The 57,671-nt window shown below is 67.9% G+C and carries 49 protein-coding genes and 1 tRNA gene (2 of these 50 running past the window's edge); 33 read left to right on the top strand and 17 right to left on the bottom strand.

All coding sequences use genetic code 11. The features are described from left to right. Positions 1-101: the start of an ABC transporter permease gene (locus DMC61_RS33830; protein WP_125694452.1), read on the bottom strand. Its footprint begins 673 nt before the window's first position; only the first 101 of its 774 coding nucleotides appear in the window; its start codon is at positions 99-101; the stop codon falls past the left edge of the window. Between the two features lie 76 nt (positions 102-177). On the opposite strand from DMC61_RS33830, the gene DMC61_RS33825 reads away from it, so the two are divergent. Then, positions 178-651 carry a MarR family winged helix-turn-helix transcriptional regulator gene (locus DMC61_RS33825; RefSeq protein ID WP_125694450.1) on the top strand — a complete coding sequence of 158 codons (474 nt, stop codon included), beginning with the start codon at positions 178-180 and terminating at the stop codon, positions 649-651. A gap of 1 nt (position 652) precedes the next feature. Here the strand turns inward: DMC61_RS33825 and DMC61_RS33820 are convergent, their stop codons facing one another. Both DMC61_RS33820 and DMC61_RS33815 read right to left on the bottom strand, forming a co-directional pair. After that, positions 653-1,816, bottom strand: a complete 1,164-nt coding sequence (locus tag DMC61_RS33820; RefSeq protein WP_125694448.1) for an FAD-dependent monooxygenase — start codon at positions 1,814-1,816, stop codon at positions 653-655. 58 nt (positions 1,817-1,874) lie between these two features. After that, complete coding sequence (locus DMC61_RS33815) at positions 1,875-3,020, bottom strand: CaiB/BaiF CoA-transferase family protein (protein ID WP_125694446.1); 1,146 nt, start codon at positions 3,018-3,020, stop codon at positions 1,875-1,877. Positions 3,021-3,158: 138 nt separating this feature from the next. Here DMC61_RS33815 and DMC61_RS33810 point away from each other — a divergent pair, with 138 nt between their 5' ends. The 7 genes from DMC61_RS33810 (at position 3,159) to DMC61_RS33780 (ending at position 8,271) form a co-directional block, all read left to right on the top strand. Then, positions 3,159-3,977, top strand: coding sequence for an NAD(P)H-binding protein (locus tag DMC61_RS33810; RefSeq protein ID WP_125694444.1), 819 nt, complete (start codon positions 3,159-3,161; stop codon positions 3,975-3,977). Between the two features lie 73 nt (positions 3,978-4,050). Then, on the top strand, positions 4,051-4,311 hold the full coding sequence (locus tag DMC61_RS33805) for a hypothetical protein (protein WP_016332549.1): 261 nt from the start codon (positions 4,051-4,053) through the stop codon (positions 4,309-4,311). 9 nt (positions 4,312-4,320) lie between these two features. Continuing rightward, complete coding sequence (locus DMC61_RS33800) at positions 4,321-5,712, top strand: cell wall metabolism sensor histidine kinase WalK (protein WP_125694442.1); 1,392 nt, start codon at positions 4,321-4,323, stop codon at positions 5,710-5,712. Next, entirely contained in the window at positions 5,709-6,371 is a 663-nt protein-coding gene (locus DMC61_RS33795) for a response regulator transcription factor (protein ID WP_063271635.1), read from the top strand. The genes DMC61_RS33800 and DMC61_RS33795 overlap by 4 nt, the downstream gene beginning before the upstream one ends. Before the next feature lie 60 nt (positions 6,372-6,431). After that, complete coding sequence (locus DMC61_RS33790; RefSeq protein WP_016332552.1) at positions 6,432-7,016, top strand: DUF4956 domain-containing protein; 585 nt, start codon at positions 6,432-6,434, stop codon at positions 7,014-7,016. Between the two features lie 29 nt (positions 7,017-7,045). Continuing rightward, complete coding sequence (locus DMC61_RS33785; protein ID WP_233595049.1) at positions 7,046-7,777, top strand: polyphosphate polymerase domain-containing protein; 732 nt, start codon at positions 7,046-7,048, stop codon at positions 7,775-7,777. A 56-nt stretch (positions 7,778-7,833) separates the two neighbouring features. Then, positions 7,834-8,271: a hypothetical protein gene (locus tag DMC61_RS33780; RefSeq protein WP_125694438.1), complete on the top strand. Its 438-nt coding sequence runs from the start codon at positions 7,834-7,836 to the stop codon at positions 8,269-8,271. 25 nt (positions 8,272-8,296) lie between these two features. Here DMC61_RS33780 and DMC61_RS41515 read toward each other — a convergent pair whose 3' ends face one another. Next, a complete protein-coding gene (locus DMC61_RS41515; protein WP_199750160.1) occupies positions 8,297-8,443 on the bottom strand; it encodes a hypothetical protein in 147 nt (48 codons plus the stop codon). A gap of 222 nt (positions 8,444-8,665) precedes the next feature. Here DMC61_RS41515 and DMC61_RS33775 point away from each other — a divergent pair. Further along, positions 8,666-8,739 (top strand) — tRNA-Ile (locus DMC61_RS33775). A 1,442-nt stretch (positions 8,740-10,181) separates the two neighbouring features. On the opposite strand, the gene DMC61_RS33765 is transcribed toward DMC61_RS33775, so the two are convergent. Next, on the bottom strand, positions 10,182-11,582 hold the full coding sequence (locus DMC61_RS33765; RefSeq protein ID WP_158634153.1) for a helix-turn-helix transcriptional regulator: 1,401 nt from the start codon (positions 11,580-11,582) through the stop codon (positions 10,182-10,184). Positions 11,583-11,874: 292 nt separating this feature from the next. On the opposite strand from DMC61_RS33765, the gene DMC61_RS33760 reads away from it, so the two are divergent. The 4 genes from DMC61_RS33760 (at position 11,875) to DMC61_RS33745 (ending at position 14,995) form a co-directional block, all read left to right on the top strand. Further along, positions 11,875-12,912, top strand: coding sequence for a hypothetical protein (locus DMC61_RS33760; protein WP_125694432.1), 1,038 nt, complete (start codon positions 11,875-11,877; stop codon positions 12,910-12,912). A 194-nt stretch (positions 12,913-13,106) separates the two neighbouring features. Beyond that, positions 13,107-13,601 carry a hypothetical protein gene (locus DMC61_RS33755; RefSeq protein ID WP_125694430.1) on the top strand — a complete coding sequence of 165 codons (495 nt, stop codon included), beginning with the start codon at positions 13,107-13,109 and terminating at the stop codon, positions 13,599-13,601. 160 nt (positions 13,602-13,761) lie between these two features. After that, a complete protein-coding gene (locus tag DMC61_RS33750) occupies positions 13,762-14,223 on the top strand; it encodes a peptidase inhibitor family I36 protein (RefSeq protein WP_158634152.1) in 462 nt (153 codons plus the stop codon). A gap of 316 nt (positions 14,224-14,539) precedes the next feature. Continuing rightward, positions 14,540-14,995, top strand: coding sequence for a ricin-type beta-trefoil lectin domain protein (locus tag DMC61_RS33745; protein ID WP_125694426.1), 456 nt, complete (start codon positions 14,540-14,542; stop codon positions 14,993-14,995). 145 nt (positions 14,996-15,140) lie between these two features. Here the strand turns inward: DMC61_RS33745 and DMC61_RS33740 are convergent, their stop codons facing one another. Then, on the bottom strand, positions 15,141-17,858 hold the full coding sequence (locus tag DMC61_RS33740; RefSeq protein ID WP_125694424.1) for a BTAD domain-containing putative transcriptional regulator: 2,718 nt from the start codon (positions 17,856-17,858) through the stop codon (positions 15,141-15,143). 146 nt (positions 17,859-18,004) lie between these two features. Here DMC61_RS33740 and DMC61_RS33735 point away from each other — a divergent pair, with 146 nt between their 5' ends. From DMC61_RS33735 to DMC61_RS33710, 6 genes are all read left to right on the top strand, one after another. Beyond that, on the top strand, positions 18,005-18,370 hold the full coding sequence (locus DMC61_RS33735) for a hypothetical protein (RefSeq protein WP_125694422.1): 366 nt from the start codon (positions 18,005-18,007) through the stop codon (positions 18,368-18,370). 20 nt (positions 18,371-18,390) lie between these two features. After that, positions 18,391-18,717, top strand: coding sequence for a hypothetical protein (locus DMC61_RS33730; protein ID WP_125694421.1), 327 nt, complete (start codon positions 18,391-18,393; stop codon positions 18,715-18,717). Between the two features lie 275 nt (positions 18,718-18,992). Further along, a complete protein-coding gene (locus DMC61_RS33725; protein WP_016331932.1) occupies positions 18,993-19,361 on the top strand; it encodes a YciI family protein in 369 nt (122 codons plus the stop codon). Positions 19,362-19,470: 109 nt separating this feature from the next. Further along, positions 19,471-22,251, top strand: coding sequence for a BTAD domain-containing putative transcriptional regulator (locus DMC61_RS33720; RefSeq protein ID WP_125694418.1), 2,781 nt, complete (start codon positions 19,471-19,473; stop codon positions 22,249-22,251). Between the two features lie 142 nt (positions 22,252-22,393). Next, positions 22,394-25,480, top strand: coding sequence for a LamG domain-containing protein (locus tag DMC61_RS33715; protein WP_125694416.1), 3,087 nt, complete (start codon positions 22,394-22,396; stop codon positions 25,478-25,480). Between the two features lie 13 nt (positions 25,481-25,493). Then, on the top strand, positions 25,494-31,559 hold the full coding sequence (locus tag DMC61_RS33710) for an RHS repeat-associated core domain-containing protein (RefSeq protein WP_125694414.1): 6,066 nt from the start codon (positions 25,494-25,496) through the stop codon (positions 31,557-31,559). A 539-nt stretch (positions 31,560-32,098) separates the two neighbouring features. Here the strand turns inward: DMC61_RS33710 and DMC61_RS41840 are convergent. Beyond that, on the bottom strand, positions 32,099-32,341 hold the full coding sequence (locus DMC61_RS41840) for a hypothetical protein (protein WP_233595048.1): 243 nt from the start codon (positions 32,339-32,341) through the stop codon (positions 32,099-32,101). 137 nt (positions 32,342-32,478) lie between these two features. After that, positions 32,479-32,850, bottom strand: a complete 372-nt coding sequence (locus tag DMC61_RS33700) for an alpha/beta hydrolase (RefSeq protein ID WP_370456438.1) — start codon at positions 32,848-32,850, stop codon at positions 32,479-32,481. Between DMC61_RS33700 and DMC61_RS41260 the strand changes: the two genes are divergently transcribed. Further along, positions 32,833-33,264, top strand: a complete 432-nt coding sequence (locus tag DMC61_RS41260) for a DNA glycosylase AlkZ-like family protein (RefSeq protein ID WP_158634151.1) — start codon at positions 32,833-32,835, stop codon at positions 33,262-33,264. The genes DMC61_RS33700 and DMC61_RS41260 overlap by 18 nt on opposite strands. Positions 33,265-33,568: 304 nt before the next feature. Here the strand turns inward: DMC61_RS41260 and DMC61_RS33690 are convergent, their stop codons facing one another. Continuing rightward, positions 33,569-34,567: a helix-turn-helix domain-containing protein gene (locus tag DMC61_RS33690; protein WP_233595047.1), complete on the bottom strand. Its 999-nt coding sequence runs from the start codon at positions 34,565-34,567 to the stop codon at positions 33,569-33,571. 489 nt (positions 34,568-35,056) lie between these two features. Between DMC61_RS33690 and DMC61_RS33685 the strand changes: the two genes are divergently transcribed. The 3 genes from DMC61_RS33685 to DMC61_RS33675 all read left to right on the top strand — a co-directional run bounded on the left by DMC61_RS33685 (position 35,057) and on the right by DMC61_RS33675 (position 37,019). Then, on the top strand, positions 35,057-35,464 hold the full coding sequence (locus tag DMC61_RS33685; RefSeq protein WP_125694410.1) for a hypothetical protein: 408 nt from the start codon (positions 35,057-35,059) through the stop codon (positions 35,462-35,464). Positions 35,465-35,638: 174 nt separating this feature from the next. Further along, entirely contained in the window at positions 35,639-36,589 is a 951-nt protein-coding gene (locus DMC61_RS33680) for a hypothetical protein (protein WP_125694408.1), read from the top strand. Between the two features lie 229 nt (positions 36,590-36,818). Continuing rightward, the gene (locus DMC61_RS33675; RefSeq protein WP_125694406.1) at positions 36,819-37,019 is read left to right on the top strand and encodes a hypothetical protein; all 201 of its coding nucleotides are present in this window, start codon (positions 36,819-36,821) and stop codon (positions 37,017-37,019) included. A gap of 834 nt (positions 37,020-37,853) precedes the next feature. Here the strand turns inward: DMC61_RS33675 and DMC61_RS33670 are convergent. Then, positions 37,854-38,684, bottom strand: a complete 831-nt coding sequence (locus DMC61_RS33670) for an SDR family NAD(P)-dependent oxidoreductase (protein ID WP_125694404.1) — start codon at positions 38,682-38,684, stop codon at positions 37,854-37,856. 38 nt (positions 38,685-38,722) lie between these two features. Next, entirely contained in the window at positions 38,723-39,085 is a 363-nt protein-coding gene (locus DMC61_RS33665; RefSeq protein ID WP_125694402.1) for a nuclear transport factor 2 family protein, read from the bottom strand. Positions 39,086-39,163: 78 nt separating this feature from the next. Between DMC61_RS33665 and DMC61_RS33660 the strand changes: the two genes are divergently transcribed. From DMC61_RS33660 to DMC61_RS33640, 5 genes are all read left to right on the top strand, one after another. Further along, complete coding sequence (locus DMC61_RS33660; protein WP_125694401.1) at positions 39,164-39,958, top strand: MerR family transcriptional regulator; 795 nt, start codon at positions 39,164-39,166, stop codon at positions 39,956-39,958. A 337-nt stretch (positions 39,959-40,295) separates the two neighbouring features. Next, the gene (locus DMC61_RS33655) at positions 40,296-41,543 is read left to right on the top strand and encodes an NAD(P)/FAD-dependent oxidoreductase (protein WP_125694399.1); all 1,248 of its coding nucleotides are present in this window, start codon (positions 40,296-40,298) and stop codon (positions 41,541-41,543) included. 161 nt (positions 41,544-41,704) lie between these two features. After that, positions 41,705-45,748 (top strand): SpoIIE family protein phosphatase, encoded by a 4,044-nt coding sequence (locus DMC61_RS33650; RefSeq protein WP_233595046.1) that lies wholly within the window; start codon positions 41,705-41,707, stop codon positions 45,746-45,748. After that, entirely contained in the window at positions 45,748-46,038 is a 291-nt protein-coding gene (locus DMC61_RS33645) for an STAS domain-containing protein (protein WP_125694395.1), read from the top strand. Before DMC61_RS33650 ends, DMC61_RS33645 begins: the two co-directional genes overlap by 1 nt. 104 nt (positions 46,039-46,142) lie before the next feature. Beyond that, entirely contained in the window at positions 46,143-46,850 is a 708-nt protein-coding gene (locus DMC61_RS33640) for a DUF3558 family protein (RefSeq protein ID WP_125694393.1), read from the top strand. Positions 46,851-46,892: 42 nt separating this feature from the next. Here the strand turns inward: DMC61_RS33640 and DMC61_RS33635 are convergent, their stop codons facing one another. Both DMC61_RS33635 and DMC61_RS33630 read right to left on the bottom strand, forming a co-directional pair. Continuing rightward, a complete protein-coding gene (locus tag DMC61_RS33635; RefSeq protein WP_125694391.1) occupies positions 46,893-47,780 on the bottom strand; it encodes a TIGR03621 family F420-dependent LLM class oxidoreductase in 888 nt (295 codons plus the stop codon). 94 nt (positions 47,781-47,874) lie between these two features. Continuing rightward, positions 47,875-51,261, bottom strand: coding sequence for a BTAD domain-containing putative transcriptional regulator (locus tag DMC61_RS33630; protein ID WP_233595045.1), 3,387 nt, complete (start codon positions 51,259-51,261; stop codon positions 47,875-47,877). A 122-nt stretch (positions 51,262-51,383) separates the two neighbouring features. On the opposite strand from DMC61_RS33630, the gene DMC61_RS33625 reads away from it, so the two are divergent. Then, positions 51,384-52,268, top strand: coding sequence for an NAD(P)-dependent oxidoreductase (locus tag DMC61_RS33625; RefSeq protein ID WP_199750159.1), 885 nt, complete (start codon positions 51,384-51,386; stop codon positions 52,266-52,268). An 8-nt stretch (positions 52,269-52,276) separates the two neighbouring features. Continuing rightward, the gene (locus DMC61_RS33620) at positions 52,277-53,041 is read left to right on the top strand and encodes an SDR family oxidoreductase (RefSeq protein WP_199750158.1); all 765 of its coding nucleotides are present in this window, start codon (positions 52,277-52,279) and stop codon (positions 53,039-53,041) included. Positions 53,042-53,060: 19 nt separating this feature from the next. Here the strand turns inward: DMC61_RS33620 and DMC61_RS33615 are convergent, their stop codons facing one another. Next, positions 53,061-53,399, bottom strand: coding sequence for a MerR family transcriptional regulator (locus DMC61_RS33615; RefSeq protein WP_125694387.1), 339 nt, complete (start codon positions 53,397-53,399; stop codon positions 53,061-53,063). A gap of 632 nt (positions 53,400-54,031) precedes the next feature. Between DMC61_RS33615 and DMC61_RS33610 the strand changes: the two genes are divergently transcribed. Continuing rightward, positions 54,032-54,283: a hypothetical protein gene (locus DMC61_RS33610; RefSeq protein ID WP_125694385.1), complete on the top strand. Its 252-nt coding sequence runs from the start codon at positions 54,032-54,034 to the stop codon at positions 54,281-54,283. Between the two features lie 39 nt (positions 54,284-54,322). Here DMC61_RS33610 and DMC61_RS33605 read toward each other — a convergent pair whose 3' ends face one another. Next, on the bottom strand, positions 54,323-54,601 hold the full coding sequence (locus DMC61_RS33605) for a DUF3892 domain-containing protein (RefSeq protein WP_016332568.1): 279 nt from the start codon (positions 54,599-54,601) through the stop codon (positions 54,323-54,325). A gap of 220 nt (positions 54,602-54,821) precedes the next feature. On the opposite strand from DMC61_RS33605, the gene DMC61_RS33600 reads away from it, so the two are divergent. After that, a complete protein-coding gene (locus tag DMC61_RS33600; RefSeq protein WP_125694383.1) occupies positions 54,822-55,376 on the top strand; it encodes a hypothetical protein in 555 nt (184 codons plus the stop codon). Between the two features lie 15 nt (positions 55,377-55,391). Here DMC61_RS33600 and shbA read toward each other — a convergent pair whose 3' ends face one another. Next, entirely contained in the window at positions 55,392-56,567 is a 1,176-nt protein-coding gene (gene shbA / locus DMC61_RS42035) for an RNA polymerase sigma factor ShbA (protein ID WP_305022430.1), read from the bottom strand. A 178-nt stretch (positions 56,568-56,745) separates the two neighbouring features. Here shbA and DMC61_RS33590 point away from each other — a divergent pair, with 178 nt between their 5' ends. Beyond that, positions 56,746-56,997, top strand: a complete 252-nt coding sequence (locus tag DMC61_RS33590; protein WP_125694381.1) for a WhiB family transcriptional regulator — start codon at positions 56,746-56,748, stop codon at positions 56,995-56,997. Positions 56,998-57,093: 96 nt separating this feature from the next. On the opposite strand, the gene DMC61_RS33585 is transcribed toward DMC61_RS33590, so the two are convergent. Further along, positions 57,094-57,671 carry the end of an MDR family MFS transporter gene (locus DMC61_RS33585; protein ID WP_370456437.1) on the bottom strand. It continues 988 nt past the right edge of the window, so the window shows 578 of its 1,566 coding nt (coding positions 989-1,566); the start codon falls outside the window, past its right edge; the stop codon is at positions 57,094-57,096.

The following is a 57,671-nucleotide window of genomic DNA, read 5'->3' as shown; positions in this document are numbered from 1 at the left end:
TGCATGAGCACCTGCGCCAGCACGCCGCCGAGCTGTTTCCGGGTGATGAGCAGATCGTGTTCCAGCAGCCCCCAGAACACGCGCCACGGACTCGGGGTCATATGCGAAGCTTACGCTTACTTATATTCGTTATTTACATGATTTTGGTGTGGAATCGATAAGTGTTAGCGTCGCATCATGAGTGAAGCCACGCAGGTCGCCGAGTCGGTGCGCTGGGCCGTTTCGCGGCTGTCGTCCCGCCTGCGGGCGGAGCAGCCCGGCGATGATCGGAGCCTGAGCAGGCTGGCCGCGTCGGTGCTGGCCAACCTGCGGCACAGCGGGCCGTCGACCGTCAGCGCGCTCGCCGCGATCGAGGGATTGCAGCCGCAGTCCCTGACCAGGGTGCTGAACGCGCTCGAAACGGAAGGCCGCGTGGCCCGGCGTCCCGACGAGCACGATCGGCGCGCCCAGCGGATCGCGATCACCGACGACGGCCGCGAAGCCCTGCGCGCACACGTCCGCGACGGCAACCGCTGGCTGGCCGGGGCCCTCGACGAAACGCTGACCCCCGCGGAACGGGAGATCGTGCGGGTGGCGGCGGGACTGCTGCTCCAGGTCGCCGAGCACGGAGCCGGGGAAGGGCGCGGACACGGGGCCGCCCCACCGCTCTGAATCAGCCCTGCCGGGCGAGCGCGGGGTACTCGTCGAGGGTGATGTCGGTGGCGAACTTGTCGGTCACCCACAGCATCCCGCGCAGCAGGAGCCGCCGCTTGAACATCTGGTCGCGCAGCTTGATCCGCAGGGTGGTCGGCGGTGCGAGGAACGGCCCGGCGTTGGCGTTGCGGGCGATCTTGGCGTAGCCGAGGAACTTCTCGTCGTACCGGCGGAAGGCGAGTTCGTGGTCGCCGTCCGCCGCGGCGAGTTCGCCCGCGATGATGTAGGCGGCCACGACGGCGAGCCCGGTGCCGAAGCCGCCCAGCGTGTTGCCGTACGCCGCGTCGCCGAGGAGCGCGACGCGACCGGTGGAGTAGCCGTCCATCGTGACCCGGGCGATCGAGTCCAGGTAGACGTCGTCCGAACGCTTCACCATCTCCATCAGCTCGGGCAGCCGCCAGCCGCCGCCGTCGAACGCGGCGGCCAGGATCTCCTTCTGCCTGCCGGTGTCGTAGCGGTCGTAGTCGAGCTCGGGGGAGGCGAACACGAAGAACGCGTTCGCCTTGGGCCCGCCGGTGGCCGCCATCCGGCCGGGCTCGTTGTACATCACGGCGGGGCCGCCGTCGGTCTCGTCGGTTTCGACCAGGGCGTAGTAGTGGCCGAGGTGCCGCACGTAGTCGGCTTCCGGGCCGAACGCGAGCCGTCGCACGGTGGAGTGGATGCCGTCCGCGCCGAAGACGAGGTCGAACCGCCGAGGGGCTTCACGCTCGAAGGTGACATCGACGCCGTCGGGAGTCTCGGTCAGCGAAGTGATCGTGTCGCCGAAGACGTACTCGCAGTCCGACGACGTCCGGTCGTACAGGATCCGGGCCAGATCGCCGCGCCGGATCTCGACGTCGCCGCCGGTGAACTCCCCGGGCAGGACGGCGAGCGGCCGTCCCTCGGCGTCGACGATGGTCTGGTCGAGCCCGCCGGTCTGCTGCCGGTAAATCTCGTCGAGGATGCCCATCCGCTCGAGCACGGCGCGGTGGGTGGCGCCCTTGAAATCGACCGCCTGGCCGCCGCCGCGGAGTTCCCGCGACCGTTCGACCACGGTGACCGCGTAACCCTGGCGGGAGAGCCAGAAGGCGAGCGCGGGACCGGCGATGCTCGCGCCGGAGATGAGGACTGTCCTGTTCGTCATGGCAGGAGCTTCACGGCCGGCGTTGACGAAGCGCTGACAGTCCGCTGACCGCCGTCCGTCAGCTCCAGCCGGGCAGGGGAAGGGCCAGTTGCCCAGGCGCGTCCGGCGGCGCCGTTTCGTAGCGCGGTGGTGTCGCCGACAGCCCGATCGGGTTACGGGTCAGCCGCACGGACGTGCCGTCGGGCCGCGGGAGATCCACCGTCGGGCTCAGGCCGAGCCGTTCGGCCAGCGCGAACGCGCCCGCGACGTCGTTGACCTCCCCGGCGGGCACGCCTGCCGCGCTCAGCTCCGCCGCCCACTCGGCCGCGGGCCGTTTGCCGAAGTGGTCTTCGAGCAGTGCGCCCAGCTCGGTCCGGTTCGCGACCCGAGCCGGATTGGTCGCGAACCGGCTGTCCTCCGCGAGGTCCGGCAGGCCGATGACCTCGCACAAGGCCGCGAACTGCCGGTCGTTGCCGACGGCGAGCGCGAGTTCGTGATCGGCGCAGGGGACGAGTTCGTACGGGGCGATGCTGGGATGCCGGTTGCCCATCCGCGCCGGGACCGTCCCGCCGGAGGTGTAGGCGCTGCCCTGGTTGACCAGGGCGGCGAGCAGGCTGGACAGCAGGTCGATCTCGACGCGCTGTCCCTGCCCGGTGCGGTCGCGGTGGCGCAGGGCGGCGAGGATGCCGACGCTCGCGAACAGCCCGGCCAGCACGTCGACGAGCGCGACACCGACCTTCTGCGGCTCGCCGTCCGGGTCACCGGTGATGCTCATCAGCCCGCCGACGGCCTGGATGAGCAGGTCGTAGCCGGGCAGCGCGGCGCCGCCGCCGGAACCGAAACCCGTGACGGAGCAGAGAACGAGGCCGGGGTTCGCCGCCAGCAGCACCTCCGGACCGAGGCCGAGCCGCTCCATCACGCCGGGCCGGAAGTTCTCGACCACGACGTCGGCCTCCAGCGCGAGCGCGCGGGCCTTGGCGAGATCGTCCGGATCACCGAGGTCCAGCGCCACACTCGTCTTGTTCCGGTTCACCGACTGGAAGTACGTCGCCTGACCGGCCGCGTCGTAGGGCGGGCCCCAGCTGCGGGTGTCGTCGCCGGTGCCCGGCCGCTCGACCTTGATTACCGTCGCGCCGAGGTCGGCCAGCAGCATGGTGGCGAACGGGCCGGCGAGCACCCGCGAGAAGTCGAGGACGCGAAGCGGGCCGAGTGCGGTTTCGGACATGTGCCCGACCCTAAGCGGCCGCCGCTGTCCTCGAAGTTGTGATCGCGCTCACGAACCCAATACTTTCCTCTAGGTACCTACTATCTCGGGGAAGGTAGCTTCGGTCGCGTCAATGCGAACGCGAATCGAGGAGAGACCATGATCGTGGTGACCGGAGCGACCGGGAACGTGGGACGGCTGCTGGTGGAAACCCTTGCCGCCGCAGGAGAAGAGGTGACGGCGGTGTCGCGCCGGATCTCGGCGGCGGACGTACCCGACGGCGTGCGCACCGTGCAGGCCGACCTCGCCAGGTCCGACGGATTGAAGCAGGTCTTCGACGGCGCGGATCGGATTTTCCTGTTGACGTCAGGGGAATTCATGGCGGCTGGCGGCGACGTCGCGGAGATCGTCGCGGCCGCCGGGGGAGCCAGGATCGTGCTCCTGTCCTCTCAAGGCGTCGGGACCGGGCGGCACGCGCCCGCGTTCGAAGAGGCGGTCAAGGCGTCGAGTCCGGAGTGGACGGTGCTGCGGCCGGGCGGGTTCGCGTCGAACGCTTTCCAGTGGGCACCGGCGATCCGGGCCGACCGGGTGGTCGCCGCGCCGTTCGGCGACGTCGCCCTACCCGTCATCGACCCGGCGGACATCGCCGACGTCGCGGCGGCCGTGCTGCGCGAACCCGGCCACCACGGCCGGACCTACGTGCTCACCGGACCCGAGCCGATCTCGCCCCGGCGGCAGGCGGCGGACCTCGGCGAGGCACTGGGCGAGCCGCTGCGATTCACCGAACTGAGCGAAGCCGAGGCCCGCGCCGCGATGTCGGAGTTCATGCCGCCGGTGGTCGTGGAGGCCACGCTCTCGATCCTCGGCACGCCCACGGAAGACGAACTGCGGGTCAGCCCCGACGTCGAAAAGGTGCTCGGGCGGCCGGGACGTACCTTCGCCGAATGGGCGGCGCGGAACGCGGCGGCGTTCAAGTGAGCGGGAGGGCTCGATGAGAAAGTTCTCATCGAGCCCTCATCGGCGGCTCACCGGTTCCGGGCAGCCTGGGGGTATGCGAGTCCGAATCATCGTCCTGGCCGGGGTCGCCGCCGTCGTGGTGGCGGCCACCGGCACGTTCGCCGTCATCGCGGCCACCGCGGACTCACCGCCCGACCTCGGCCCGGCGGTGGTCGCCCCGGCCGGGCAGGCCGTCACCGGCCCGGGTGAAGCGGGGGCCCCGCCCGCCGTCGTCCCGCCCCGGCTGGCCGGGCACGACGACGACGTCGATGATGACCCTGATGACGCCGATGACCACTTCGACCTCGACGACTGAGCGGGGCCGATGAGCGCCCGAGCCCGGATCCTCGCGTGGGTCCTGCTGGTCGTGCTGCTCGCGCTCGCCGGATCGCTGCTGGCCACCCGGACCGTCCTGCACAACCAGCTGGACCAGCGCCTCGACAACGAGATCGCGCACGAGACCGGCAAACTCCGTGCCTTCCTGGCGTCGCCGGACGCCCGCCCGGCCGGGCAGCCCGCCACCGTCGAAGCGGTCCTCGGCCGTCACCTGGAACGGAATCTGCCGGAGAAGTACGAGACGTTCTTCTCGATCAGCGACGGCGCCGCGTCGAGGCGGAGCGCGATCGAGCCGCCGGTCCGCCTCGACACGGACCCGAAACTCGTCGCCGAACTCTCCCGGGCCACGAGCCCGGCGTACGGCACGGTCACCACCGCGATCGGGTCCGCGCGCTACGGCGTCGTCCCGGTGACCATCGAGGGCTCGCCGGGCCGCGGCGCACTGGTGATCGTCGAGTTCGTCGACCACGCCGCGGGCGAGATCAACGACGTCGTCGGCGTGATGGCCGCGATGTCGGGGGCGGCGCTGGTGCTGGCCGGGCTGATCGGCTGGCTGGTCGCCGGCCGCATCCTCGCGCCGGTGCGGGAGGTGCGCCTGGCCGCCGAGCAGATCGGCGAAACCGACCTTTCCCGCCGGATCGAGGTGCGGGGTTCGGACGACGTCGCCGCGCTCGGGCGCACCTTCAACACGATGCTGGACCGGCTCGAAAGCGCCTTCGCCGGGCAGCGCGACTTCATCGACGACGCCGGGCACGAACTGCGCACCCCGATCACGATCGTCCGCGGCCATATCGAGCTGATGGGTGAAGATCCCGAGGAGAACGCGGCCACCCGGCGGCTGGTCCTCGACGAACTCGGGCGGATGCAACGGATCGTGGACGATCTGCTGGTGCTCGCCAAATCCGGCAACCCCGGCTTCCTCGCCCCCGGTGAAACCGATCTCGCCGACCTCACCGTCGAGACCCTGGCCAAATCCCGTCCGCTGGCCGACCGGGTCTGGCGGCTCGACGCGGTGGCCGAGGTGAAGGTCCGCGCGGACGGGCAACGGCTCGCGCAGGCCTTGCTGCAGCTGGTCTCCAACGCCGTCCGGCACACTTCGCCCGGCCAGGAGATCGCCCTCGGCTCCGAGGTGACGGCGACGACGGCGCGGCTCTGGGTCCGCGACACCGGCGAGGGGGTCCCGCCGGATTCGAGGAGCCGGATCTTCGAACGGTTCAAACGCGGCAGCAACTCCAGCGGCGACGACGGCGCCGGGCTCGGCCTCGCGATCGCGGCCGCGCTCGCCGAGGCGCACGGCGGCCGGGTGCTGCTCGACACCGCGCCAGGCGAAGGCGCGACGTTCACCATGGAGATCCCCGTCGCGGAAGGTGCGGACCGGTGACCAGTGTGCTCGTGGTGGAGGACTCCGCCAGGATCGGTGCCTTCGTCGAGAAAGGCCTGCGGGCGCAGGGTTTCGCGACCCGCTGGGTCAAAACCGGCTCCGAAGGGCTGACCGAGGCGCTGACCGGCGCGCACGACCTCGTCGTCCTCGATCTCGGTCTGCCGGACCTCGACGGCTCGGATCTGCTGCGGGCCCTGCGCGCGGCGGGCCGGACGGTACCGGTGATCATCCTGACCGCGCGGGACAGCGTCGTCGACCGGGTCGCCGGGTTGTCCGGCGGCGCCGACGACTACCTGGCGAAACCCTTCGCGTTCGAGGAACTGCTGGCGCGGATCCGGTTGCGGCTGCGGGGGAATCCCGAGGCCGAGCCGGCGGTGCTGCGTGCCGGGGATCTCTCGCTCGACCTTCGCACACGGCGGGTTTCGGTGGCGGGGGAGGAGAAGGACCTCACCGCCCGCGAGTTCGCGCTGCTGGAGACGTTGCTGCGCAACCGCGGTCAGGTGCTGTCCCGCGAGCAACTGCTCGGCGGGGTCTGGGGTTTCGATTTCGACCCCGGTTCGAACGTGGTGGACGTCTACATCCGCTATCTGCGCGGGAAGATCGGCGCGGAGCGGATCGAAACCGTGCGGGGGATGGGCTACCGGCTCGGTGAGTCCTGATGAGACGGTTCTCATCGGGATCTCACGGCGGTCTCTTTCGTAGGCGGCACAGTGGTTTCCATGACCACGACACTGCTTCATCTCACCGTCGACCTCGTCGCCGCCGTGATCCTCGCCTACGGCATCTACGCTCGTCGCCATCACCGCGGTGACCTCGCCTGCGCCTATCTCGCGCTGAACGTCGGCGTCTGCGTCTCGGTCGCCGTGCTGCTGTCCGTGTCGACCGCGAGCGCGCTCGGGCTCGGCCTGTTCGGCGTGCTGTCGATCATCCGGCTGCGCTCCGATTCGATCAGCCAGCAGGAGGTCGCGTACTACTTCGTCGCGCTGGTGCTCGGCCTGGTGAACGGGCTGCCGTCCGCGGACTGGCGGATCGTCGCCGTCTTCAATGTGCTGTTGCTGGCCGTCATGTACGTCGCCGATCACCCGTCGCGCACCCGCGGTCCGCAGCGGCGGACGGTCGTGCTCGACACCGTGTACCCCGACGAGCAGACGATGCTGATGGAACTGCGCGCGCGGCTCGGCGGAACGGTCGTGCGGCACAGTGTGTCCGAAGTGGACTATGTCCGCGAGGTCACCGTCGTCGACGTCCGGTTCCGGCCGGACACCGCCGCGGTCGTCCACGGCGCCCCGGCGGGGCACCGGTGAGCGGGCGCGGCACGGCCACCGTCGCCGCGGTGGCGAAGAGACTTCCTTCGCTGTCGCTGGCCGAAGTCGTCGCCACGAGCGGGCTGATGAGCCGGACTGACCGCAAGTACGTCCTGCCGCTCAACGACTTCCTGGCCGTGGCCGAGGTGCTGTCGCTCCGCTGCCTGGAGATCGAAGGGCAACGGGTGTTCGGCTACTCGTCGACCTATTTCGACACGCCGGATCTGGCGATCTTCCGCGCGCACCGGCAGGACCGTCGCCGCCGGTTCAAAATCCGCACGCGGACCTACACCGACTCGGCCGACACCTACTGCGAGCTGAAAGTCAGTGGACGGCGGGACGAAACGGTCAAGGTCCGCCGCCCGCATCCGGCCGAGGCGGCGCACGGCCTGACCGCGCCCGCGCTGACGTTCCTGGACGACGCCCTCACCGCCGCCTACGGCCGCCCCGCGCCCCGGCCGCTGCTCCCCGCGCTGGTCACCGACTACCGGCGGACCACCCTCGTCACCGCCGACACGCGGATCACCTGCGACACGTCACTGGTCTGGCGCTCCGGGCCGCGGAGCCTGGCGGCGGGGGACGACCTGGTGCTGCTGGAGGTGAAGTCGGCTTCCGAGCGTAACAGCGTCACCGAGGCGCTGGCGAAACTGCGGATCCGGGAGCAGTCGGTGAGCAAGTACTGCGCGGGCCTGGTGGCGCTGGGCCTGGTGACCGGCGGGAACCGATGGCGTCCGGCGCTGCGACGGCTCGGGGTGGCGTAACGCTCGCAGCGCGGCCGCCGACCCTTGCTTTCGGGTTCCGAGCGAGGAGGACGCACATGAGGACCAGGGAAAAGGCCGCGCTCGCCGTGGCGGGGCTGGCCGTCGCCGCGGCCGGGGGCACGGTGTTCGCCGGGACGTCCGGCGCTGTCGGCCCGTCGCCGGCGCCGAGCGTGCAGGCCGCGGAGACGTCGTGCGTGACCGACGGCGCCGGGATGTGCACCGTGCAGCACACGCTGGGCGCGGTCCCGGCGGTAGTGGTCGTCTCGGCGAACACGCCGGGACAGTTCAACGCGTACATGCTGAACACGGTGCAGGGCTCGTACACGGCGACCACGTTCAAGGTGCGGGCGATGTTCGACCAGACCACGCCGAAGGTGGGCGGGGCGATCTGGTTCAGCTACGCGGCCTATGGTGCACCGATCGTTCAGCCGACCAGTTCGAGGTTGTTTCCGCCGCCGGCCGCACTCGCGACACCCGGGTCGCCGCGCCGCTGACCGTCCAAAAAGGACCGTTAATCGACTACCGTGGCCGGTCGTCCAGCTCCTCGGACAGGATCGCTTCGATCCGAAGGCCGGCTCGCCGCAGTATCCGGATGCTCGCCCTCAGTGACAACACGATGCCGATGACCGCCACGACACCGAGCCCGATGGCGACCGGATTCGCCACGAGCGCCTCCCTGCCCGACGGGCCCGGACGGCATGCCGCCCGGCGCTGGTCCCTGAAACCTAGACGAGCCGGCTTTGCCCCGCGCCGGAAACCAACTGATCGGCCTAGGCGATCGCGGCAGGTGAACGCTGTGATAGCTTGGAGCGAACTGGGACTTCTGTGCGTTCGCAAACCCGCTGTTCGGGCTGGGACGGTTCCCGCGGAGGTGTCAGGACACCGTTGGGGCCGGTAGCTCAGTTGGTTAGAGCAGGGGACTCATAATCCCTTGGCCGTCGGTTCGAGCCCGACCCGGCCCACAACATCAACATCGCCGCTGACCTGCAGAAATGCTGGTCCTTCGGCGGCAATTTCGCCTCTGCGTTAGGCGCGGCTGGGCTCCGTTATGTCTCCGTTTGCTCCGGTGTGCTCGTTGGTGGAGGAGTGCTCTGCGGAGCCGGGTAGTGGCGTAGCGGCCTTCTGCTTGTTCGTCACGACCGCTGAGGTGGGGATTTCAGCAGGTTTGGAGTTCTTTTGCTTCCACAGCTGGACAAGCTGGGTGTGGTCGCAGGTCGGCTGGGCGTGATCTGTGTTCTCGAGCAGAAGGCCAGTGATGTCCACGGTTTTACCCTTGCCCTGTGCATCTTGGAACCTTGAGCTAGAGCGTGGCGTACCCGATGGGAGACATGAGTTCGGCGTCGCGTTGGTGTGCTTGGCGAGTCCGATCTGTTCGGGGCGTCGGGTACTCGTGGTCCGCTTTGGCTTCGAGGAATTTGACGAAGCAATTGGTCTCCGAGACGCGGTCGTCGGCCACCAGGACTTCCCGGCTGTCGCCGTGAGGACAGGCGAACACAATCACGCAATGCCGGCCCGTCGACTCAGACATCAGCCCCGAGCCTCGAACTCCTGACCCGCCAAGCGCCCAGGCGCAACCCTGCCCCGGCGGGGCTACATGCAGACGGTCCCGCGTCTGACCAGCGCTCTTCGGCCGGGATGTTGGTGATTGAGCGCAGCTTCTCGGTTGATGACGTCGGCCGCCACCTCCTCGCTGGTTCAGAGCCAGCACCATGGCGTATCGGACGGTGCCGAGTGAGGTCGGACAAGACTCTTCGGGACGGCCGCGCCGTGCCCGCGGGAAGGCAGGGGGCCAGCGTGATTCGCTTGTGCGGCTGTAAGCGTGATGGTCGGCACCGTGGTCGGGCTGACATTTCTGTTTGGGTTCGGCAATGTGTTCGCGCTTGCTCTCCGGCTCGGCGTGCCGGTGTGGGCAGCGTCCTTGGTTGCGCCTGCAGGTCGCTGGCAGCTAGCTGGCTCCGCGTCGGGAGTGGTGAGGCGGACCGGGATGTCGGCGTTACGTCGCCGGGGATGGCGGGTTCCGCGCCGAGGCCCGGCGCGAGACCTGCGACCGGCTGGCGCGCGAGTTCCCCGAGACGGGTGCGCCACGCTGGACAGCCTGCTGGAGACCGATCCGGCGATCGGGATACCCGGTTGCGATGGCTGGCTACCGGCCCGATGGAAGCCTCGCCCCAAGGCGGTGAAGGTCGTGGTCGCGAAGCTGGAGTTCCTCCGCTCGTGGGGGCGCGGACACCGTGGCCTGTCGGTACTTCCGGCGGAGCGGCGCCGGTTCCCGGCCACGTTCGGGCGCCGGTTGACTGGGCGGGCGCTGTAACGCCGGCACCCGCTCGCGCTGATGCTGCCGGCGCGGTCGGCGACTGAGGTGCTGGATGAGGCCGTGCAGCTGTTCGACCAGGTGATCTTGTGATCAGCCCTTATAGGGGATCATGAAAATGTGGCTCATGTTGGCGTTGTGCGTTGAGGTGGATCCGCGTGAGTCGGTCAGGTCTTCCACGGCGCCCTGTACCGCGCCGTCCATGCCGTCTACCCACTTCACCATGACGTAGGCGCTGAACCGGGGGTCACAGTCGGCGCGGACGGTGAAGTAGGGCAGGTGCAGTGGTACGTGATGGCGGTGCACCGCGTACGACATCTCGCGGAGTTCTCCGGTAGCCCGGTCCTTGTGGCAGACCTCGTTGCCCTTCCACTGGGTGACGTACAGAGTGAAGGTGGCCGTCGACGCGGTCGGGGCGGGCGTGTCGCAGTGCTTGTCCTTCTGCGGATAGCAGACCTGGAATTGGGTGTCGGCGACGACGCTGAGGTGAGTGAAGCCTGGCGCGAAGGTGACGGACCTGAGTACCGGCTCCCGGGCGATCATGCGGGGATCCGGTCCCACGTGCAGGAGGCCACGTGGCACCGCGCTCTGTGCGGGCGCGCCTGTGGTCGTGTTGTCCACGGACGTGTCGGCGATCTCGATCCGCCCGCTGTCCAGCCGGAACTGCGCGTCGAGGTCTTCCTTGAGCGCGGTGGCGCGGACGTAGGCGGTGCAGGCGACTGTGGTGGCCACACCGGGATGCAGCAGGAAGCGTGTGGTCAGCTGGACCTCTTCCTTCTCCGGCTCCGACGACGCACCTTCCTGCAGGATGTTCTGTCCCGTTACGAAGCTCTGTTCGCCGCCGGGCCACCGGCACCGCACCTCGTTGTCGAACAGCGAGCGGTGGGTCGCCGAGCTCGCGCGCATCACTGACACCACGTGCGCGGTCTGCGTCGTCGACATCTCCAGCTCGACGCTGCCCAGCGCCACCACCTCATGATCGGGCTTCCAGGATCCGCCGGGCAGTGCCTTGGGCATCCGCGGTGCGAGTATGCGACGTGGCGCGAAGTCGTATCGGACGACGGCGTCGGCGGGCGCGGCGGCGGGCACGAGGGTGGAGGGGGCTGCATCGTTGAATGCCGTGCTCGACGGGATCACGATCGCCACGAGGACTGCAGCGGCGGCCGCGAGTGATCGTGGGCGCCGCCGGCCAGAGCCGGAGGACAGGCCCGGAGTTTCGACTGGGGAAGCCGGTGTATCCACGGTGATCTTGCCGTTGGCCACCTGCCAGTGCCGTAGCAAATCGGTGAGTTCTTGATCAGCCGCCCCACACGCGGTGGCGATTGCGGCAATCGTCCGGTAATCGGGTGGAACTGTTACTCCAGAACAGTATCGATGCAGGGTTGAACTGCTGATATGCGACTTTCGGCCAAGCTCTGAATAGCTCAGCCCGCTGCGCTCCTTGAGTGCAGCGAGAAGTTGCGCAAGCTCGCTGCGCGTGCTCGACACATCCATCGACCCTCCCCAAGCCTCCGGTGCCGAGCCAGTATGACACCGTCCCGCGTCCTTCGGGAAACTCCTGCTCAGGGCCGTTTCACGCATGTCGGGACGACATACGTTCCGGCTACCCTTGCCGCTACCGCCTGTTATCCGACATGGTTGTTCCGCATCCCTGGTGGATGTGAATCAAATTCACTGCCTAGATCATCCGTATTTGCAGAACCCCGGGACATCCCCGTGAGGGGTCATGGTTATTCGCTGGAATAGTTCGTCACGCTAATTTCTCATTGGTGAGAGGAGACTGCGGGTGAGGCGAATCCTGTCGTTCATTCTCGGTGCCGTGGTGCTGGTCGTGCTCGCGCCGGTGGCGACCGCGAGCGATGCCACCTACGTCAAGTTCACGCCGCAACCGGTGCTCGCGCCGAAGGTGCCCGAGACAAAGCCGGGTGAGCCGGTGAAGTTCGACCAGGAGGTCAAGAAGCTGGGCAGCGTGGAGCTGAAGATGTCGGCGACGCGGACCGCCTACGTCAGATCGGTGATGCGCGCGAACTCGGCCACCTACCGCTCGCTGTTCGACAACGAGGTGCGGTGCACCTGGGCAGGCGGCGAACAGAGCTTCGTGACGGGACAGAACATCCTGCAGAAGGGTGCGTCCCTGGAGCCGGAGAAGGAGGACGTCCAGCTCACCACACGCTTCCTGGTGCACCCCGGTGTCGACACGAGGGTCACCTGCACCGCGTACGTCCGTGCTGCCACGATGCGCAAGGAACTCGACGCCCGGTTCCAGTTGTACGACGGATTCCTCGAGTTCGCGGACACGTCCGTTGACAACACCACCGCCGGTCTGCCCGCCCAGCGCGCCACGCCCCGTGGCCTCGTGCGTGTCGGGCCGGACCCCGAGGTCGTGGCGCGCGAGCCTGCGTTGCCGTACTTCACCCTCGCGCCGGGCTTCACGAAACTCAGTGTCTTCGCCGACACCGAGTACAAGACGTGCTACCCGGTGAAGGACAAGGACTGTACCGAACCGCCGGCCTCAACGGCCACCTTCACCCTCTTTGTCAACCAGTGGAACGGCGACAAACTGTGCCAGACCAGCAACGCCACCACGACGACCCGCCAGATGTCCTACTCGGTGCACCATCATTACGTGCCGCTGCACTTGCCCGACTTCACCGTCCGACCCGACTGCGAACAGCGGTTCAACGCCTACGTCCTGGTCAAGTGGAAAGACGGCATGGACGGTGGAGTGCAGGGCACCGCGGTAGGCCTGACCGACTCACGCGGGTCGACCACCACCCACAACTCCCACATGAGCCACGTCTTCGTCGTCCCTCTCAAAAGCTGACGACAACAGGGTGAACTCCACCTCCTTTGCCATTGACGCCGTCGACTTCTGCGTTGCCCACTCGTCACAAGCGCACATCGAAATCTGCCCAACATGATTTTCTGTCAAAAATGTACCCTCTCGAAATTCGCTGCAGAACCCGTACGGGAACTGTGTTCGCAGAGGTTCGCGGCAAACACAAAATAGGAGTCAAGATGCTGAGAAAAGCACTGGGTGTCATTGTGGTCGCGTGTGCGATAGCGGCGACGGTAGCGTTCGGCGCCACCGCGGCGACCGCTGCGCCCGCCGCGAGCCGTCTTGCGGCAACTGCCGCGACCGACGCTGGAATCCAGGCGTCTCCGAAGTGCTCCGGAACGGAATCGTACGGCCCCATCCGCTACCAGGTGTGCGTCCGGTACAACTGTGATAGCAATTCCTGTTTCCATCGTGGATACCTCGGCGTTGCCAACACTGCCACGAGTGCTCGCACGGTCACCTGGGACCTGGACTGGAGCTTGATCGGCGCCCCGTGGCGTGACGATGACCGCGGTGTCGTAACCCTCGCCGCCGGTCAGCAGAAAACCATCTATTCCCGCTACACCTACGAAACCTCACCCTGCGGTTTCACGGGACAGAGAAAACTGACCGTCGCATACAGCTCTGGCACAAGCGCACCCATCGCAGTGGAAGACTTCATGGCCTGCCGATAAATGCTCTGAGTGGCACAATCGGGCACTTTCGGAATCACGCAATGATTCTCCCTTTAAGAGATGGATCACGACAGCTTCAGCACTCGAGTTCGGGGAGGAACTAGTGAAGGTAAAAGCATTTTTCCGGGCAACGACTGTAGCGCTCGGCATTGGAGCCGCTGTGCTGGCTACGACGCCCGGGGCCACTGCGAGGCCGTCGGACGTGCTCGCCCGCTATGCGGCGGACGGCATCGACGTGGACCGGCTACCCGCCGGGTACGCGGTCGTCGGCGACCAGATCCTGTGGCAACGCCAGACCGACGCCGGCGTGCTCAGCACCGGGATCGGCACGTTCTGCTCGCTCGGCTTCCTTTGCCTGTACCGGGCGACGGGCACCACCGGCACGCTGTGGTTCACCAACGACCGGCAGCGCATGCACAACCTGGGGGATTACAGCTTCAATGACGCGACCCGCAGCTGGTGGAACAACTCCAGCTACGACGCGATCTGGTACTTCCACACCAGCGGCTCGCCCAACCCGTATGTGTGCATGAACGCAGGCGACCGTGTGAGAAACCCGCCTGCTCCCCAGCAGCGGCAGGCGTCGCTCGCCTACGTCTACCCCAACTCCACCACCTGCTGACATGCCACCGCATGACGGGCCGAGACCGTGTACTTGACCCGCCCGAACCAGCCCTGCGAGCCCGCTCCTAGCCATTCGTCGTGTGGCTGGCAAGCGTGGCATGCGCGGCTGACGCGGTTGACCGAAGGCTAGCCAAATCCATATCGACGGACATTAGCGCCAGCAACGACACGGCAGCCCGACTCGCGTCCTGGGTGGACGCGCGCCGCACGAAGGGCTCTTAGGGCCGCCGCAACTCGCTGATGCTTTTAGACGCTGCAACAAATCACACGGGCGGTGGCTCAAAGTCACCGATGAACGAGGGAAAGGGAGAACAATGGTTCGCAGGATTGTGGGCTCGGCACTGGCTCTGGTGGCGTCGGTCGGGTTGTCGATCGTCGCCGCGTCGCCGGCCTCGGCGGCTACCAACAGTTTCGCGACGCCTTCAGGCACCGGCTGCCTGGACGGTTACAACAACCGCCCAGGCAGTGAGGTCTACACCACCGGCTGCAATGGCGGCAATTTCCAAAGGTTCAACTATCTGGGGTTCAACCGCAGGACCCAGCTGGCCAGCGCTGGAGTAGCCGGCCACTGCATCCAGAGTGTCGCGTCGGCAGTGAAGCTGGAGCCGTGCCGTTCCGGCACCGGGACGCAGTTCTGGTTGGTCCAGGGCAGGCCGGGCAGCCTGGTCATCAGGTCGGACGCCAACCCCCGTGTCTGTCTGAACAGGGCGGGAGCCAATGTGGACGTGGGCCCCTGCGATCTGGGAGTGGCGGCCTGGGTGCTGCGCTAGCGGCGTGACGCGGGCCAAGCGGCGATCGTGACCTGCGCCGACGAATGGCACGTGATCTCCCAAGCTGCTGTTGGCGGCCGGTGTCAAAATCGGCGCTGCCTTGGGGGAAGGTGTCGGTGTAGACAGTGCGGGACCTGGCGGTAGGTCACGGTGCCCGGCGGTTCTCGGAGTGGTTCGCCTCGTCGATGCGGTGTTGTGCGCGGAAGAGTTCGATGGCGCGGGCGCGTACGCGGTCGGCTTCGGCCGTGTCGCCGCTCGCGTCCAGTGCGTCGGACAGCCTGGCCAGCACGTCGGCGAGGACGACCATGTCACCCAGACGTTCGTGTACGTACGCTGCTGTTTCGTAGTGCTGGGTGGCTTCACGGTGTCTGCCGGCGTGGTAGGCGATGTAGCCGAGGCTGTCTGACGCTGAGGCGATCCCGAGGTCATTGTTCATGCCGCGGTGGAGTTCGAGCGAGCGTGTGCAGAGTCGTTCGCCCTCGTCGAGGTTGCCTGCCCGCGCGTGGCACCAGCCGAGTGAGTTGAGGCTGTGGGCCTGTTCCACGGGGGCGTCCAGGTTCTCGTAGATGCGGCATGTCCGGGTGGCGTGCGTCAACGCCTGGTCCAGGTCACCGGTCATCTCGAGTGTTTGGGTGAGTGCGTAGTGCGAGTGTGCTTGGCCACGCTGATCACCCAGGTCCTCGGCCAATAGCAGCGACTTTTCCAGGTTCTCCAGTGCTTTCTGCCCGCTGCCTAGCCGGGCCAAGGCCAGACCGAGGAACCGGTGTGCCACCGCCAGCCGCTCGGGATCCCCGGCGGCGGCCGCCACGCCGGTCCGCCATACCGCCGCGTTTTCCTGCCAGTCGGCCTGCCGGCGTTGTGCGGTGGTGACCGCCCACGCCAGTTGCCACGCGTCGCTATGCCAACCCTGGTCGAACGAGTGGCGCTGCACCGCGGGAACGCAGAGACGCTCGTCTTGGAACCAGCGCAATGCCGAGTCCTGATCCTGCAGTGGTAGCGCGATGGCGGGATCGGGCGTCACGGCTTTCGCGTCCGGCCGGTATGGATGCAGTAGCCGGTCGGCGCTCAGCGCTGTGTGCAGGTAGAAGTCGACGAGCCGTCGTCCGGCCTGGACTGTGTCCTCGTGTCCGAGTTCGGCCGCGTACAACCGCACGAGATCGTGCATGCGGTAGCGGCCGTGCACATGTTGCTCCAGCAGGTGGGTGGATTCGAGCGCTTCCAGCAGCGACTGCGCCTTTTCTTGGGTGATGCCGGACGAGGCGGCCGCGGTGTGCACCGTGATGTCGGGGAGGTCGAAGGACCCCAGCACACGGAACATCCGCTCCTCGTCCGCGTGCAGTGCCTTCGTCGACGCCGCGAAGACCGCGCGCAGGCCCTCGGTGAGATCGCCGTAGTCCAGTATGTCCAGTCGAGTGCCGGTGTCTTCGAGCTTCGCGGCCAGCCAGCGGACGTCCAGCTTCGGCCGTACGACCAGCTGTGCGGCCAGCACACCCAAGGCCAGCGGTAAACCGCCCGCCGCTTCGAGCAACATGGTGGTGGCCGCGCGGTCGTCGGCGAGGCGACTACGTCCGAGATGGCTCTCCAACAGCCGCTCCGCTTCCTCGGCATCGAGCACCTCGAGCGGGCAGACGTGAATGCCATGCGCGACGACCAGGCCGAGCAAGCGGTCGCGGCTGGTCACCAAGACCGAGGAATCGCCGCCGGGCAGCAGCGCGGAGACCTGTGCGCTGTCGCGTGCGTTGTCCAATAGCACGAGCATCCGCTTGTCCGCCAGCACACTGCGATACAGAGAGACCTGGGCTAAGGGATCGTCGGGAATCGCTGCCGCCGGTACGCCGAGCGCGTCGAGAAATCGCCGTACCACCGTCGTGTGGTCGACCGGCGCATCGTCTCCGGACCAGCCACGCAGGTCGGCGTACAGCTGCCCATCCGGGAACGAGCCGGTGTGCTGATGCGCCCACCTGAGCGCGAGCCACGTCTTGCCGACACCGCCCTGGCCGACGACCGCGACGACGCCGCCGCGAGCGGACAGCGTCGTGGTGAGCTCCTCCAGCTTCCGGTCCCGGCCGGAGAAGGTGCGGGGCGCCAGCGGGAGTTGGCGGGGTACCGGCCGGTGCTCGTCACCCCGGTGGAGGGTGGGGTCGGCGCCGAGAACGCGGCTGTGCAGTTCCCGCAAGGCGGGCCCGGGATCCACACCCAGTTCTTCGGCGAGTTCGCGCTGGAGCCGTTGATAGTGCTCGAGCGCGTCGGCTTGTCGTCCGCCTCGGTACAGGGCCAGCAGATACTGCGCGGCCAGTCGCTCGTCGAGTGGATTCGCGGACACCTCATCGGCGAGCGCGGGGAGCAGCCAGGCGTCTCTGCCGAGCCGCAACTCCACGTCGAACTGGTCGAGGCGCGCTGCCAGCCGTTCCACCGCGAGCGCTGCCCGGCATTGGGTGATCCACGGGCTGTCCAGCGAGGCGAATGGTTCACCGCGCCATAGTGCGAACGCCGAACCGAACAGGTCCGAGGCCTGTTGATCGCTGTCGGTGTTGCGTGCTCGGCTCACCAGGTTGCGGAAACGGTGCACGTCCACCGCCGCAGCACGGCACACGTACCCGAAGGGGGTGCGCTCTATCCGTACGTCCGGCAGATCTTCGAGGGCACCGCGCAGGCGGGAAAGGTAGGTCCTGAGGGTCCCGGCGGCACGGACGGGTGCCTGCTCGCCCCAGACCCGTTCGACGAGCTCATCGCCGGTCACCGGATCACCCGCGTCGAAGGCCAGCGCGGCCAGCACACAACGCTGGCGCGCCGGCCCGAGGTCGACCTCGTCGCCACCGACTGTCGCGGATACCTCGCCGAGCAACCTGATCACCGTCGCCATGGTTCCGCAAATCTCGTTCCGGCGCGATCATTCCCGGCGATCGGCGCGCCTCCGACCTCCGGATTCAACGATCGTCCAACTCCGGGTCAACGCCTTCCCCGCAGTGTGGGCTGAGTCGGATCAACGAGAGATCGGGGAGCGAGATCGTGAGGAAACAGCGAGAAATTCGCAGGCCGCTGGCAGCGGCGGGGGCGGTACTGGCGGGGGTGGCCGGAGCTCTGCTTGTCTCCGGGCCGGCCGCGCACGCCACGACCGGTAGCGGAGTGGAAGTGATGGGGTGGCCGTCCGAATGCAACTACGGCGTCCTCAACAAGTACATGGCGCGAGCGGTCTGCCAGAACCCCAACGGCGGAAAGTACCAGGGCATCGTGATCTGCGAAGGCGGCCAGGTCGGCCGCGTCCACCGGTTCGGCCCCTGGGTCTCGAACGGTTTTTCCGACGCCTATTGCCAGGGCACCGAGTACGCCGTGACGGACGGAGCCGGCATCAACTCGTCGCCGGACCCGCTGTGAAGACCCGAAGGAGTACGAACATGACGAGGATCCGTTACTCAGCCGCCGTGATCGGCATGGCGGCAGCTGCTGTTCTGGGGGCTTCCGCGTCCGCGGTGGCCGCACCCGCAGCGCCGGTACCGTGGCCGGAGAACTGCAAGGACAACAAGCTCGACAACGGCTGGACCGCCTACTGCTCGTCCGGTACCGGCAGGTACAAGGCGACTGCGATCTGCAAACCCATCTCCGGGGCCCCGGACGTCTTCCGCGAGCCGCAGGAATGGACGGGTATCGGCGGCCATTCCTACGTGTTCTGCCCGCCGCTGACCAACGTCAGGGACGGCGGAATTCTCTCCACCGGCGCCTAGAACGGCGGCACAGGAGGATGAATCGGGCCGGCCGTGGGGATCGCGGCCGGCCCGCGGACGGCGCGACCTGGTGCGGCGAGGCTATATCCGTGTGCTCACGGGATGTGGCAAATCCTTACTGCCGTTCCTCTGAGCGTTTTCGAAGCTGGGTGTGACCGGTCGTGCCGAGCTGGCAGGCCTCGTCCGGTGATCGGATACCGGTCACGATGACTGATTCGCCGACCGGGGTCTCCCGCATAGGTTTTCGGCACAACACCGACAATGAGGAGCCGACGATGACGAAGTACTTCCTGAGCCTTCCCCACGACGCCGCCGAGGAGCCGACGATGGCGGACATGGACCCCGCCGAGTTGCAGAAGATCATCGCCGAGGTCGGCGCGTTCAACTCCGCCCTCGAGGAGGCGGGCGCGTTCGTGACCGCCGGTGGCCTGCAGCCGCCGTCGACCGCGACCACGGTGGACTACTCCGGCGACAGCCCCGTGCTGACCCCGGGCCCGTTCGTCGAGGCCAAGGAGTACCTGGGCGGCTTCTGGATCATCGAGGCCGAAAACGACGACGTCGCGATCGAATGGACCAAGCAGGCCTCGCGTGCGTTGCGCAGCCGGGTCGAGGTCCGCGCCCTGCAGGAGGAACCCCCCGCCTGAGCGGTCAGGGACGGCGAACAACCAAGCCGGGTGCCGTTGCAGGGCTTCAGGCACACGGCGATGGATCAGCCGTGCCTCATGGACGGTGACAGGCGGACGAGGGGCGGTCATGAGGCAGAGTGAAGCGGCGGCTCGAGGTTTGCGGATCAGGGTGCTGGGGCCGGTCGAGGTGGAGACAGCTGACGGTCCGGTCGACGTGCGCGGGCGGCAGCGGGCGTTGCTGGCGTCGCTGGCGTTCTCGCCGAATCAGGTCGTCCCCCGCTGGAAGCTGCTCGGTCACGTCTGGGGTGGCGAATCACCGCTGGATGTGCGCAACTGGCTCCAGACGCTGGTAAGCAGGTTGCGGCGGAGCCTCGGGGCCGATGTCATCGAGACGACCGAGAGTGGGTACCTGCTACGCGCCGGCGCCGCCGAGCTGGACCTGCTCGCATTGCGTGAGCTGGTCGACTCAGCGGCCGCCGCGGCGGGCGAGGGGGACACCGGCCGGGAGTACGCGTTGCTGGCGTCGGCGGTCCGATTGTGGCGTGGAGATCCGTTGGAGGATGTCGCGTCGCCGGGTCTGCGGGAGGAGGCGGGCCCGAAGGTCGCCGAGCTGTGGTTCGCCGCCCGGGAACGGATGCTGGACATCGACCTGGAACGCGGTCACGGCCAGCAAGTGCTCGCCGACCTGCGGGACCTGACCACCCGGCACCCGCTGCGCGAGTCGCTGTGGGCCAGGTTGATGCTGGCACTGCACCGTGCAGGACGGCGAGCCGAGGCCTTGGCTGCCTACCGCCAGGTCGCCGACCTGGTACGGGACCAACTCGGGCTCGATGTGGGGCGTGCCGTCACCGATCTGCACCAGGCGATCCTGCTCGACGACGAGGCGCTCGTGGCGGAGCAGCCGGCGAAGGTGCCTCGCCAGTTGCCGGGTGATGTGCGCGGGTTCGTGGGGCGTGGCGATGAGCTGGCGGGTTTGGACCGGCTGGTGCGTGGAGCCGACGGTCAACCGGTCGTGATCTGCGCGGTCGACGGTGCCGCCGGGATCGGGAAGACGACGTTGGCCGTGCACTGGGCACATCAGGCCGTGCCGCGGTTCCCGGACGGGCAGCTGTATCTGAACCTTCGTGGTTACGGCCCCGAGGTGCCGGTCGATCCGGCGGACGCGCTCGACGTGTTGCTGCGTTCGCTGCGGGTGCCGCCGGAGCGTGTCCCGGCCGATGTCGAGGAACGGGCCGCGCTCTGGCGTACCGAATCCGCGGTGCGGCGGGTGCTGGTCGTGCTGGACAACGCCCGTGACAGTGCCCAGGTGCGGCCATTGCTGCCTAGCGGGGGTTCGGTGGTGGTGACCAGCCGCCGCAAGCTCCGTGGTTTGTCGGCCAGGGAGGGAGCGCGCCACCTCACCCTGGGCCTGCTTTCGTCCGCTGAGGGCCTGGAGCTGTTCACCGAGCAGGTCGGCCACGGCCGGGTGGCCGCCGAGCCGGACGCGGCGACGGCGATCGTCGAGCTGTGCGCGCGGCTGCCGTTGGCGTTGCGGCTGGCCGCCGACCACGCCGCTCGGCACCCGGAGTGGCCACTGTCGGCATTACGGGACGAACTGGCCGGCCGGCGCGGACTGGAGGTGCTGTCGGTCGAGGACGACCGCGACACTGACTTGCGTTCGTTGTTCGACTGGTCGTATGACGTGCTCGATGCGCGTGCGGCGGCGGTTTTCGCTGTGCTGGGCCTGTTTCCCGGCGACACCATCGGCAGGCACGCGGTCGCCGCGCTGGCCGCGATCCCGACGGCGGAGGCGGGTGCCGCGCTCGGGCGGTTGGCGGAAGTCAGCATGCTCCAGCAGCGGCTGCCCGACCGGTTCGAACTGCATGATCTGCTGCGGCAGTACGCACGCGACAAGGCGGCGACTCTGCCCGGCGCGTCGGCGGCGATCGAAAGGCTGGCGGCACACTATGTGCACACCGCGGAACAGGCGCGTGGCCACCTCAGCGGCCTTCCGCACCGGATGCCGATCGATCCGGCCGGTCCCGGCGTGCCGGTGGTCGACTTCCCCGACCACCACGCCGCGGCCGCCTGGTTCGACCGGGAGATCGACACGATCGCCAAACTGGTCCTCGACGCGGACGAGCAAGGTCTGCACCTTCAAGCCACGGTGCTGTTCCAATTGTCCTGGCAGTACCTCTATCTACGTGGGCAGTGGCGGCGGATGGTCGCGATGGGAGAGGCCGCCATCCGCAGCGCGACCGCCACCGGCGACCGGTTCCTGACGGCGAAGTGTTACAACGGTGTGGGCACCGGCTACGGCCGAGTCGGCGACCGCGAGAAGCAGATCTTCTGCTGCCACACGGCACTGGAGGTCTTTCGCGAGTTGGGCGACCTCGCCGAACAGGGCACCTCTCTGCTCAACCTGGGGTCCGCCCTCAACGGGGGGCGCCGATTCGCCGAGGCCGTCGAACCACTACGGAAAGCCGTCCGGTTGTACGAGTCCGTCGGCGACGACCTCTCCAGCGCGATGGCTCTCAACAACCTCGCGGACACCTTCGTCGGGCTCGGCCGATTCGAGGAGGCGAGCGGACCCGCACAGCGAGCTCTCGACACCTTCCGCGCGGGAAGGGAACCCTCGCGGATCGTCGCCGGTCTGGAGACCATCGCCGGCGTCCAGGCAGGTTCAGGCGATCACCAAGCCGCCGCCGCCACTTTCCGGGAAGCCATCGACCTCGTCGAGGAAACCTACGTGACCAGATCGGCAGTCCCGCTCAGAGTCGGCTTGGGGCACGCGCTGCTCGCGCTCGGCGACGTCGACCAGGCACGCCGGGTGTGGCAGGAGGCCTACGACCGGTGTCTGCGCGACGGCGATGACACCACCGCCGACGAGATCCGGGCGCTGCTTTCCGCGCACAGCGGAACCACGTGACAGTGCCGTGCAAGTGTGACGACAGAGATCATCGCGTTTTTCGCCCTACGGTCGGTGTTCGAGCGACGCGGCCCGCCCACGCCGGCGGGAGCACACGGCCGCGCTTCCGTCGCTTTCGGACTGGGGGAGGGTGAGGGTGGGGATGCGAAGAGCGATCGTGGCGTTCATGGTGGCCGCGGTGGTGTCGGGTGTCGTGCAAGGGGGTGGTGCCGCCGCGGTCGCGGCGCCTGCCGGGTTGCCTGACGAGGCTTCGGCTTCGGCGGCCGCCGTCCGGTTCGACCGGCAGGTGGAGGTCACGGGTCTGACGTCGGAGACCTCCCAGGTGTTCGCCAATCCGGGCGGCACGTTCACCGCGGTCCTGGCCGCGAGACCGGTGCGGGTGCGTCAGCCTGGTGGCGGCTGGGCTCCGGTCGACTCGACTCTGCGACGTGACGCCGGTGGCCGGGTCGCCGCGACGATGTCGCCGCTGCGAGCGACCCTGTCCGGAGGCGGAACCGGCCCGCTGTTCGCTTCCAGGGACCGGACACTGACTTGGCCGCGTGCCCTGCCTGTTCCCGCCCTCGAAGGCGACACCGCCGTCTACCGGGAGGCCCTGCCGGGGGTGGACTTGACCGCCACCCTCGATGTGGACGGAGTGGCCACCGCGCTGAGCGTGAAGTCCCGCGAGGCGGCGGGTACCGCGGAACTGGCTGCGGCGCTGCGAACGCTTTCTCCGGCCCCTGACGCGGATCTGGCCCGGCTGACCGCGGCCGACGCCGTCTATCCCGCGGTCATCGCTCCCGCGATCACCGTGGGTGCCGCGAACTGGACGATGATCAACGAACGGCATCCGGATCAGTCCTACTCGTCCTACGACCGAGGCCAGGGCGCGAAAGTCGGTTACGTCGAACAGAGCGGCGACGGGTGGGAACGCTACCGCTCGATCTGGACCTTCCCGATGGAGAACCTGCGCGGCAAACACGTGTTGCGTGCCTGGTTCAGCTCCTATCTCAAGCACACCTACTCCTGTGCCGACACCTGGACCGACCTGTACCTGGTCAACTCGGTCAACGCTGGAACGACCTGGGCCAACCACTGGGGTTCGTGGCCGTGGTCGAGCTATCTTGCCGGGGCGAACAACAGCGACTGCCGGGACGCCGGGCGCTACAGCGAATGGGGTGACGACAAGGTCACCAAGGCCGCCCAGGACGGCACCGGCTGGGGGACCCTCACGCTCGGCTTGCGCGCCGGCGACGAGGGCACGATCAACACGGGCTGGAAGAAGTTCGACGAGAACCGCACGGCACTGTCGGTCGAGTACAACTCCTATCCTCAGGCTCCCGACCAGCTCAGCGTCGAAGGCAAGGCGTGCGGTGCACAGCCGCTCTACGTCGGCACGACGAGTCCGACGTTGCGCGCACGCCCACGGGACGACGACGGCCAGATCCACGACACCTACTTCGCTCGCGGCGAGCGCGAGTCGCCCGGGGGCCGGTTCGTCACCTGGGAATCGACGTTCGTACCCGGTATCCCCGCCGGAGCCGTCGCTCAGTACCGCCTGGCGGGTCCGCTGGCCGACGGGAAGCTCTACGCCTTCCACAGCCAGTCCCACGACGGCATCGATCCCGGTGAGAAGTCCGCGTACTGCGAGTTCTACGTCGACGTGACCCGCCCGCACGCGCCGCCCGCGATCACCACCGCGGACGGGCGTTATCCCGCCGACGGCATGGTCCACGGCGGTGTAGGCGTCAGCGGAGACTTCACGCTCGCGGCAGCGGGAGTCGCCGACGTGGCCGGCTACCTCGTCGGCGTCGCGGACCCGCCCGCGCACTTCGTACCCGCCACCACCCTGGGCGGCACAGCGACCGCCGGAGTGACGCCGGAATGGCGCGGTACCAACACGTTGTACGTCCGCTCGGTGGACAGGGCGGGTAACCAGTCCACCACCGCCCAGTACCACTTCCGGGTCGGCTCGGGCGCGCCGCCGGCCGGCCACTGGAAGCTCGACGAGGCGGCCGGGCCGACCCTCGCCGACACGGCGGAAGGGCGGCAGCCTGCGACCTTGAGCGGTGGTGTGCTCGGCGCGCCCGGCAGGCTTTTCGGCGGCCCCACCGCGCTTGCCGGTGGTACGGCGGCCACGGCAGGACCGGTCGTCGGCACCGCCGACAGTTTCAGCGTGGCCGCGTGGGTGCGCTCGACCGCGCCCGCCGGTACGGCCGTCACCCAGGAGGGCGCTCAGGTGGGCGGCTTCGCGCTCGGGCGTGCCGGTGACCGCTGGGTGTTCTCGATGCCGCAAGGCGACAGCGGTACCGCCGCGCGCAGCACAGCGTCCTCAGCCGTCCCTGCGCGCCAGGGCGTGTGGACCCACCTGGCGGGCACCTACGACTCGGCGACCCGCAAACTGACCTTGTACGTCGACGGACGTCACGCCGGAGAGGTCGTCACTCCTTCCGAGAGCTGGGCCGCGACCGGACCGCTGGTTCTAGGACGAGGCCGCGGCGCCGCCGGGCCGGCCGATCCTTGGCAAGGCGAGCTGGCCGACGTCCAGGTCTGGCCCCGCCGGATCTACCTCAGCGAAGTCACCGAACTGGCCAACGCGACCACCCCGGTCGGTGAGTGGCTGTTCGAGGAGGAGTCAGGGGTCACCGCGTTCGACACCGCCGGCTTCGGCAGGCACGTGACCTTCCCCGGCGGCACTCACCCCGGCTGGGGCAGACGCGAGGGCCATGGCGGTACGGGGCGCTCGATCCACACCGGTGGCAGGCCAGGGACGACGCAGGGACCGGTGATGCGGTCCACGACCGGGTTCGCGGTATCCGCGTGGGTGAAGCTCGACCAGCTGACGCCGGGATGGCAGGCGGCGGTCGCGGGCCACGGTTCGCGCACCAGCCCGTTCTTCCTCCAATACGCCGCGACATCCCGGAAATGGGCGTTCGCCGTCACCGGCGCCGACGTCGACAACCCCGTGCAGCACCGCGCCTATTCGACGGGCGAGGCGGTGCCGGGGCGCTGGACCCATCTGGTCGGGGTGCACGATCCGGGCGCACGGCAGGTCCGGCTCTACGTCGACGGGCAACTGGCTTCGACCGTGTCGGCCCCGACGTCCTGGGACTCCACCGGACCTCTGGTCGCCGGCCAAGGCAGATGGAACGGCGCCGACTCCGATTTCTGGTTCGGCGGTCTCGACGACGTCCGGGTGCTGGCAGGCGTTCCGACAGACCTGGAAATCACCGCGCTCTACCAGCAGTGACCACATAGAGGGGATGACCGACGTGCACAAGAAGAGACCCTTACCTTCCCTGGCTCGAAGAGTACTCGCGGCGGCGCTGGTGCCGGTTCTCGCGGCCGGGCTGGCCGTCGCCACGGCGGCACCCGCCGCGGCCTATGAGCGACTGAAAGCGCAACAACACCCTGTAGTGGCAGGAAAGACCGCGTCCTCGGTGCCCTATGCGCCCGACCCCGACGACGAAGCGGCCCGCAAACCCGTTCCCGCGCCCGTGTGGCCGCAGCCGGGCAAGGCCGCCGTCCGCCAGGCCACGACCGCCCGGGTGGGTGGTCTGCCGGTCAGCGTGACCCCGGTGGGGGCCGCCGGCACGGCCAGCGTCGAGGTGCTGGACCGCAAGGTGGCCGAGCGCGGCTCCTGGGCCGTGGTGGTGCGCCTGGAGAGCAATGCTCGCGCCGAGAAGGGCCATGCCGACCTTTCTCTGGACTACTCGGCGTTCCGCTCGGCTTTCGGTGCCGACTACGGCAACCGGCTCCGGCTGCTCAGCCTGCCTCCTTGCGCCCTGGACACGCCCGCCGACCCGAAGTGCGCCGGGACCGCCGTGTCTGCGGTCAACGACGGCAGGAGGGTGTCCGGCAGGGTCCCGGCGGGCGGATTGGTCGCGTTGGCGGCGGGTCCCGAGGGCAGTTCGGGCGACTTCAAGGCCACCGAGCTCAAAGCCTCCGGCTCGTGGGAGTTCGGCGGCTCGTCCGGCGACTTCTCCTGGCAGTACCCGATGCGCACTCCGCCCGCTCTGGAAGGGCCCGAACCGCGGCTGCGCCTGGACTACTCCAGCCAGTCGGTCGACGGGATGACCGCCGCCACCAACAATCAGCCGAGCTGGGCGGGGGAGGGCTTCTCGTTCTCCCAAGGCTTCATCGAGCGTTCCTACCGTCCCTGCACCGACGTCGGCGGCGGTGTCGCCAAGACCGGAGACCTGTGCTGGGCCTCGGACAACGCCGTGCTGTCGCTGGACGGGCGTACGACCGAACTGGTGCGTGACGACGTCAGCGGGACCTTCCGCGCCCGGCACGACGCCGGGATGCGCGTCGAGCGCCGCACCGGAGCGGCCAACGGCGACAACGACGGCGAGCACTGGGTGGTGACCGACCGGCACGGCACCGAGTTCTGGTTCGGCCGGAACCGCTTGCCCGGCTGGACCGAGGGCCGTCCGCAGACCGATTCCACGTGGACCGTCCCCGTGTACGGCGCCGACCCGTGCCGTACCGCGGAGCAGACCGGCCCCTCGTGCTCGCAGGCGTGGCGATGGAACCTCGACCACGTGGTGGACACCCACGGCAACTCCATGTCCCTGTGGTACGCCAAGGAAACCAACAAGTACGCCCGGAACAACGACGCGACCAAGGCGACCGACTACGTCCGCGGCGGCTGGCTGACCCGGATCGACTACGGCACCCGCTCCGACTCCGAGTACGGCCACGTGCCCATGCAGGTCGCGGTCGAGACCGCCGACCGCTGCGAAGCCGGCTGCGACACCAAGAACGCCACCACGTGGAAGGACGTTCCCTGGGACCTGGAGTGCACCGGCAGCCCGTGCCGCGTGGCCAGTCCCACCTTCTGGACGACCAAACGGCTGGCCAAGCTCACCACCACCGTCGCAGGCGGCACCGGTCGCCGCGCGGTCGATTCGTGGACACTGCGGCACTCGTATCCCGATCCCGGGGACAACACGCGCGCCGGGCTGTGGCTGGACGGCATCACCCATACCGGCCACGTCGGCGGAACGCTCGGCACGCCCGAGACCACGTTCACCGGGATGGCGCGGGACAATCGTGTGCGGGCGGTCTCCGACACCGCGCCGCCGATGAAGTGGCGCCGGATCGAACGCATCCGCAACGGCACCGGCGGTGAGATCGTCGTCGGCTATTCCGATCCGGAATGTGCCGTGGGCGGCTCGATGCCCGCCGCGCCCGAAACCAACACGTTGCGTTGCTTCCCGTCCTACTGGACCAGGACCGGCGACACCGACCCCAAGATCGACTACTTCCACAAGTACGTCGTGACCTCGGTGTCCGAAGTGGACCACACCGGTGGCAACCCGGTGAGCACCACGGCCTACGAGTACGTCGGCGGAGCGGCCTGGCATCACACCGAGGACGAGACCGTGCCCGACAAGTACCGCACGTGGAACAGCTGGCGCGGCTACGAGAAAGTCCGCGTGACCGAAGGGACCGGCGCCCGCACACGCCACAGCGAGACGCACTACTTCCGGGGCATGGACGGCGACCAGCTGCCAGGCGGCGGCAAACGTACGGTCCGTCTCAAGGACTCCGAGAACGTCGAAGTTCCCGACAGCCCCGGCCTGGAGGGGCGGGCGCGGGAGAAGCGCACGTTCTCCGGCCCCGGCGGCGCCGAGATCTCCGGAGAGATCGTCGACCCGTGGATGTCCGAACCGACCGCCACCGATGTCCGCGGCGGGGCCACGGTGCAAGCCCGGTTCGTCGCCGACGGAACGACCCGGCACCGCATCGCGCTCGACGGCGGACGAGGATTCCTCCGCACCCGCACCACGACCGAGTTCGACAAACACGGCCTTCCTGTCGCACAGAACGACCTGGGCGACGAGAACACGGCCGACGACGACCAGTGCACCAGGACCGACTATGTCCGCGACGAGGGGCGTTGGCTGATCGAGTTCCCGTCCCGTGAGCAGACTTACGCTCTGTCCTGCGACAAACAGCCCACCCGGGACGAGGAGATCGTCAGCGACACCCGGACGTCCTACGACGGCCGCGACTTCGGCCTCGCGCCGACCAAGGGAGACGAGACACGGACCGAGGAGATCTCGTCCTTCGCTGGTGGTGCGCGCGGCTACACGACCGTGTCACGTGCCGGGTACGACGCGCACGGCCGCGTCGTGGAGTCCTGGGACGCCCGTGACGCGCTCACCAAGACCGTGTTCACCCCGCCGACCGGAGGTCCGGTGACGGCCGTCGTCGAGACCAACGCCCTCGGGCACACCACGACCACCACCGTGGAACCGGCCTGGGACGAGGTCGAACTGAGCACGACCGACCCCAACGGCAAGATCACCAGCCAGGCGCACGACCCGCTGGGCCACCTCACCGCCGTCTGGAAACCAGGACGTGTCCAGGGCAAGGCCGAGCCGCACGTCAAGCACACCTATCTGTTCCGCTCGGACGCGCCGACCGCCGTCACCACGGCCGAACTGCATCCCGACGACGTGCGTTATGTGACGTCCACGGTGCTCTACGACGGTTTCCTGCGACAGCGCCAGACGCAGGGCCCCGGATCGTCCGGGCGCGTCGTCAGCGACACCGTGCACGACTCGGCGGGCCGGGTCGCCAAGACCAACTCCGCCTACCCGGCCAGTGGCGCTCCCGGCACCGGCCTGTTCGTCGCCCTGCAGGACAACGGCATCCCCAATCAGGTGCTGACCACCTTCGACGCGGCCGACCGGCCCGTGTCCCAGGTGGTCAAGTCCTACGACAAAGAGCACTCCACCACCACGACCGCCTACGGCGGCGACCGAGTGGACGTCACCCCGCCGAAGGGAGGCACCGCGACCAGCACGATCACCGACGGCCGCGACCGCAAGGTGGAGCTACGCCAGTACCGCGGTGGCACACCCACCGGGCCTTACGACAGCACCAAATACACCTACACCCGCAAGAACCTCGAAGCGACCGTCGTCGACCCCGCGGGCAACACGTGGAGCTACGGCTACGACTTGCGCGGCCGCCGCACGTCCACGACCGACCCGGACTCGGGGACCACGAAGAGCACCTACAACACCGCCGGTGACGAGCTCACGACAACGGACGCCAAAGGCCGCGTCCTGACCACGACCTACGACGTGCTCGGCAGACGCACCGCCCTGCACGAAGGCGCGGTGAAACGCACCGAATGGACCTACGACGACAAACAGGACGGCCACCTCGACGCGAGCATCCGCCACCAGGACGGCAAGACCTACACCAGCGAGGTCACCGGCTACGACAACCACTACCAGCCGACCGGCACGAAGATCACCATCCCGGAGACCGCGGGCACCCCGGCGGGCAAGCTCGCCGGCGTCTACGAGTTCAAGAACTCCTACCGTGCCAACGGACAGCTCGTCACCAGCACCTACCCGCAGGTCGGCGAACTGCCCACGGAAGTGGTCGAGTACGGCTACGACGATCTGGGCAAGCCTTCGGTGCTCAAGTCCAAACTCGGCACCGGGCCGGTGACCACCTACGTCGCGGCCACCCAGTACACCAACCTCGGCCAGACCGGCGTGCACACCTTCGCCACCGGCACCACCGGCAAACTGATGGAGACCCAGTACACCTACGAACCCACCGGGCGTCTCACACAGGCGCTGACGACCAAGGAAAGCGGCGCCCCCGTCGTGTCGGACCTACACCAGGACTACGACCCGGCGGGCAACGTCACCCGGATCACCGAGGCGGCCTCCGCCGACACCCAATGCTTCACCTACGACCACAACCAACGGATGACGGGGGCCTGGACCCCGAAGTCCGGAGACTGCGCGGCAACACCCAGCACAGCCGGCCTGGGCGGCCCCGCACCCTACTGGCAGAACTTCGACTATGACGCCGTCGGCAACCGCACCCGCCGAGTCCGGCACGCCACACCGACGGGTGACGTCACCACCACCTACACCTATCCGGCGGCGAAGACGGCGAAACCGCACGCACTGACCTCGACCACCACGACCGACAACACCGGAACGCGCACCGACGGCTACGCCTACGACGAACTGGGCAACACCACCAGCAGGCCCGGCGAGCAGAAGATGACCTGGGACGTCGAGGGAAACCTCGTCTCCACCGCCGACCGCACCGGCACGACGACCTACGTCGACGACGCCGAAGGCAACCGGATCGTCCGCGCCGACCCGGCCGGCACAACACTGTTCCTGTCCGACACACAGGTCCGGTTCGACCGGGCCACCGGCAAGGTCGACGGCATCAGGTTCTACGAGCATGGGGGCGCCATCGTCGCCCAGCGCACCATCGCCGGGGTGACCTGGCTGGTCACCGACACACAGGGCACCGCGCACACCGCAGTCACCGAGAAGACGCAGGAAGTGGTGCAGCGCAGGCAAACGCCGTTCGGCGAAGTACGCGGCCAAGCCGCGGCGTGGCCCAATGACCACGGATTCCAGATGGGCGCACGCGAACCAGGCGGGCTGGTCAACGTCGGGGTCCGCCAATACGACCCGGACACGGGCCGGTTCACCTCCGTCGACCCCGTTCTGGACGCCGACAACCCGCAACAGCTCAACGCCTACGCCTACGCCAACAACAGCCCGGCCAGCTTCAGTGACCCGACCGGGAAACTGTGGGGAATGGCGTTCTCGATGGCCCGATTCGCCTACAACAAGGTGGCCAAGTCCAACGCCCGCGCCGCCGCCCAGCGCGCCACCATGGCACGACACGTGAAACGCATCAAGAGCATCCAGGCCGCCAAACGTGTGCATTCACGCACCAAAGCCAAGGTTGCGGTCGCCGAAGCTCGCAGAGTGAGGGCCATTGTCCAGAAAAGCGCGTATGAAGCCGACTACCGGGCGTACCGGGAGCGCATGAAACCCCTCAACAGTGAATTCGGGGATATAATCGGTAGCTGGCTCATCACACGTGAAGCTATGGCTGCGACGGCGATCAGCGGTCCGATGGCTGCGCTCGTGGCCCATCCTCTAATCACCACAGGAGTTGCCGTTGCCTTCACTGGAATGGGCACGTTGAAGGCTTTTGGCCGCACTCCCCTTGAATGGGCATCCTACGGTCCGTCACAAGGCGCCCGTTGGTTGCTGAACGAGGGCGTCACTCCTGCTGTCTGGCACTTCGCGCAAGGTGCACGAATCACCGGCAAGGCCATCGGCCGAACCGTCCGCCACGGCGCAAACGTCGTCCGAGCAGGAGCCGAAACCCTCGGCAGAGGATTCACGATCTCGGCCAACGCCGTAGCCGACGCACTGACCCTGCCACTGATGGCCGGAGGCGGCGGATCACCCGCCGGCCTCGGCGGAATCAGAGACAGCCGAGACGTCGGCGGACGGCAACCAGGACCGAGATAGAGACCGAACATGTGGTGCCCCGGTGCTCACTCGCCCGGGGCACCACATTTGCCGACGGAACGCCTCATTCGCGGAACCCAGACGTACTCTGCGGGCAACTGCGCCGAATGCGCTCAGCCGAAGGACATCGCACAAGGATTCCACCGGCCACGAGCTCGTTGACAAGCACGCGAAGCCGGTCAGCCAGGTAGTGGGTTAGCCCGTCTCGCGTGGGCGGCCGCAGGCATATCGCCACAGCGGCGCCGTTGCCGAAGTAGAGCCTGATACGGCCCGCGGCCTGGAAGTCAGCTAGGCCCGCCTACATGGCGATAGAGACGGACATTGCAACCGAACGCTGGATGAACACTGGTTACCTTGACTGCCCTTTCGGGCTTCGAGAGTTCGGAGGTTCCGGCTCTTCGAACATGGAGAAACGACACGGGGCCTTGAACGAAGTGCGGGACGAGAACGAGCTGCGAGGTCTTCTGCTGTCACCTGACGAGGAGGCTGTGAGCAGGAACTACCCGCCTCGTGCCGCGAGTCGGCCGCGGGCAGGCGGGTCATTGGGGAACAGGCCGAGCACCCGGTTCCTCTCGGCGATCTGGTCGTACGTGGCCTGAAGCAGCGGGGCGGGCAGCGGGCCGTCTCCGATGGCGACGAGTTCGGGGCCGTTCAACACGGAAGGCTTCCCGGTTTCGCCCCCTGCCGATCAGGGCGAGTTCGGCGAGGACGGCGCCGTCGAGGGAGTACGGCAGTGTGCCTGCGGCCGCGGTGGTCCCGGTCTTGTCGTCGAGCAGCAGCAACAGCAGGTCCTCGACGATCAGCTGGTCGTTCTGCTCTGTGACACCGTGTCGTATGTGGCCGATTCGCTCGAACGGCGGGCGCTTGAAGGAGGGCGCCGCGCCGGTTCTGGCGCGAACCGGCCCGGCACCGGAGGAGGTCAGGCCGGTTCGGCCACGCAGGTGTGATCGGCCTCGGGGCGTTCGCCCGTGGTCAGGAACGCGGTGACCGTGTCATTGGCGCACTTGTTCGCGCCGATCAGGTAGACGCCGTGGCCTCCCTGATCGGCGGTGACCATTCGGGCTCGGTCGCCGAGGGCGTGCCGCATCTGTTCGGCACCGGCCAGCGGCGTCGCCGGGTCGCGGGTGTTCTGTGCCAGCAGCACGTTCGACGGGCCCTGGTCATCTACCCGCACGGGCGGTTCCGCGGGCTCGGATCGCCAAAAAGCGCATGGGCGGATGTTGGCCCCGGACGCGCCGAACATCGGATAGCGCTGGCGGTCGACCGAGACGTCGTGGAGGTAGCTGCTCACGGACTTCGGCTGCTCGGCGGCGGCGTTCTCACCCGGCCCGAGCTGGGGCGGGCGCTCGCGCTGAACCGGCCAGGAGCCGACGCGCAGGCTCTCGGCTGGACCGTGCAGTATCTGCTCCCGCTGGTGCACCCCGCACCGAGCGGAACGTGGGGCAAACGCGGCGCGACCCCGTTCGCTGTCTTTCCCGGTGTATCGGAAGCCGCCACCGCAGACGACGTGCGCGGGCTGATCCGGCGTTATCTCGCCGCGTTCGGGCCGGCCACCGTGGCCGACGCCCGGACCTGGTGGTGTGCTCCTGTCGTGCCGCTGCGCTCGATCTCCGCCGCCGACCGAGCGGCCATCGAAGCCGAAGCCCTGCGGTTACTAGAGTTCGCCGCTCCCAGCGCCGTTCACGACGTCCGGTTCAGCGGATAAGTCCACAGACGACCGAAGCCGTGTGGTGCGTCGCGCCCGAGCCGGGACTGATTGCGTCGCCGCTGACCATCGACGGCCTCGGACCATTCAGCCACAGGCGATTCAGCCTGCATGCGTATCCCAGGAACATTCGCGCAATCCAGGTTAGCGGTCCGAACCGGACTGGTATGCACGCCGATACCAGTCCAGCATTCCCGTCGGCACAATCAGGACAGCCTTCGCCGGTGACACATGGCTGCCGTTCTGGCCGGAGTTGCGTCTCGACGCGGGTGAGCTGAAGGCGGCTGGACAGGTCGCGGTGCGTTTACGACAGCGGCTGTCCCGATTCCAGCGGTGTTCCGGTGGCGTGTTGAGGGTGCAGAGCGATCTCACTGCCCAGGAAGAGGTCCGTCTGAGCGTCTCTGGACTGTAGGAGTCCGGTGGGTGTGGAGCCGACCAGGAGCCGGAAGTCTCGGTTTAAGTGCGCTTGGTCGGTGTAGCCGCACAGTTCTGCGACGGTGGCCAGAGGTGGGGGGTTCCTGCCGGTGATGAGCCTGAGCGCCCAGTGGCAGCGCGCCACGCGGGCGACCGTCTTTGGCGACAGCCCTATCTCCCGGTGAAAACTCGTGGTCAGATGCTGCCGGCTCACACCTGCCCGGTCGGCCAGGTCGGTGATTCTGACGTCGCCTCTTGATCCGGTCAGGCTCCGCCAACTGCCTTCGAGCGCCCTCGGCAACTTCGGACCATCCAGGATTCTGTCCGCCAGCCATTGATCGATGATGCGAAACCGGTGGTCGACGTCGTCCGCGTCCCACAGCTGTTCCGTCAACCGGCGGGCGTCAGCGCCGAAGAGGTCCGCCATGCCGACCCTGGCGGTTCCGAGTTCGCTCAGGGGCATGCCGAGCAACGCCCGGGCGCCGAGCGGAGTCAGCTCCACGATGACTCCTTCTTCTTTGCCCGTTCTTTCGTAGGCGATCGGCGTGCCGGTCAATCCGGTGACCGAGGAGACCGTCGCCGAGGGAACACCTTGCAGGGAACGCTGGATCGCCGGTGCCAGGTCGACGATCACCAGTATTGAGTTCAACGCGGCCACGGTGCGAACCATCGTGACGCCGGTCGCGCGCCGGTAAGCCAAGTAGAAGTTGACCCAGCGGGTCAACCTCTTGTCGGGTCGACGCGTCTGCCACATCGGGGCTACCGCTGCCAGCTTTTCTCTGTCTTGCACCACGGTTTCCCCTGTCGCCGTCGATGCCGGAGAACGAACTGCACCAGAACCGCAGCATGCCATGACGTCGACCTCCGTTCGAGGTTCCGAACCGATCATGACCCGAAAAGACGCTTTTCCTGACTTCGCGTGCGCGGCGATTCGGATCCGGATATTAGGGGAAGAAGGCATCTTGATTGGGGAAATCGAAGCCTGGAACCTCTCTGGACCCTGAAATGCCCGGTTGTCACCCGATAGGACGAGTGATCGTCACCCTCGATGCACCTGACATTTTTCCTATCTATGCCCTGCTGTCCACCGGTAGTTTCCACTCGGCCATGCGATGCGGTCCGCTGACAAGTCGAAAGGCACGCCATGTTCACGAAAAAACTCATGTATGCGCTCGTTGGGGCAGGGATCACGTTGTCGCTGCACGCGTTCGCCGTGCCAGCGGTGGCGTCGTCGGAAGCCGGTAGTCCACGGGCGTCCGCGGCAGCACAGGGGATCGGAGTTCGGGTGACTCCGCGTATCACTACGTCGATGTACTCCGGTCCCGGACTGAGTACCCCCATAGTGGGGAAAGCGCGGCAGGGCGACAACGTGGCTGCCGTGTGCAGACTGCAGGACAATAACGGTAAGTGGCTTGTGCTGGGCATTGACCGGCCCGGCGAGAACGGTGTGCAGTGGGCGAATACGGCCGGATACATTTGGGACCTCGATATCGTCGAGTCCACCTATGGCCTTCGTTTGTGCACCGACTGGCTCACCGTGCAACCTTCGAGGGACACGGCCATGTACTCCGGTCCCGGTCTGAGCACCCCGCACGTCGGCAAAGCGTGGGTCAATGAGGATGTCGCCGCATTGTGCAAGATCAACGACAACAACGGCTGGCGGTTGATACTGGGCGTCCATCTCGCCGGCCGTAACGGGGTTCAATGGGCTCGTACGGCAGGTTATATCTGGGATGCGGATATCCGTGACAGCACCAGTTATCTGGCTGACTGTGGGGTCCAGTAGCAAGCCGAAGTCTCGGATACTGAGGGAGACCCGCGACAACAGTCCTGGGAAGGAGAAGCAGGCTGCGGCGGTCATGGGAGCCATGAGGCTACGCCCGCTGCTTGTGTAGAGCTCGCCGCGGAATGGGCGCCCGAGGTTGGATTTTGCTTCCGTCTGCAACCTAGGTGAGGGGTTATGAAAAGAAAATCGATTATCGCAGGAGTTATCCTGTCGTTTTTGATGGTGTCGGCGACTTTGATGGCGCCATTCGGGTCACGGGGGCGTGCTGCGCTCCTGGCCTCCGGACGACCGCCCGCGAACCCTGCGGAATGGGAGCATGCGCTCGCCCGCGTCTTAGTTAACGATCCCACATTGCCCCTTGCGATCGAGTGCATCCGCGAGCCTCGCCCCGACATCATTGCTCCACCCAACGCCAAGGATCCAATCTGGGCCCGTGCGCGCGACGTCGCCGGGGTGCAGTCACGACGCTCAGCGAAGGCCGATCTTGTTGCGACGGTGGCGTCCATAGACTTGGAGGAGTGCGACACCTTGCCGGCCGGCCGCTACCGGCATTGGCGAGTGATCGCCCGCACCGAGGAAACCACGGTGTTGCCGGCGTGGCCCGAAAGAGACAGTCTTCTGCGCCGGTCGGGCCGCGATCTCGCGGTCGAACTTCGTCGGCGCAGTGATGCGGCCGGGCTCCGCTGCCGTCTCTTCTGTGCTGAGAGCGCATCGAGCTGGTTCGCCGCTATGCCACCGTTGCTCAACGAGGTCTCCACCGACACCACCAGTCCGCTGATTGGCATCGACGTCGACGACGAGTTCATGGGCGACGCCCGCGGCGGCCTCGGTGTGCACGATCACCTACTGGTACCGAGCCTGTCGTTAAGACTGGCACTTTGCCTGCAGCCGGCCACCGAGCCGTTCGTGCTGCATGACGAAACCGGACCCGCGATGGCCATGATCACCTGGCGGAGTCATTACGAAGGTGGCGCCTACCATCTGCCCTGGCCGCGTACACGGGGCACGATGTTGTTGGTAAGCCCCGCAGCCTTCGAGAGCCTTCTAACTTGGGGTGCGGGGAACTTGCTCATTCGCGAGGTTGTGTATGGCGACCCATCGCTTGCCGACGGCGCGGATGGTTGATCTTTTTGTCATCTCAAGCACTATCCGAGGCGAGGTTTCTTCCGCGGTAGTTGTTCGCTGGCTTTGATGCCGTGGGTGGTCGCTGTGGCGAGTTGCCGCTGGGCATCGGGCGTTCGAGTGCGTGTAGTAGTGCTGTGCCACGGCAGGTGGGGCGCATGGGCTGCGATGGTAGAGCGTCGCGCCGACGTCGGTTTTGAGGCGGTGCAGCTGTCGGTCGGGCCAGGATGACTTGGTTGACGTCGAGGTGATCGGCGGCGGTGTGAATTGTGGCGAAGGCCATGATGGCGCGGAAGCGGTGGAGACGTTGCCAGCCATGAAGTCCTCCTTCAGCTGGGCGGGGGATGTCGCGGTGCAGGGTGACGGGAGTGTCTTGATCATTTGGGGATGGCTGGCGATTCCGGCGGTGCGGGAGGGGATGCCGCGCCGGTGAGCGGGGCGGACATGGCGGTTCTGCTGGCGGCAAAGGCGCTGTCGAATGGACGGGCACGTCGTCTCCGATTGGGCTCCGTTGTCCACGGACAGCCTGATACAGGCCGACACGCAGCGGCACTCCGCCCGGGGTCATACTGGCGTTGACCTGCACAAACCGGCAGAATCTAGCAAGCGACGACACTGGCTGACATGTCGGAGCTGCGGTCTCATAATCCCTTGGCCGTCGGTTCGAGCCCGACCCGGCCCACCACGTCAATATCGTTGCCGACCTACGGCAATGTTAGTCCTTCGGCGGCAATTTCGCCTCGGCGTTAATTGTTCCTGGGCTCTCTTGTGTCTCCGTTTGCTCCGGTGTGCCGAGTTTCGGATAAGTGCTCTGCGGGAGCCGGTGGTGGCGTAGCAAGACTTTGTTTCGTCGTCACAACCGCTTCGATAAGGGGTCCGGGTTCTTTGCTTCCATGGTTCGACAAGCTGGGCGCGTTCACAGGCCGGCCGGGCGTGATCTGCGTTCTCGAGTAGAAGGCCAGTGACATCTACGATTGTGTCCCCGACCTGCGCATCTTGTACTGGCGCGGTAGCGCCGAGCGGTGAATTCGAGTATTGCGTGGCGTACCCGATGACACTTATCTTCACGTCGCTGAGTTGTGCCGCCCGATCCCGTTGACGAACACGACGACCAGTATCGCGACGGGCTTGGACGGTTTCACGCGGTACGAAGCCACTGTTCGACTCCTTGCCCGACACCATCGCCGAAGTCCTTGCACAGCAACGCGAACTCGTCGGCTCACCGCGCACACCACGCCGGCAGGCGGAGCGGCCCGCAGCCGCGGGGCTAGAAGTCCGTGCTGCGCGAAAGCTTCTCGTTGGCGCGTAGCTCCGCGAGGGCGTTCTCGTGCATCGCGGTGACGACGTCGTAGCCGGAGTTGCCGAGCACGATCCGGTGCGGCGGAACGGGTGCGTTCATCGCGCTGAGCACGGCCCGCACTCCCCGCACGGGATCGCCCTCTTGCTTGCCGTTGTGGTCGACGAACGCCGCCTTGACGCTCTCGACCATCGGCACGTAAGCGTCGACTACCTCGTCGACGGGCTGGTCCTGGAAGCCGGCGAAGGCGTTGGTACGGGTTGCTCCCGGCTCTACGACGAGCACCCGCACACCGAACGGCTCGACCTCGAGCCGCAGCGTCTCCGACAGTCCTTCGACCGCGAACTTCGCCGCCGAGTAGTAGCCGAACCCCTGCGCGGTGACGAGGCCCGCCACCGACGACATGTTCACGATCCAACCGCCGCCGCGTGCCCGCATACCCGGCAGGACCGCACGCACCACGTCGACCACGGCGAACAGGTTGAGGTCGAACGTGCGGCGGATCGTCTCGTCAGGGGCTCCTTCGATCGAGCCGAACCAGCCGCGGCCCGCGTTGTTGACGAGCACGTCGATTCCGCCGAACCGCTCCTCCGCCGCCTTGACCGCCGCACGCACCTGCTGGGCATCGGTGACGTCGAGCTCGAGAACCAGCACGCGGTCGCCGTAGGGCTCAGCCCACTCCCGCAGTTCAGCAGGCCGGCGAACGGTCACCGCGACTCGATCGCCCCGATCCAGTGCGGCCTCGGCGTAGACCAGACCGAACCCTCCGGGCGTCCCACCGGTGATGAACCAAGTCTTCATGATTTTCTCCGTCGAGGATCGAGATGATGTGGGTGCGGTCAGGCCGCGTGGCCGGCGATGACGATTTCGGCGATGCGGTCCTCCCGGAGCGTGAACCGGTAGTCGAGTTCGGCGATGCCGCCGGGGAAGCCGCCTTCGAGCCGCACGGTCACGACCCAGTGGTCGTCGTCGGCGCGGTGGGCGCCGATCTGTTCGGTCGTGTACTCGAACTCGGTCCCGGCGTCCCGCAGGAACGCGTGGGTCTTCTCGCGGCCGCGGAAGGTCTCGCCCTGGTCGATGATCACCGCGTCCTCGGTGAGGAACGACGAGGCGGTGTCGGCGTCGTGGACGACGTGGGCGGCGAAGAACTCCCGCACGGTGGCCGGGAGCAGAGCGGACTGGGAATCGGTGTGCTGTGTCATGAGCCCATCGTGTGGTCTCGCGGGGTGGGAGGGTCAAGCCGTGGACTCTCTCCCCGGGGGAGAGTCCAGAATGGAGAGGTGCTGAGCATCGGGGAGTTCTCGCGGCTGACCCACCTGAGCGTGCGGACGCTGCGGCGGTATCACGAGGCGGCCCTGCTGGAACCCGCCGTGGTGGACGAGAGCACCGGTTACCGCTACTACGGGCTCGACCAGATCCCGGCCGCACAGGTCATCCACCGGCTCCGCGAACTCGACGTCCCCCTGAGCGACGTGCAGCGAATCCTGCGGACCCCCGACCCCGACGTCCGGTCGGCCCTGGTCGCGGACCACCTGCGACGCCTAGAGGACGTGCTCGACCGCACCCGGGCCGCGGTCGTGTCGCTGCGGCGCCTGCTCCGGCCCGACCCCGCGCCGATCGACGTCGAACTGCGCGCGGAGCCCGCCCGCACGGTCGCGGCGGTGGAAGCCGTGGTCGAGCACCGCGACGTCTCGACCTGGTTCGCGGGCGCGATGGCCGAGTTGGAGGCGGCCGTCGGCGCCGCCGTGACCGGACCGCCGGGCGGCAGCTACGACAACGCCCTGTTCGAACAGGAGCGCGGTCGCGTGCTCGTCTACCTGCCGACCGATGCGCCACCCCGCAGCGGACGCGTGCACCCCGTAACTCTTCCGGCCGTGGAACTGGCCGTCACCACCCACGTCGGTGAGCACGACGGCGTCGAAGTCACCTATGGCGAACTGGGGACCTGGGTGGTGGAGAACGCGATGTCGGTGGCCGGGCCGGTGCGGGAGGTCTACGTTGTCGGCCCGCGTGACACCGGCGATCCCGCCGCGTGGCGCACCGAGATCGGCTGGCCGGTCTTTCGCGTCACCTGAAGCGGTCGGTGCGAAGCCGGGCCGTGGAACATCCGAGCCACCCTCGTCTCGCATCATGAGCGGGCGGTCGGTGCGCGTCATGCCGATGGCCGTACGACCGCCTCCGAGCGGCTGGAGTCCGGAACCGTTGCGAGATCGCTCCAAGTGCCAGAGGATGGCTTCATCGGATATTGCGGAACAGGCTCCGCAGGAACCAACGTATCGCGAATGCGGGCCGTGCTGATCGACGCCGCGGTCGAACGCGGCAACTAGGCCTCGCCTACGCCGGACGGCGCTACGCGTTGCGAGCAAGGCACATTCGAGCTCGCGTCGAATGTGACACCGAGGAGCGTTTCTGATGGCTGTGCACGAAACCGACGTCGTGGTGATCGGTGCCGGACTCGCCGGCCTCTCCGCCGCGCTGCACCTGCACCGCGCCGGGGTGGTCTGCACCGTCCTGGAAGCCGGGGACGAGGCCGGCGGCCGCGTGCGCACCGACGTCGTCGACGGTTTCCGGCTGGATCGCGGGTTCCAGATCCTCAATCCCGCGTACCCCGCGATTCAGCGCTTGGTGGACGTCGACGCGCTGCGGCTGGGCAAGTTCTGGCGAGCGGTCCGGGTGGCCGGCGACGACCGTCTCAGCCTTCTCGGGAATCCGCTCGACACACCCAAGGCACTGCGGGACGTCGCGGCAAGGCGCTATTTGTCGGCGAAGGACCTCGCCGCGCTCGGTGCCTTCACCGCGCGGGTGGCGGCCGGACCGGCGCGGTCGATCGTCCAGGGCCGCGACGGCACGACCGCCGACGAACTGCGCGGGGCGGGATTGTCGGGCCACGCGGTGGAAACCGTGCTCCGCCCGTTCCTGTCCGGGGTCTTCCTGGAGGCCGGTTTGAATACCTCCTCGCGGTTCTTCAAACTCGTCTGGCGCAGTTTCCTGAGATCCGCGCCGTCATTGCCGTCACGGGGCATGGGGGAGCTGCCCCGGCAACTCGCCCGGCTGCTCCCCGTTTCCGCAGTGCGGACCGGTACGCGCGTGGAGCACGTCGGGAACGGCGAGGTGCGCACCTCCGGCGGGGACGTATGGACCGCGAGGGTCGTCGTCGTCGCCACGGACGGCACCACGGCCGCGGGCCTGGTCGACGGTGTCCCCGAACCGCACTGGAACAGCGTCACGACTTGGTATTTCGCGCCACCGCGGTCACCCTTGCGGGAGCCGGTCATCGTGGTCGACGCCCGCGGCGGCCCGATCGTCAACACCTCGGTCCTGAGCGAGGTCTGCCCGGCCTACGCTCCGGAAGGCGCGGCCCTCGTCAGCGCCTCGGCGCTAGCGCCGCTCGCGGAATCGGAGGTGCGGCGGGAACTGAGCCGGTTGTACCGTGTGGACACTGCGCGCTGGCCGGTGGTCGGGCGCTACGAGATTCCCCATGCGCTCCCGGCCATGTCGCCACCCCACGCCGTCCGTGGCGAGATCCGGTTCGGTGAACGGCTGTACGTGTGCGGCGATCACCGCGACACGAGTTCACTGCAAGGTGCGCTCGCCTCCGGCGGCCGGACCGCGCGAGCGGTGCTACGAGACCTGTCCCGTGTCGTCGACAGGCCATTGTGAGGCGATCTCCCGGATCGAGCGCGTCAGCGGGGTCCTGAGCGGGTATACCGCGATCACGACGTGGGTGCGGCCGCGGTGATGAGCGGGACAGGAAAGGGCTTCCAGTGCCTTCTGAGGATGCTGTGAGCGGCGGAATCGATGTGTTCGCCGAGGATGGTGAGGTGGGTCGCGACCTGGCCGCGGTGGACTGGGCGGCCACGCCCCTCGGGCCGCCCGACGGGTGGCCGCTGAGCTTGCGCACGGCTGTCGGCATCCTGCTTTCTTCGCGGTTCTCCATGTGGATGGCGTGGGGACCGGAGCTCACCTTCTTCTGCAACTCCGCGTACCGGCACAACACGCTGGGACGGAAATATCCGTGGGCTCTCGGCCGTCCGGCGAACGAGGTATGGGCCGAGATCTGGGACGACATCGGCCCGCGCATCGCAACCGTGCTGTCCACCGGCAAGGCGACGTGGGACGAGGGGCTTCTGCTGTTCCTGGAACGCTCCGGCTACCCGGAGGAGAGCTACCACACGTTCTCGTACAGCCCGCTGCGCGACGACGACGGCCAGGTGGTCGGCATGTTGTGCGTGGTGAGCGAGGAGACCGATCGGATCATCGGCGAGCGCCGGATGGCCACGCTGCGTGACCTCGGCTCGGACCCCAGCGTGATCACCACCGAGGCCCAGGTACTCGCCTTCGCCGTCGGCCAGCTCAACCGGAACATGCGTGACCTTCCGTTCACCCTGATCTACCTGTTCGACGACGACGGCTCGGCGCGGCTCGCCGCTTCGACCGGGCTCGCGGAGGGGCTTACCGTGCCGTTGCCGGCGCTCCCGGTCGAGCAGATGTCCGAGGGCGGGACGGCGCTGCTCGATCTCGACGACGCCAGGATGGCCGGACTGCCCGCGGGGGAGTGGCCCGCACCTCCCACCCAGGTCTTGATCATTCCGCTGAGACAGCAGGGCGGGGTGCCCCACGGTTTCTTGGTGGCCGGGCTGAACCGGTATCGCGATCTGGACGACGGCTACCGCGGCTTCATCGAACTGGTGGCGACGCATATCGCCGCCGGGATCACGAGCGCCCGCAGCTTCCAGGCGCAGCAGCGGCGCGCGGAGGAACTCGCGGAACTGGACAGGGCGAAAACCGTCTTCTTCTCGAACATCAGCCACGAGTTCCGCACTCCGCTCACCTTGATCATGGGGCCGGTGCAGGGGCTGCTCTCCAGCTCATCTGGCCTGGACGACGCCGCTCGTGCGGATCTGGAGGTCGTCCACCGCAACGGATCGCGGCTGAGCAAGCTGGTCAACACGCTGCTGGACTTCTCGCGGATCGAGGCGGGTCGCATGCGGGCCCGCTTCACGCCGGTAGACCTCGCGTCCGTCACCGCCGAACTGGCCAGTGTGTTCCAGTCGGCCATCGAGCGGGCCGGTCTGCGCTTCACCGTGGACTGCCGTCCCTTGACGGAACCGGTGTACCTGGACCTCGACCTGTGGGAGAAGGTCGTCTTCAATCTCCTGAGCAACGCGGTGAAGTTCACCTTCGAAGGAGCCATCACGGTCACCGTGGCCCAGGACGAGGCGGGGGCGACCGTCGCCGTGGCCGACACCGGGGTCGGGGTGCCGTCCGAGGAGATGCCTCACCTGTTCGAGCGGTTTCACCGGATCGAGAACACCCGCGCCCGCTCCCATGAGGGCAGCGGGATCGGTCTCGCGCTGGTGCGCGAACTCGTGGAACTGCACGGTGGCTCCATCGTCGCTGACAGCACCGAAGGCGTGGGCACGACGTTCACCGTCCGGCTCCCTTTCGGTTCCGGTCACCTCCCCGCCGATTCGCTCGCGGAGTCCAGTGACCGTTCGGGCTTCGCCGCCGCGGAACCGTTCGTGCTGGAGGCCGGACGTTGGTCCTCCGATACGCCGGAAATCGCCCGGAACCCCGACACCGCGGCGTGGCGCCCGGCCACTCCGGCCCGGGTCGTGATCGCCGACGACAACGCGGATATGCGCGAGTACCTGACCCGGCTTCTCACCGGTGCCGGGTACGTGGTCCAGGCCGTCGCGGACGGCGGCGAGGCGATCGAAGCCGTGCGCACCAGCCCACCGGACCTCGTCATCAGCGATGTGATGATGCCGGGGCTCGATGGGCTCGGCCTGGTCGGGAAACTGCGCGACGAACCGCGCACCGCCGCGGTGCCTGTTCTGCTGCTCTCGGCCCGGGCCGGTCAGGAAGCCTCCATCGAGGGATTGCGAGCCGGCGCCGACGACTACCTCGTCAAGCCGTTCGCTTCGGCCGAGCTTCTGGCCCGCGTCCGGGCGAACGTCGAACTGGCCCGGTTGCGCGCGCGTTCCGCCCGGTGGCGTGCCGCGCTGATCGACTCGTTGCAGGAAGCCTTCTTCGTCTGTGACGAACACGGAGCCGTCATCGAGATCAACAGCGCGTTCAGCGAGATCCTCGGTTACGGTCCGGAAGGCCTGCCGTACCAACCGGTCCACCCGTGGTGGCCGGACGCGGACACCGAGCCCGACGCGTACCGGCTCGTCGCCGAGGCCTTCGACACGTTGCTGCGGAATCGCCGGGGCAGCTGCACGGTGCCCGTGGCCCACCGGGACGGGCACCGGTTGTGGGCCACCGCCAGCTTCAACCAGGTCGAAGACCCCGACAGCGGCAGACGCGTCACGGTCGGCACGTTCCGGGACGTGACCGCGGAACACTACGCGATTCAGCGGCAGAGCGCCCTGTCCGGCTTGAACCAGCAACTCGCGCAGGCGGACTCGATCCAGGAAGCGCTGATCGCCGCGATGGACGAATTCCGCCGGGTCTGGAAGGCGCCACGGGTGCTGGCGGTCTTCTTTCCCGCCCACTCCCGCGACGCCGATCCGGTGATCGTCGGAGAACCGGTCCTCTGGGCGGACCTGACGACGCGCTCCCGGCACGCTGTCGTCGCCTTGCGCGACTCCGATCCGCTGAGTCTCGTGAAAGGCGAACCGGGCACGGTGGGAATTTCGCTACAGCACCCCGACGGTGCCTTGGTCCTGTGGCTGGAACTGGCCGAATCCCGGCCGTTCACCACTGAAGACGAGACCTTGCTGACCATGCTGGCCGGGCGGCTGGGACAAGGCCTGGTTCGCGCGCATCAGATCGGTCAGCAGCGGGAGATCGCGCTGGCGCTCCAGCACGCGATCCTCGGCCCACACCGGCTGCCCGACGGGTTCTCGGCCCGATATCAGCCCGCCAACAGCCCGCTGCAGGTCGGTGGGGACTGGTACGACGTCGTCGAGCTCGAAGACGGACGTATCGCACTGGTCGTCGGTGACTGCGTGGGCCACGGTCTGGCCGCGGCCACCGTGATGGGGCAGCTGCGCAGCGCGTGCCGTGCCTTGCTGATGGAGAACCCCAGCCCGGCGGCGGCGCTCAGCGGATTGGACCGCTTCGCCGCCCGTCTGCCCGGTGCCGTCTGCACCACCGCGTTCTGCGCGGTGCTCTCGCCGGGCACCGGCGAACTGAGCTATGCCGCGGCCGGGCACCCCCCGCCGGTGCTGGTCGAGGCGGACGGGACACCCCGGCTGCTCGAAGGCGGCCGCTCGATCCCGCTGGGTGTCCGGCCCGGCAGACCGCGTCCGGAGGCCCGCGTCGTCATCCCTCCACGGGCCACGCTGATGTTGTATACCGACGGTCTCGTCGAGCGGCGTCGCTGCTCGCTCGGCGACGGTATCGATCGCGCGGCCGCCCTGATCGCCGCGAACGGTGACTCCACGCTCGAAGGACTGGCCGGACTGCTCATGTCCGAACTGGCTCCGCCCGACGGATTTGAGGACGATGTGGCGCTGCTGACCTACCGATGTCCAGGCCCGCTCGATGTCAGTTTCCCCGCCGACGCGGGAGAACTGGCATTCGTGCGTCGAAAGTTGCGCGGCTGGCTCCAGTGCTGCGGGCTGGAGGTCGACCTGCTCCAGAACATCCTCGTCGCGGCGGGCGAGGCCATCGCCAACGCCGTCGAGCACGGTCATCGTGACGATCCCGGTGGCCTCGTCCGGCTCCAAGCGTCCGCTTCGGCCGACAGCGTGACCTTGATCGTCAGGGACAGTGGCTCATGGAAGACTCACAGCCCCGCCGCGGATTCCGATCGCGGACGCGGCTTGATCCTGATGCGTGCCTTCATGGACGAGGTCACCGTCGAACGAGGAAACGCCGGAACCACAGTCCAGCTGAAGGCGAGGTTTTCCTGATGAGCACTGAACTCACCCTCACCACGGACAGCCGTGACGACGGTGTCGTCCTCCTGATCGCAGCGGGCGAGATAGACATGAGCAACGTCGACGCCTTCGGCGAAGCTCTCGCTGACGCGACGCGAAACGGCGCGGCCATCGTCGACCTGCGCGGAGTGGAATACCTCGACAGCGGCGGCATCAACGCCCTGTTCACCTATGCCGAACGAATCCGTATTCGTACCAACGAGCTGCTGGTGCCGGTGCTCACCGTCAGCGGACTCGCCGAACTCGTCGACGTCGAGCGATGAGTCGAAAGCGGGGCGCGGCCGGCGACACCGCCCCTGCTCCAGTCTGTTCGCAACCGCACTCCTGCTAGCCTCCCTTGACTTTGGATGGGGGAGATGAGCGCAAGATGCCAAACGTGGAGTGCCTCGGCTATCCGAGAGCCGGTCGGATCGCAGTGGTTGTCGCCGCGTCGGCAATGCTAGGTCTAGCCGGGTGTTCGTCGGACAAGTCTGGTCCGGCGCCGCAAGGCAAGGCCGCCGAGAGCGTGGCCCCGTCGTCCGCCGACCCGGATACCAAGACGTCCACTCCGGACGCTTTGTGTGCACTTCTCACACCGGCTGAGCTGTCGATGCTTACCGGAGAGGTGTCCGATCCGAAGGCTTTGGCCGTCGGCGGGCTGCCGGCGTGTCATTGGGAGACGCCTGCCGGGGGACGCGTCCAGGTGATCGGTGCGTCAGCCGGAACGTGGGCGAAGCAATTGCCCGCGGCGATCGAGCAGGTGAAGAGGTCGGGACTGCTCGACGACCCGGAGACGGCTCGCAAACTGGAAGCGGCTCGTGACCTGATCGCCTCAGGCAAGGAGATCGCACCGGATCGTGCCTGTGAACTGTTCTCCATGCTGCTGGAGGTTCAAGGACTACCGGCCGGCAGCTCCCGCACCGTGAATCTGATTCCCACTCGGGAGAACCCCAAAGCCGTCAACGGACAAACCTGCAGCGGAGGGAGATTCACCTCCGTCCAGCTCGTCGCGCCGAACCTGAGCGGCTCCGACGAGGAGGCCTCGAGACTGTCGAGTGTGCTGACCAAGGCACACGAACGCAACCGCGGCGCGTAGTGCTTCTTCTTTCCGGAACTGCGACAACAGTGGCCCGACCGGTCAGCGCATAGCCTCGATCACCTTGCCGAACGCTTCCATCGCCGGTTCCATCACCGTGACGTAGTTGATCCCGTACACCTCACGGTTCTCCCGGAGCTGTTCGGCGATCTGCCGCGGCGTTCCGATCGACACCGTGGGAGCGGCGAGAATCTGTTCGTCGTCCAGGTGCGGCGCGAAACGGCGGACCTGATCGAGCGCGGACCTCCGGTCCTTGGTGAGCACGGTCGCCTTGGACAGGAGGTTGTATTCGATCTCATCGGCCCGGGGACCGGCCGCGCGACGCGCGAACTCGGTTCGCTCCACCATTTCCTCGGCGGGCGCGATGACCATCCGCCCGTACTCCGGGCGGTACTGGGCACCGACGAAGCTGACGATCTCCGCGTTCCGCGCCGCCAGCCGCAGGACCCGATCGCCATGTCCTCCGACCAGTATCGGCGGATGTGGCCGCTGCACCGTCTTCGGGTGCTCCGGATCGGAGAGGAGGCGCTGCAGCTCGCCGATCGTCGTCTCCAGGCGGTCCACCCGGCTGCCCGGGGTACCGAAGGGAATGCCCGTCTTCTGGAATTCCCATTCGACGTAGCCTGTGCCCAGTCCGAGTTCGAGCCGGCCTTCCACGAACTGATCCACCGTGACCACGTCCCTGGCCAGCAGCGTCGGATTGTGAAAACTGGTGTTCAGGACATAGATACCGATCCTCGGCCGCTCCGTCGCTTCCGCCGCGAGGATCACGGAGGGAAACGGAGACGGGAGGTTCACGTGCTCACAGGCGGAGACGACGTCGTAACCGAGTTCTTCCGCGCGGCGGCACTTGGCCACCCACTCCGCCCGGGAACACGCCTCGGACACCAGGACAACGCCGAACCGGAACGGTGCACGTGGCGCACTCATGTCGTCTCCTGCCCCCAGTCACGACTGCCGCCGGAAAGATCATCGTAACCGCCGGGCTCACCTCTCCCGAAGCACCAGATGTACGAATTTTCAGCTAATTTCGCAATCCACCCCGGACGCGGTCCGGCTGTGCGCGTGGTCGCAGGTGACGATGGTGTCGAGCCCGGTTTCCTGTCCGTGGTGGAACGCGGTGGTGAAAGCACCGTCGCCGAGGGCTTGCCGGATCCTGGTGGTGATGCGATCGATGTCGCCGTGTTCGGCGGGGGGGGGGGGGGGTGGGGCGGGGGCGTGGGGGGAGGGGTGGGTGGGTGGTGGTGTGGTGGTGGGGGGGGGGGGCGTGGTGGGTGGGGGGGTGGGGGGGGGGGGGGGGCGGGGGCATCGGGGCTCCCGCCGACTTCCTGAGCATGGCGGCGGCGCCCAGCAGCCGGGCGGCGTGGTCGTGACGGTCGGCCAGCGAGTGCGCGCCGGCGAGTCCTTCGAAGGCGAGCGCTATCGCCCGACGATCGCCGGTGGACCGGGCGGCGGCGTACCCGTCGAGGTGTAGCGCGAGCGCCGCCCGGGCGTCGCCGCGCAGCTCCGCGATGAAGCCGAGTTCGGCGAGGATCAGCGTGAGACCGGGGGTTCCGTTCCATCGGCGGCACCAGTCGAGCCAGTTGCGCAGATGGGTTTCGGCGACGTCGAGTCGGCCTTGACGCCGGGCGCCGAGCCCGAGGCCGACTTCGGCGTGTTGGATGCCCCATTGGTAGGACTGTTCGGTGGCCAGTCGCATCGCACGGGTGTGGAGTTGCTTCGCAGTGGCGTAGTCGCCCGCGAGCAAGGCGCTGCGGCCCAGGCTGGACAGCTCGTGGGCGGCTTCGGCCCACAGTCCGAGTTCCTCGGCGTTGCGCAGTCCTTGACGCCGGAAGAGTGCGGCTTGGTCGTAGTCGCCGGTGGCTTCGGCGAGCATGGCGAGGAGCTGGCCGGCCTTCAGCTGCCCCCACCTGTCACCGAGTTCGTCGAAAAGGGTGAGGCTCTCCCGGCCGAGTCGCGCGGCTTCGGGAAGATCCCCTTCGGCGAGGACGAACGCTCCCACGGTCGAGGTGGCCGCGATGCCCCAGCGGTCCCCGATGGCGTGAAAGGCCGACTGGAGGCGGTTGATCCATCCGCCGGTCGTGACGGTGGTGCCGAAGCCGAGCTGGGCGAAGACCAGGAACCATTCGGCGAAGGCACGCGCCGCGGGGTCGTCGACGCTCTCGTACAGCGAGTCCAAGGCGTGTTCGGGCGTGGTCGTGTCCGCCTCGGCGTTGTCGCGGATCAGCAGCGTGATACCCGTTCGCCAGACGGTGGCGATGGCTCTTGCCGCGGCGGGTGCGGTTCCTTCGAGGTCCAGGACGCGGTTCAGTGTCCGGCGTGCTTCTCCGAGCCTGCCGCGCAGGAACCAGTACCAGCTCAAGGCGTTGGCGAGCCTGAGGGCCCAGTCCGCTCGGTCGTGCCGGATCGCGTGGTCCAGCGCCCGGTGAAGGTTGGCGGTCTCGGTGTCCAGCCGCCGGAGCCAGTGGCGCTGGTGCCCGCCGCGCAACCGCGGCTCGGCGTGTTCGGCGAGTTCGATGTAGTACCTGTGATGCCGATGCCGGATCCGGGTGGACTCGCCCGCTTCGTGCAGGCGTTCGTGGCAGTAGGCCGCGACGGATTCGAGCAGACGGTATCGGGGGCCGTCCGTGGTCTCGGTCATCACGACCAGCGAGCGGTCGACCAGCCGGGCGATCAGGTCGATGATCGCGTTCCGCGGTACGCCGTCTCCGGCACAGGTTTCTTCGGCCGCCTCGATGGTGCATCCCCCGGCGTGGACGGACAGACGGCGCAGTACGACACGTTCGGCTTCGGTGAGGAGCTCCCAGCTCCAGTCGATCATCGCCCGCAGGGTTCGCTGACGGGCCGGGGCGCCCCGTTTCCCGTTGGTCAGCAGCGGAAACCGGTCGTCGACCCGGGCGGCGAGCTCACGGACGCCCAGAGCGCGGGTTCGGGTGGCGGCCAGTTCGAGGGCCAGCGGAATCCCGTCGAGCCTGCGGCAGACCGTGGCGACGGCGTCGGCGTTGTCCTGGTTCAAGGTGAACTCAGGTGTGGCGGCCGTTGCCCGTGCCACGAACAGTTGCACGGCGCCGGATCGGCGAACGGCTTCGATCGGCGCGCCGGGGGCAGGTGGTTCTAGGGGCGCGACCGGCCATAGCCGCTCCCCGTCCACGTCGAGCGGTTGCCTGCTGGTCGCCAGGATGCGCAGCTCTGGCGCGGCCGACAGAAGCCGGTCGGTGAGCTCGGCGACGGGCTCGATCACGTGCTCGCAGTTGTCGAGGACCAGGAGAAGCCTTCTCGCGCGCAGCGCGGCAGCGAGGTGTTCGATCGAGGTGACCGGCTTCGTCGCGGGAAGCGGGATCGTGGTGGGGTCGGCCCGGATGCCGAGGACCGTGGTCACCAGGTCCACGAGGGCGCCGAGGGAAACGGACCTCCCCGAGCGGGTGCTGTGGTCCAATTCGGCCAGTTCGGCCAGCCAGACGCCGTCGGGGAAGGTGCCGGCCAGTTGCCTGGCGACCTCCACCGCCAGCCGGGTCTTGCCCACACCACCAGGACCGGTCAGGGTCACCAGCCGGGCGGCGGTGACCTGCGAACGTACGTCGGTGACCGCGTCCGCCCTGCCGACCAGTGCGGTCAGGGCGGTGGGCAGGTTGGTGCGAGGCGCCGGAGAGGTCGGTGCCGCACCGAGGTGGGGCGCTCGCTCCAGAATCGCTTGATGCAGGGCGGCGAGTTCGGGACCGGGGTCCAGCCCCAGGTCCTCGGCCAGCCGATGACGCAGAGTGCCATAGCTGGTGAGTGCGTCATTCTGCCGGCCGGCGCGGTACAGCGCCCGCATGTGGACGGCGCGGAGGCGTTCCCTCAGCGGGTGGCGGCCGACCAATTCGCTCAGCTCGACGGCCAGATCGGCGGGATCCTCCCACGCCAACCTCGCCTCGCTCTGTTCCTCCACGGCGAGAAGCCGCTGTTCCTCCAGCCGTTGCACGGCGGGTCCGGCGAACTCCGCGTCACGGAAGTCGGCGAACGCCGGACCTCGCCACAGCTCCAGCGCTTCGGACAGCAGCCGGGCCTTCGCGACCGGGTCGGCGGTGGCTCTTGCCTGCGAGATCAGGGCCCGGAACCGGCCGGTGTCGACCATCTCCGGATCGACGCGCAGCAGATATCCGGGTGGCTGCGACACCACCAGGTCGCGCCCGCCTGGTTCGGCGTCTTCCAAAGCCTTCCGAAGCTGCCAGACCCGCGTTTGCAAGGTCTTCAGCGGATTGAGCGGAAGTCGCTCGCCCCACAGATCGTCGATGAGCCGGTCGGCTGACACGGGTCTTCCCTGGTTGATCAGCAGAACGGCGAGTAGCGCACGGACTTTCGACTCCTTGACGGTGACCGGAGACCCTCCCGTCGTCCACACCGCCAGCGGACCCAGCACCCCGAAACGCACGGCACAACGGTAACCGGCGGACGACCGGGCCGGACCGCGCAGGCCCGGCCTAGGCGCGACCTAGACCAGACCTGGTGCGGCCGGCCGCACGGTGGTGTCCGTACTGATGTGAAGGAGTTCGCGTGAACGAACGGAAAGAACCCATCCCGGTGACGGTCGTCGGCCTCGGCGCGATGGGCATGGCACTGGCCTCGGCGTTCCTGGCGGCCGGCCACGCCACGACCGTCTGGAACCGGTCCGCCGGCAAGGCCGACGACCTCGTCGCCGCCGGCGCGGCGCGCGCGGCCACGATCACCGAGGCGATCACCGCGAGCCCGCTGGTGATCACCTGTCTGCTGGATTACCCGGTCCTGCACGAGGTCCTCGACCCGTCGGGAGACGCACTGGCCGGCCGGACACTGGTGAACCTCACCAACGGCACACCGGAGCAGGCTCGCGAAACCGCCACCTGGGCGGCACGGCACGACGTCGGTTACCTCGACGGCGGCATCATGGCCGTGCCCCCGATGATCGGCCGGCCCGAGGCCCTCGTCCTGTACAGCGGCTCACAGGCCGCCTTCGACCAGCACGAGCAGACGCTGAACCGGATGGGGAGCAGCAGGTACGTCGGCGCGGATCCGGGTTCGGCGTCCCTCTACGACCTGGCTCTGCTCAGCGCGATGTACGGACAGTTCGCCGGCGCTCGCCACGCGCTCGCCCTCGTCGGGACGGAGAACGCCGACCTGCCGGAGTTCACCTCGTCCCTGCTGATCCCCTGGCTCACCGCGACGATGATCGGGTTGCCCGTCCTCGCTCAGCAGGACACGGCCGAGGACTCCGATTCGCCGTCCGGCATGCAAGCGGTGGCGATCGCCAACATCGTCGACGCCAGCAACGCCCAGGGAGTCGACGGCGATCTGCTTTCCCACCTGCTCATCCCCATGAGGGACCTCATCGGCCGCCGGGCCGCGGGCCGCTCACTCGACGACCTCGTCGACCTGATCAACCGCCCGGAACAAGGAAAGTGACGAAACACGTGAACAACCACTCGGACAAGAAGGCCGTCGTCGCCGGCGGGACTCACGGCATGGGACTCGCCGTCGTCAAAGCCCTCCTCGACGGAGGCGCGGAGGTTCTGCTGACCGGCCGCAACGAGAAGTCCATCGAAACGGTTCGGACCGAACTCGCCGGCCGGTCGGCGCACATCGTCCGCTCCGACGCCACGAGCATGGCCGACATCCGCGCCCTCGGCGGAGACGTCGAGGACAAGCTCGGCCGCATCGACTTCCTCTTCGTCAACATCGGGCACGCCAGGCTCGAACCGTTCGATCAGGTGACCGAGGCCTCCTACGACCAAAGCTTCGACACCAACACCAAAGGAGCGTTCTTCACCGCTCAGCGCCTGGCCCCGCTCATCCGAGACGGCGGCTCGATCGTCTTCACCACGTCCATCGCCGACGAGGGCGGAACCGACGCCCTGACCGTCTACTCCGGAGCGAAAGCCGCTGTCCGGGCCATCGCCAAGGGCATCGCGAGCGCGCTGCTGCCCCGGGGAATCCGGGTGAACGTGATCAGCCCCGGCTTCATCGACACCCCGACCATGGGAATCACCGGAATGACCCACGAGGACCGTGACGCCTTCATGGCGATGGGTGACCAGGCGACCCCCATGAAGCGGCACGGCACGGTCGAGGAGATCGCCGCGGCGGTGCTGTTCCTCGCCTTCGACGCCACCTTCACCACCGGCGCCAGGCTTACCGTCGATGGCGGCATCGGCCAAGGAATCCCCGCACCACAGTAGATTCCGACGACCTGATTCCCTATTCGGCGGTGCGGAGTTCGTCGTTCTGGCGCCGGGCTTCGTGGAGCTGGTCTTCGAGGGAGACGATGCGGCACGCGGCGTCGACAGCCGTGCCTTGGTCGACCAGTTCCCGTACGCGGGCGGCGATGCGCAGCTGGTGCCGGGAGTAGCGGCGGTGTCCGCCTGCCGAGCGCTGGGGTGTGATCAGCCCGGCTTCGTCGAGGCTGCGCAAGAAGTTCTGGGTGGCGCCCAGCATGTCCGCGGCGCGGCCCATCGTATAGGCGGGGTAGTGGTCGTCGTCGAACTTGTCGGCACCACCGGAAACGGTGGCCGGGGTCTCGCGTTGGTCAGGAATCATTCCACCTCCACATCACAAGGGACCCCGGGCGCCACGTGCGGCGCCCGGGGTCCCGGGGTCGGGTTTCACCATTGTCTACCGACCGTGAGGCCGGCGGTGTGCATCCGCGGTGTCCGTCCGAGAGGCGGACGATGCGGAGATCGCTGATTCGTAACCGAGAACCACCTTCCAATCCGATGGGCCTGCGGTACCCGCGCGGCATTACTGCCCAGCCGCCGCGGGCGATCCAATGATGGTCCCTGTCCCTTCTTCCTGTGTTTCTCTCTTACCGGGTACTGCAACTTCGTACTGCGTTCACTGCAACTGCACTGTTCCACCGGGATCGGCCTTGCCGTTCACGTGTTCACTTCCCGATCCCGTACTTCTCCGGTCACCGGTCGAAACCTGTTCACTGATCGGCTTCGTCCTGCCTGACCGTCTTGTCTCACTCCGCGGGCAGTTCCGTTATCTCCCGCGCCTGCTTGACGTTGTCTCTCTCAGTACGAGAAGGACACTACACCCACCCGAAGTTGAATGTCTACCTTCGTCAGCATAGATTTTCTGCCGCCTGGGCGTGAAGAAGTCCCGGCGTGACAGATCCGCAGGTCGATGCGAGGACGGCGACGAACGACATCACTCGAAAGGCAGGCGGGATGACCGACTCGACCGCACGGCAGGACCCATTCGGCCTGACCGGGGTGCGCGACCACGAGGAGTACGTCGCCGCCCTCAAGCGCTTGGCCGAGCAGGGCCGCCGCGAACGCTGCGTCGCGCTGCTGTCGGAGACCGAGGCCCACGTCGTGGCGGAACTGCTGGGCCAGTACGCCCTCCACAACCCCGCCGGACGACTCAACCAGCTCGCCGCCACACTCGCGGCACGGCTCTACAGCCGCCTCGGCGCCTGAACGCGGTACCGCGATGCCGTCCCGCATTGGGAAGCGGGATCAGAAGCGGGGAAGCTCCAGCAGGTTGTTCTTCCAGATCCCGTCCGCGCGCGTGCGGAGGAATTTCGGGCCGAAGGTCGGCTTGATGATCTCCACGGCCACCCGGTGGATCCCCTCGTCCACGTAGGCCTTCCCGTCGTCGTCCTCGAGCCACGCCACGATCGCCGAAACGAAACTCTCGCCGGTCTCGCCGCTGCCGGGGTTGACCCAGCGCAGCTTCGTGATGCTTTCGTGGAACTTCCCACCTTCGAGCCGCGCTGCGATGATCTTGATGGCCATGGTGCTACCTCTTCGGCTGGGTGCCCTCGAAGCGAACAGGGGTAAAGCGGTACTCGCCACCTGCCCGCACCCCGTTACGCCGTCCGGTCGCCGTGCCCCGAACGTTACGAGTTCGAGCGCGGGGTGTCGTTCTGAGTCAGATGACGCAGACCGCGCGCGTCGCGCCATGTCACCGTCCTCAAGCCGCCGGGCACACCGGACGGCGGAAAGGGGAACGGACATGTGCGCTGCCCACAAGACATCGACCCTGGCGGGAGTCGCACTGGCGGCGGCGGTCCTGACCGGCTGCGCGCCGGACCCGGCGCCGGCGGCCCAGGAAGCGGCGCCTTCGCCGGCCGCGGCGGTGGCCTGGATGAACGGTTTCTGCGGCGCGGTCAAGGACTTCATCGACGGCAACAACAAGATGTCGTCGGCGAGCGGTGAGACCCTGGAAGCCGTCAAGAAGAGCACGAGCGACCAGCTCGGGCACTACGCCGCGATCCTCGCCAAGACGGTCGACGGCCTCGGCGCGCTGCCCGCCGCTCCGGTTCCGGCCGGAGACGCGGCGAAGCGGGAGTTCCTCGCGAAGTACACCTCGGCGCGCGACAAGACCGTGAAAGCGAAGGCGGGTCTGGACGCCGCGGGGACGAACGACACGGCGGCGCAAAGCCGTGCCGTGGAAGGGCTCCTCGCCGCCCAGAAGGACACGCACGGCGCGCTCGACCCGGTCGCGGCCGTCCTGGGCGCACCGGAGCTGAAGACGGCCGCGGCGAGTGCGGAACGCTGCCGCCCTTGAGTCGTGCCGCCACCTTCACTCTTCGGCGAGGATCTTCCGCAAACGCGTCAAAGCGCGGTGCTGCGCAACCCGCACGGCTCCGGCCGTCGAACCGACCACGGCGGCGGTCTCCTCCGCGGACAGGCCCACGACGATCCGCAACACGACGATCTCCCGCTGCTTGTCCGGCAGGATCCGCAGCAGTTCGCCCATCCGGTCGCTCAATTCGTTGTGCAGCGTCCGTTGTTCCGGGCCCACGGATTCCGAGATCCCGTCGGGGACTTCGGCGACGGGCTCCGTGCGGTTGCGGGCGGCGGCACGGCGGGCGTCGGCGACCTTGTGCTGGGCGATGCCGTAGACGAAGGCGAGGAACGGCCGCCCCCGTTCGCGATAGGTCGGCAGCGCGCGCAGGATCGCCACGCAGACCTCCTGCGCGACGTCGTCCGCCGAGGCGTACGTCCGTTCCTGTCTGCCGATCCGCGACCGGCAGTACCGGATCACGAGCGGCCGCACGGTGGTCAGCAGCTGGTTCAGCGCGCGCGGGTCACCTTTCCCGGCGGCCGCGACGGGTTCGTCGAGGGTGTACCACTGCGACGGCGTCACCTGTTCGGGTTCCGACTCCGCCGGGGTTCCGGGCGCGACCAGGGCGAGTTCCCTGACCATCGCGCGGTTCTTGATCCGGGCGAGGGTGTCCTCGGCGTCGAGTCCCATCCGCAAGGCGTCGAGGAAGGCGCCGTTGGCGCCGTCCAGCCGGTCGGCGAACCCGGGATCGTGCTCCGCCAGCCGGCCCCGCGCGTGGCGCAGGGTCGCGCCGACCGCCTCGCCGGCGATCCCGAGCACCCCGGCGATCTCCCGCGCCGAGTAGCCGTCCATCGTCCAGGCCATGGCCAGTTGCTGGCGTTTCGGCAGGCTCCCCAGCATCGTCAGGACGGCCGACGCCTCGTCGGCGAGAGCGGTGAGCTTGTCCTCCCGGCCGGCGTCGGCGGAGGCCCACTCGGCCCGGACCGCGGTCTGCTCCTTCGCCCGGCGAAGCCCGACGCGACGGACCCACGCCTTCGGCTGGGTGATGCCCTGCCAGTCTTCGTAGGCGTTGAGCATCGCCTCCGAGGCCGCGTCGCGCGCCGGGTCCAGCGCGAAGCCCGCCTTGCACAGGAAGCCGGTGAGCAGGGGAAATTCGGCGTGGAAGAACTCGTCGAACCCTTCGTGGCCCATCACCCGCACTCACCGCTCTCAGCCGCCTGACGCGAATGCCCTCACAGGACAGGTGCAGTGAGCGGGCCGCTGAGTGTAACGATTCGGTCAAGGTGATGTTTGCGGTGCGTACGAGGGCGGATACCCGGAAGTCGTTTGACGGGGAAGGGAAAATCGGAAAAAAGGAGGTGATAGGAAAATGGAAATGAGGATGGCGGGTGACCTGAGTGAGGCCGCTTGCCGCGGTGAGGATCCCGAACTGTTCTTCCCGGTCACCGAAACCGGCCCCGGCGCACGTCAAGCGGCCAGGGCGAAGGCCGTCTGCGCGCGGTGCCCGGTCGTATCGGCCTGTCTGGCCTACGCCGTGGACAACGGATTGGCCGACGGCGTTTTCGGTGGGCTGACCGGCAGCGAACGACGCCACTTGATTCGCGTTGGCAACGCTGCCTGAAACCACGTGCTCGCGTTCATCGAATTTCCACCGTGTTCTTCGTGCGCGCGAAAAGAGGGGCCCGGTTCCGCGAACCGGGCCCCTCAGTCGTGGCGATCAGGCGGCGGCGGTCTCCTCGGCCAGCCGCTCGTTGCCCGACTGGGTCTTGAGCGGCTTGTGCTTGAGGAAGGCGACGGCGACGATCACCAGCAGCGCGATCGGCGCGCTGATCAGGAACAACTCGCTGGTCGCCTCCCCGTAGGCCTCGCGGACGACGTTCGCGACCGGTTCGGGCAGCGTGGCGATGTTCGGCACCGCGCCGCCTTCGCCACCGCCGGGCAGCGGCCCGAGCTTTTCGCTCATCAACGCGAGGACCCGGTTCGCGAGCACCGCGCCCAGCGCGCTCACCCCGATCGAGCCGCCGAGGCTGCGGAAGAACGACAGCGTCGACGTCGCCGTGCCGAGGTCGTGCGCCTCGACGTCGTTCTGCGACACCAGGACCAGGTTCTGCATCAGCATGCCGACGCCGACCCCCAGCAGCACCATGTACGCGCCCAGGATGACCAGGTTCGTCTTCGCGTCGATGGTGCCCAGCAGCGCCAGGCCCGCGGTCATCAGCGCCGCGCCGAGCAGCAGGTGGCTCTTCCACTTGCCGGTGCGGCTGATCAGCTGACCCGAGACCGTGGACGACACGA

It is taken from the genome of Amycolatopsis sp. WAC 04169 (assembly GCF_003947535.1).
In the GTDB taxonomy this organism is placed as follows: domain Bacteria; phylum Actinomycetota; class Actinomycetes; order Mycobacteriales; family Pseudonocardiaceae; genus Amycolatopsis; species Amycolatopsis keratiniphila.
Note: the sequence above shows the minus strand (reverse complement) of the source record. Positions and strands in the feature narration are given on the sequence as shown.

What these genes read in the sequence shown, in the direction of transcription:
- DMC61_RS33825 (WP_125694450.1), top strand. Translation starts at nt 178, where the DNA reads ATGAGTGAAGCCACGCAGGTCGCCGAGTCGGTGCGCTGGGCCGTTTCG.
- DMC61_RS33820 (WP_125694448.1), bottom strand. Translation starts at nt 1,816, where the DNA reads ATGACGAACAGGACAGTCCTCATCTCCGGCGCGAGCATCGCCGGTCCC.
- DMC61_RS33815 (WP_125694446.1), bottom strand. Translation starts at nt 3,020, where the DNA reads ATGTCCGAAACCGCACTCGGCCCGCTTCGCGTCCTCGACTTCTCGCGG.
- DMC61_RS33810 (WP_125694444.1), top strand. Translation starts at nt 3,159, where the DNA reads ATGATCGTGGTGACCGGAGCGACCGGGAACGTGGGACGGCTGCTGGTG.
- DMC61_RS33805 (WP_016332549.1), top strand. Translation starts at nt 4,051, where the DNA reads ATGCGAGTCCGAATCATCGTCCTGGCCGGGGTCGCCGCCGTCGTGGTG.
- DMC61_RS33800 (WP_125694442.1), top strand. Translation starts at nt 4,321, where the DNA reads ATGAGCGCCCGAGCCCGGATCCTCGCGTGGGTCCTGCTGGTCGTGCTG.
- DMC61_RS33790 (WP_016332552.1), top strand. Translation starts at nt 6,432, where the DNA reads ATGACCACGACACTGCTTCATCTCACCGTCGACCTCGTCGCCGCCGTG.
- DMC61_RS33780 (WP_125694438.1), top strand. Translation starts at nt 7,834, where the DNA reads ATGAGGACCAGGGAAAAGGCCGCGCTCGCCGTGGCGGGGCTGGCCGTC.
- DMC61_RS33765 (WP_158634153.1), bottom strand. Translation starts at nt 11,582, where the DNA reads ATGGATGTGTCGAGCACGCGCAGCGAGCTTGCGCAACTTCTCGCTGCA.
- DMC61_RS33755 (WP_125694430.1), top strand. Translation starts at nt 13,107, where the DNA reads ATGCTGAGAAAAGCACTGGGTGTCATTGTGGTCGCGTGTGCGATAGCG.
- DMC61_RS33745 (WP_125694426.1), top strand. Translation starts at nt 14,540, where the DNA reads ATGGTTCGCAGGATTGTGGGCTCGGCACTGGCTCTGGTGGCGTCGGTC.
- DMC61_RS33740 (WP_125694424.1), bottom strand. Translation starts at nt 17,858, where the DNA reads ATGGCGACGGTGATCAGGTTGCTCGGCGAGGTATCCGCGACAGTCGGT.
- DMC61_RS33730 (WP_125694421.1), top strand. Translation starts at nt 18,391, where the DNA reads ATGACGAGGATCCGTTACTCAGCCGCCGTGATCGGCATGGCGGCAGCT.
- DMC61_RS33725 (WP_016331932.1), top strand. Translation starts at nt 18,993, where the DNA reads ATGACGAAGTACTTCCTGAGCCTTCCCCACGACGCCGCCGAGGAGCCG.
- DMC61_RS33720 (WP_125694418.1), top strand. Translation starts at nt 19,471, where the DNA reads ATGAGGCAGAGTGAAGCGGCGGCTCGAGGTTTGCGGATCAGGGTGCTG.
- DMC61_RS33715 (WP_125694416.1), top strand. Translation starts at nt 22,394, where the DNA reads ATGCGAAGAGCGATCGTGGCGTTCATGGTGGCCGCGGTGGTGTCGGGT.
- DMC61_RS33710 (WP_125694414.1), top strand. Translation starts at nt 25,494, where the DNA reads ATGACCGACGTGCACAAGAAGAGACCCTTACCTTCCCTGGCTCGAAGA.
- DMC61_RS33690 (WP_233595047.1), bottom strand. Translation starts at nt 34,567, where the DNA reads ATGATCGGTTCGGAACCTCGAACGGAGGTCGACGTCATGGCATGCTGC.
- DMC61_RS33680 (WP_125694408.1), top strand. Translation starts at nt 35,639, where the DNA reads ATGAAAAGAAAATCGATTATCGCAGGAGTTATCCTGTCGTTTTTGATG.
- DMC61_RS33670 (WP_125694404.1), bottom strand. Translation starts at nt 38,684, where the DNA reads ATGAAGACTTGGTTCATCACCGGTGGGACGCCCGGAGGGTTCGGTCTG.
- DMC61_RS33665 (WP_125694402.1), bottom strand. Translation starts at nt 39,085, where the DNA reads ATGACACAGCACACCGATTCCCAGTCCGCTCTGCTCCCGGCCACCGTG.
- DMC61_RS33655 (WP_125694399.1), top strand. Translation starts at nt 40,296, where the DNA reads ATGGCTGTGCACGAAACCGACGTCGTGGTGATCGGTGCCGGACTCGCC.
- DMC61_RS33645 (WP_125694395.1), top strand. Translation starts at nt 45,748, where the DNA reads ATGAGCACTGAACTCACCCTCACCACGGACAGCCGTGACGACGGTGTC.
- DMC61_RS33640 (WP_125694393.1), top strand. Translation starts at nt 46,143, where the DNA reads ATGCCAAACGTGGAGTGCCTCGGCTATCCGAGAGCCGGTCGGATCGCA.
- DMC61_RS33635 (WP_125694391.1), bottom strand. Translation starts at nt 47,780, where the DNA reads ATGAGTGCGCCACGTGCACCGTTCCGGTTCGGCGTTGTCCTGGTGTCC.
- DMC61_RS33615 (WP_125694387.1), bottom strand. Translation starts at nt 53,399, where the DNA reads ATGATTCCTGACCAACGCGAGACCCCGGCCACCGTTTCCGGTGGTGCC.
- DMC61_RS33610 (WP_125694385.1), top strand. Translation starts at nt 54,032, where the DNA reads ATGACCGACTCGACCGCACGGCAGGACCCATTCGGCCTGACCGGGGTG.
- DMC61_RS33605 (WP_016332568.1), bottom strand. Translation starts at nt 54,601, where the DNA reads ATGGCCATCAAGATCATCGCAGCGCGGCTCGAAGGTGGGAAGTTCCAC.
- DMC61_RS33600 (WP_125694383.1), top strand. Translation starts at nt 54,822, where the DNA reads ATGTGCGCTGCCCACAAGACATCGACCCTGGCGGGAGTCGCACTGGCG.
- shbA (WP_305022430.1), bottom strand. Translation starts at nt 56,567, where the DNA reads ATGGGCCACGAAGGGTTCGACGAGTTCTTCCACGCCGAATTTCCCCTG.
- DMC61_RS33590 (WP_125694381.1), top strand. Translation starts at nt 56,746, where the DNA reads ATGGAAATGAGGATGGCGGGTGACCTGAGTGAGGCCGCTTGCCGCGGT.